Source organism: Mesorhizobium sp. ISC11 (assembly GCF_037162595.1).
GTDB classification, from domain to species: Bacteria; Pseudomonadota; Alphaproteobacteria; order Rhizobiales; family Rhizobiaceae; genus Mesorhizobium; species Mesorhizobium ciceri.
In genome coordinates, this window is sequence record NZ_JAVSPW010000001.1 from 221,997 (window position 1) to 279,667 (window position 57,671).

Genomic DNA, 57,671 nt, shown 5'->3' on the forward strand with positions numbered 1-57,671 from the left:
GGAGAGCGGCAGCTTGCGGTGGGGACAGGCATCCTCGAGCGCCGCCACCACGCCATCGGTCCGGCGGTAGAGGACAATGTCCTCGCCAAGTATCCGGGTCGGCACCAGCCTGTCGGCGACCTCATGGTCCCATGCGGCAACGTACCAGCAGTTTCGAAGAAACATGGCGTCCTCCCGAGCTTGTGACGCCTAAACGAATATCTTGCGGGCCTGGGACGACATAGGGCTTGCATCTGCGTTCTATTTTAGAAAAACTAAATCAAGCTGACCCCAGGATTGTTGCCCAGGTGAAGAAGACGCCCCCACTGCGTGCGATACAGGCCTTCGAGGCTTTCGGGAGGCGTGGCAGTGTGACGGCGGCCGCCAACGAACTCGGCGTCTCCGTCGGCGCGGTCAGCCAGCAGATCCGCAAGGCCGAAGACGCGCTGGAGGCGCGGCTTTTGGAACGGCGCGGCAGGAGTGTCGCCCTCACCGCGCTGGGCCGCGTTTACCACGCAGCGGTTGCCGTCGGCTTCGAACACATTCGCGACGCCCAGGATCTCATCGAACAGGCCCGGTCCGCGGACACTTTGACCATCTCCTGCCTGCCGTCGTTGGCCAGCAAATGGATCGGCCCGCAGCTCCTGGATTGGCAGGTCGACCACCCCGGCGCGACCGTGCGGCTGGTGGGCGCCGAGACGGAGCCAAGGCTGGGCGCCGAACAAGTTGACTTCCGTATTTCGTACGGCACGAAATATCGTGATTTCGAGCACTACACCGAACTGTTCACCGACTGGGTGGTGCCGGCCTGCTCGCCGACGCTGCTGGCGAAACATCCGGTCGGCAAGCCCGCCGATATTCTCGATCTGCCGCTTCTCAGCATCGAATGGGCCCGCGATCACCGCTCGCCGCCGACATGGGCGGAATGGGCCGCAAGCATCGGCGCGGTGCACCGCAGAACATCCGGCGAAGTGGCCTTTTCCCTGTCGAGCGCGGCGATCGATGCGGCGGCCAACGGAAGGGGCTTTGTGCTGGCGCAACTGTCGATGGCTGCCGACGATATCGCGTCGGGCAGGCTCGTCGCCCCGTTCGACAAGCGGATCAGGCTGCCGGAACCTTATTTTTTGGCTTGGGATCGGGCTATTCTTGAGAAGCCTTTTGGTCCTGAGCTGCGAGCCTGGATTGTTTCGATTTCCAAGCGACTGGGCGCAACCTTAGCCGTCGAACACCGATCTGGAGACACAAGTTTGCATCTGCCGAGTTCGCGCGCACCAGCGTCTTAAGAGATCCAGACATTGGTCGGCGGTGTGCGGTCTCACGGATTGCTTCAGTTTGCCCTAGATATCTCGACAAAAGTCCTTTTTTCGCCCTTCTTGCACCGCTAGCCGTCGGGCGGCTTTGCGACCCAAAACAGCGGCGTTCGCGCCCTCAAGTCAACAGGGGTTCACTCAACTTCCCCGCTGTACGAGATCCCGGCGAACTCGGAGCCCCTGCTTGAGCAAATCCCGACGTACAAGAAGTCCTGGCCCCCCACCATCGTAACGCCGGCTTCCTCATCAGCGTTCTGTAACCGGCGGCGGGTCTCCAACGTGACCGTGTCGTCATTGCCTGTAATAATTAGATCAAAAGTTTTCTGGCCTGCGAGAGGCGGCCTGCTGTTTTGCTCGAATCACTTGCGATGGAAGGTGCGGCGTTTCGGTGGCAGCCCCAGCGCGCTTTGAAATGGGATAATCCCTCGCAGATCGCCTTTGCAACGGGGATACCAATCTCGGATCGCGAAAGATCGGCGAACCAGACCTGCGAACCACAAACTTCGCCGATTTCATTCAGTAGGTCGGTGACGTTGCTTTCGCCAGCGCTTTCCAGGCCGTCGGCAGGCTTGCCGATGGCGAAACGAAAGTTGCGCACGTCAGCGAAACGCTTCCAGCGGGTCATCCGACAATCGTCATCGCTCATCGTTTTATTACGGGGCCGTTCTGCCCTTTCGGCATGGGCCTGCATTGCAGCTTCGGATTGTATCAATTCCAAAAACGCGGACCGGGCGGCAGCAACCATATCGAAGCTGCACCCGAAACCCACCGCCATATGCTCGCCACTGTCCTCGCAGCTGATCGCCGCCGTCACGATGGCCGTGCGGAAGGACGAGATATCGAGAAGCCAGAGCCTGCGTCCCGTTTCTTGGCGATGCTGCTGGATGTGAGACGCCAAGCCTTGGTCATCAAGCCGCGCGATATCCAGCCGCTTTCTCAGGGAGCCTCGGTGCCACCATATCCCTGTGGCGTCTCGTTCGACGAGTTCAAGCAAGGCGCGGGTTCTTGCATCGGCCCGCGTTGTGCCAGCGGCGCAACCATTGGTGTCGACGTTCAAGCTGCAATCGCCATATGCGACGTCACCAAAGCGGCCATAGCAGAGAAACGCCGGACAAAGCGCGACCCTATCGTCATGGAAGCTGCGAACGGACGCCCATAGCTGGGGATTGTTCAGATGATCCGTTGAAGGGATACTGTCCCAGCCACGCCACACTCTGTTGAGCCGATCGCGATGTCGGATCTGTTCCAGCGAAAAGCCCAATACCTGAATCGCATCGATCCTCATTCCATCGCCTGGAGAGCCGATGCGTGCTGACGCCGTGACGTCTTCGGCTCTGCAGGCCCAGCTGGAAATCTCCGCGGCCTCTCCGAGGCAAGACAGCACGGCCGTGCCGGCATCAAAGCCTTTGCCACTTGCCGTGAATCGTTTCTCATTCCCTTCGAATGGAGCAATGTTGGACATAGCCAGGAAACCACCCGGAACATCGAACACTTCAACGCCAATGTCGTAGCGTGTCGCGAAGTGCAAAAGAGGCAGCCCATTCTCGGGCGCAGCGACAAGGGTCGCAGCCAGATTCTCCAAAATATCCAAATCATCTTCACTCGACTGGCGGTCCCAGGTCGGGTCGTCTTGGTTCACCGTCATCGGCCGGTCGTGATGCATCAGCAGAGCAAGCGTTATCCAATGCGACCCGCGCAACAGCATGTTGGCTCTTTCAATATCTTGGCTTCTGCTGTTTACGTAGGGTAAGCGGTGGGCGCCCGTTGGCGACCGAGACGATAGCCGGCGGAGTTGACAATTTCCACAGACGGTCTGGCGATTAGGCTAATCGGCGGTTTCGAGCTTCGCAAGGGCTCGGAGACGTTCTCGTTGGGCAAGCGGAAGGCCTGCGCGATTCTCGCCTATCTGTTACTGAGCGGCAGGTCACGCGAGACGCGCGGGCGACTGGCGGCATTGCTTTGGAGCGAGCAGGACGAGGAGCATGCGCGCGGATCACTGCGCCAGTGCATAAAGGATCTCCGACGCCTGGCAAGCGAGACCAGGCTTAATTACCTCGCGGTCGACAAGCTCGTCCTGGGAATCGATCCGACTGCAATCCGTTCCGACATCGATGAGCTTGAACGTGCGCTCGACGACCGCAATTATGACGGTGCGCTGCTCCTGCTGGCCAAAGCCAGGGATGGACTTTGCGCCGGGTTGGACGATTGCGATCCTGTCTTCGACAACTGGCTGAGAATGCAGTCGACGATGATAACCGACAGGCTGGTGACACGGCTCGCAGCGTGGCTGGCGGCCGAGACAGACCCGAGACAGCGCAAATCCATCGCTGCGTGCATCCTGCAACTTGATCCGTTTTTCGACGATGCCGTGGTGGAGACCATTCGGAGGGTCTGTGAGGAAAGCGGTTATGCCCGCGCCCTAGCGTTCTTCGACCGCTACGCGGCCGAACTCAAAGCGGACATGGATCTGCGACCACCGGCAGAAATCCTCCACCTTCTAGAGGCGCTCAAGCCGGGCAACGACGGTGAAAAGCGGGCGGCTGACCCCGACCTTGCGCAAAGCGATCACGACAGCCGCATCCCAGGGAAGCCGACAATCGCCATCATCATTGCCAGGCGCGAAGCAGAGAACGAGCACCTGCAATTTGCCTTGGCGACAGAGCTTCTGGCTTCGATTTCCCGATTTAGGCATTGGACAGCCGTGTCAACGGAGTTGCAAGCCGGTGAATTCTCACTGGATCAGATGCATCAGGCGGCAGGCGAACACGTGGATATCGGCGTCCTCATCCGTCTGATCGACACGGATGGACCAGCAGTGTTCCAAATTACCTGCTATGATTTCCTGCAAGAAGGAGAAGCCTTCGTTCTCACCGTTCCGTCGGATCCGTCTTCCTGGCGCTCGGCCTTCAATGAAGTTTGCGCACGCTTTTCCGCGCGCCTGCAGATTGCCTTGTCCAGTGCCAGGCTGCATCGCATATCGCAAGCTTCCCCGAACCATTTCTCGGCCTATGATTGCTGGCTGGACGGACAGCGGCTTTCGATCATGTGGCGAAAGGACACCGAAGAAGCTGCCATCGCCCGCTACGAGGAAGCCATCCGGCTTGATCCCGATCTGTCCTGCGCCTATTCCAGCCTCGCTGCGGTGCTCAACTCGCGTTGGATCGTCGTTCCGGGTGCATCGTCGATCGAGCAGGATCTAAAGCGCGCATTCGAACTGGCCAAGCGTTCGGTCCTGCTCGACCCATTCGACCACCGCAACCAGGTAAATCTGGCCTGGAGCCACCTTCTGGCGCGACGCTGGGAGCTGGCCGATTTTCACTTCAGCCTTGCACATGAGCAAAATGCCGGGAACCCCGCGACGTTGATTGCCTACGCGCTGGCCAGCTCCTTCATGGGTGATCATCAACGGGCATCGGAGCTTTCGAAGCGCAGTTTCGACCTCAATCCCATGCCCGACGCTCACTATCATGGCTACCAGGCGACCATTGCCTTTCTCGCCAATGATCTGGAGGGGTGCGTGGCCGCTGCGGTCAAGAGCGATCAACTGTTCGCCGACATCCACGGCTGGTCGGCGGCGGCACTTGCGTTGCTGAAACGCAACCGCGAGGCCGGGGATGAGTTCAGACGTTTTCTACGCAACCTAACGGCGGCGTGGCAAGGGCCGGGTAGGCTTGACCGCGCTGTCGCCGTGGAGTGGTTCAAGACCGCTTTTCCGATCCGGTTACCAGTCGATCAGGAGAAGCTGGCCCGTGGCATCGAATTGGCAGCCCAGTCGGGCTGACACGGCCGAACCGTTGCTCGCAATTGCGCCGGGTTTCACTTGCAGCGTGACATCACGTAGTCGCCGAGGCGCTTATGATATGCGCTCAAACGGTTTTTCTTTATTTGATCGGGCGGGCCGGCGTTCGGGTCGAGATTGTAGTGATCGGGAAATGTATAGTCCTCACCGGGTCCATCCGCCGGCGCAATGGTGGCGATCGTTTGCTCGACGTCGCCGGTGAAGGGAAAGGCGATGTTCACGATCAGGTCTTGGTCGAAGTATGGTTGGATGGTGATCTCCTCCCAGGTTTTGTCCCTGGGCGTCATGAACCCACGCAGCAGGTCCTTCATCGCCTCCTGATCTCCACTTCTGAAGATCGCTTGCTTGGCCGGATCCTTGATCAGGTCTCGGATGAATTCGCCAAGCGCCTCGAACTGCACATCTTTGAACTTCACCATGTCCACTTCCCCCGCTAAACCAGATTGAGCACTGTAGCACTGCCGTTATCAGCGCTATTGAAAACCCTGACTGCCGAGCAGGCCGCCAAGCACTTCATCCGATACCTTCGCAGTATCATTGAGATCGAGCAGTCCTGCCAGCGTTTTTGGCTCTACGTCCGGAATGAGCCTGCGAGAGGTGATATCCGTATCGGCAGCCTTGAACAGTGCGGATGCGATCGTGGCGGCCACCACATAGGAGCCAACTGGGCCAAGATGGCTGCCGTCATTACCAAGAACGGACGCCTCCTGGATGATATAGTAGGAGAGAGGTGTTTGCCTCAGGAACTCCGGGTACCGTTGCAAAGCGGCCCGAAGTCGGCCGGCGTTGTAGACGTAACGTTTGGCGCAGGCGGCCGTGGGAAGCATGTCATTGCCCGTCAGGACCGGCACATCGATACTGTTGTCGCCCAGGGCGGTCTTCACCGCACCGGCCACGTCCTGCCCGGATGGCAAACCAAGGTCGTAACAGCGCCAGCAATCCATGAAGGCAACCGGCCGGACTGTGCCGTTCAATTCCGCACTCAGGCCGGCAATCGTCAGTTCTTTCGACAGGAATGGTCCTATGCGCCGGGCACTTTGAGCTTTCGACGGGGGGTCGGCTGAGGCAAACCGGTTCCAGTCGACAATCCAGTTCTCGGGTATTGGAATCTCCCCACCCGGGCGCAGGCTGGAAAAGGACAGCATTTTGCGCAGATTGGCTGGTTCTTCGACCGACCTGTCGTTCACGACATAGAACTGCCGGACCATGGCGTGGGCAAAGCGCGACGCACCGAAGGTGAATTCCAAAGGCAGCGCATTGAAAGTCTCAAGTGCCGAGACTCCGGCGCCAAGAAAATCGTCACTGGCGAAAAAATGGTCCCATATTTCCGGAGCCAGAACTTTTCTCAGATAGTCGTTGATGATCACAGTGCGGTAAACCGAGGTCAGATAGATCCTGGCACGCTTGTAAGCTTCTGCTGGGTCGGTGCCGATGCCAAGCAGCAGATCCACGATCCTGTTGTGGATGCCCATGAGTGTGCAGAGCAGTTGCGACAGGACAAGATTGTCGTCGTTTCGCGGATCCGCCACCAAGGGCCGATAAGGCGATCGCCGACCCTCGACACTGATAAACTTGCCCGAGAAGTCGATGCGCGGCAAATCACGGCCTTGCATGGTCTTACCGTCGACCGGAAGCATACTGCCTTTCATGCAAGGCAAGCCGATCGGAAAGCGGCAAGCCGACAGGTCCGCCCCATCCGCAACATCGTAGAGATGGGCGTCGACGATCGGCCCCCGCCCATAGAGCCCCGAAAGGTCAAGGCCTTGCGAGGACGCGTTCTTCAAATGATGGGTTTTGCCTGTCGGCTTGGGCAATCCGAATATTTGGCTGAAGACGATGTCATGGAACACGAATTGACCGAAATAGGTAAAGCCGGCTGGTGTAGGGCTGAGATCACTGCCTTCAAGTCCATCGGTCGGGCCGACCATTTCCGCCGTGATGTCCAGCAAGCCCGCCTTGGTGCGGTCGATGGCGCTCTCGTCTTCGGTTGCGTCAAACAAGGCGATCGGCACGTCCGCCAGGGACGGGAAGAGCCTGATGCCTCGCAAGGTCGGCTTGTCGTTGAGGCCGTCGTCTGAATTCTGGTTTGACCGGTTCGGTATGTTGGCGGCTTCGAAGGAGGACGTTTCGCCGTGGAGCATCGAAGTAGACCTCGTTTTCCAGAAGGATGAATGCGGCCAGGCGAGTAGCTTGGCATGAATCCGGGAGTAGAAACAGACTTGCCCGTCGGTGGTCTGAATGGCGCGGCCCCAGAGCAGAGCGACATTGCCGAGGCGATCATGACACTGACGGATCGAGCTTCGGGCCCGCCGAGACGGCGGTGAACAGCACACAGGACAGAATGACGCCCGCACCCAGAAGCCCGTCGGGCGAAAGCCGTTCACCAAGCAGAGCGGCAGCGGAAATGGCGGCGAACACACCCTCTCCGCTGCAAATCACCGCCGCATGGGACGAAGTGGTGTAGCGCTGTGCAGAAGTCTGCAGGCAAAAGCCGACAGCGGTCGAGAACACACCAAGCATGATGAGTTCTGGCCATGCTGCCATAATTGCCTGAAATGTCATTGTGCCCTGCAGGGCGAAAGGTAGCGTGGCAACGGCCGTGCCGATGAACTGTGCGGCCGCCGTCGCGAAGGGGTGGCCATGTGCCTGCACATGCCGCCCGAGTTCGACCGTCCACACTGCAAAACAGATTGCAGTCAGGACGGCGAAAGCGTCGCCGGCGGTTGCCGAACCATTGAAGCCGCCCGCCAGGAGAGCCGATCCCACGACCGTCAGAATTGCGACGAATAGGATCAGTGCACTTGGACGCTCCCTCATGATCAGCCACGCGGCGATCGGCGTGATAACAGTGAAGCGCTGATAAGGAGGCTCGAGTTCGTCACCGTCGTGCTGACATAGGACAATTGCTGGACCACACAGCCGAGGGCAAAAAGCAGAACCACTCTCGCCACACTTGGAAACCAGCCGGTGTTGGTTTCGGAGTCGCGCTCCCGCACCGCGAATGGCAACGTCACCAGTCCGGCGATCACGCTGGTCAGGAAAACAACCGCCATGGGATCGAGGTGGGCCAGTATGGTCTTGTGGGACACATTGCCCACTCCCCAAATGAGCGCAGCAAGCATTAGCAAGGAATTTGCCTTGAATCTGGACATGATTGATCGCATCACCACAGCGGGCAATGGCTCCAACGGTTTGTGATCGGGTTTGAAAGCGATGATCGGGGCCGACGGACCCCGTCATTGTCGAGGTGGCTGGTGTTGCGCGGAAGAACGCGTCTTTTGGTTCGCGATCTATCCGGGGCCAGCACTCGATATATGTGATCTGCGCAAGACGGGGATGGTGGGCAGCAGGACGGGCTTTGGCGGTTCGTTCTGCTCGAAACTGACGCTGCGCTGAAGAAGCGGAAGGATGGCCTCCGGGGTTGCCGAAACCATTTGCGTGCATCGGGTTGACGAGTTCATGAAGCCAGCCTCAGACATGCTCTCGAAGACGCCGAGAAGTGGTGACCAGAAGCCTTTGAAATTCGCCAGGACCAGCGGCTTGCAGTGCCTTTCCAGCTTGCGAAGCGTCATGACCTCGGTCAGTTCCTCAACGGTTCCGATGCCGCCAGGCAAGGCTACAAATGCATCCGCGTAGTCGAACATGAGCTGTTTGCGGATACTCATGTCGGGAACTGAAATCGTCTGGCACCCCGATAATAGCATTCTCATCCGCTCGATCAGGAACTGCGGTGTGATCGCAATCACGGTTCCACCCCCTTCTGCTGCGGCAATAGCCACCTGGCCCATCAGGCCATCACAGCCACCGCCATAGACCAGGCGAATACCTGCTGCGGCTATCGTCTCGCCAAGGATGGTGGCGCAACGGGCGTGGTCGGGATCGTTGCCAAGCATGGCGCCGCCGAAAACGCAGATCGTGCCGATGCGTCGCTGCAAGGGATAGGAGCGGCCGATCTGTTCTGCGGAATTGTCGGATGATGATCCAAACATGGTGTCTCTCCAAATGAGGTTGGAATAGCGAAGCTTGATCAGCCGGCGGAATGATCGCGGGCTGCGCGAGGTTGGCTCGATCGGAACAGAAGCAGGTCAGCCCAGGACCAGAGCAGGTAACAAACGAGAAGGCTGGCGGGCGTGGACCAATGCTGTGGCTGTTCGACTTCGAATTTGAACAGCGATGCACAGAGTCCTGTCCCGGCTGCGATGAGGGCCGGCAGCCGGCTGAGAAGGACCATGACGCGAAACGGGTCGGGGCCGTATTCCGACAAGTTGAGGATCCGGACACCGGGTCGGTGGCAAGCACTGCCGAATTTTCCAACGGAATGAAGCAGGCCCGATGTCAACGCCAGCAACGGATGGCCAAGTTCAAACAGGGCCAGGCCAAGGCAAACGGCACCAACGCCGGACAGGAAATCACCCAGGCGGTTGAGATTTTCCCTAGGCTTGAGACGCCCGTTCCAGGCGCGATGGTAGATCTCGCCGCTGGCGAAGAAGATCGCCGTCGCCGAGGTCATTGCGATCGCAGCGAAATTGCCCGTCAAATAATGGCTGATGGCGGCCGGCGCGCCTGTCCAGAGGAGTTGGTTCAGATCGCCGGATACGAGAATCTGCGCCGTAATCCCCTGACAAAGACCAATGAGGTTGCCGACATTGTAGGCTCCCCCAGGGCCAGACATCCGTGCCGTCAACGCACTGCGCCAAGCAAGGAGGCGCGGAGACCGGACCGTGAAGGATGAGGCTGTTTCGCGAGCTGAAATTTCGACTGGGGCTACACGCAGCGGCTTATTGATGTTGAGCGTCATGTCGGGTTCCTCCCTTATGACGCATGCTTTGCAGTGCTCCGCGTGATCTCAACGTGAATTGCGCTGGAATGGGTCCGTCCAGGCTAACAGGCAGATCGCATTGGCGGTCCCTGCAAGGTGACGGTTGATCTACTTCTCTCAATTGCCTCGGCCAGCCTTATCCCGCGGCGAGCTTCTGTGTCGGCGGGGCCTTGCAGCCCTGGCCGACGACATTGTCTAAGCGGGTCGCCTGCCGAGCCTCCATTGACAGCCATCCGGATGCACGGACCGCGAAGACCGGAAATCATCTCTCGACGATCATGCGAAGACACCGGGGAACGATGATCGTTATTTCACGCTGAATTACGCTGAGTTGCCCAATATCACAGCCGCAACGCCAGACTGACATCCGCAAAAGGCTGAGCGGTCGAACCTGAACCTCAACTGAGTCCAAGGATGGAATTCGATCATGCTACGCAGCTTGACGAAAACATTCACCGCCATCTCGACAATCGCGGTTCTCATGGCACCTCTGATGACTCCCAATGCGGCCTACGCGAACAGCACCACCGTTCCGCGCAAATGCATAAACGGCGTTTGGGGTTCGGTGAAATATTATGGTGGCAAGGTGCGCATCTCGCTATCCAGCAAGCTTTCGAGACCACCCATTTCAATTCAGCGGGACAGTGCAACGCACCTTACTCCCGAGGTTGGCGCAATGCTCGCCGGGTCGGCATCCATCTCAAGCTCCTTCGAACGCCCGGCTTGTCTGAGGGTCTTCACAAAATGTTACGTAAGGGAACGTTCGCGCCTGACTCTTCTTAGGCAATCGAGGCGGTTGTCGCCTCGTGCATTGTGAAGGAGAAGAAGAATGCCCAATCAAGGTGGTAGCCACGAACAGCATGTGAAGGCAGGCCAGCAGAGCCACAAGAATGCCGACAATAAAAACCGGCAGCAACAGCAGGCCGCTGGTGGTGGTCAACGGCAGCAGGGCGATGGATCCGGCATGCGTGGTGGAACCCACGAACAGCACGTGAAAGCTGGCGAACAAAGTCACAAAAACCGCTGATCGCGGGTGATTTCAGCAGACCCACCCCGAAGTATCGGGGTGGGTCCGATTGCATCTGAAAGAGGTGCTATCGACGACGCCGCGGTTGGGGTTGCGAAAGTCGCCCCGGCGGCTTTGCCGGGGCGACATCAGTCAGGACGCCCAGTCAGGCAGCTTGCTCCAGGGCGCGCTCATTGACACCGCCTTCGCCCAGCCCGGAAAGCGCTTCGTCCGTCGCGACCTCCTCTTTCAATGTCTCGTTGAGGAGCTTGACCACGTCGCTCTTGCCAAGCTGTTCAGCCCACGCGACCAACGTGCCGTAGCGCGCGATTTCATAATGTTCGACGGCCTGTGCCGCGCCGACCAGCCCAGCATCCAGGGCTGGGTCGCCCTTGTATTCGTCGAGAATTTCCGACCCTTCCTCAAGAATGCCGTCGATCGCCGGACAGGTTTTGCCGCGCGCCGGTTTGTCCATAAGTTCGAACACTTGCTCGAGCCGATCAACCTGGCCTTCGGTTTCCATGCGATGTTTTTCGAAGGCCGCAGCCACCTCCTCGGATTCGGCGCCCTTTGCCATCTTCGGCAAGGCCTTGAGTATCTTCTTTTCAGCGTAGTAGATGTCCTTCAGCCCATCGAGGAACAAAGCCTCCAGTCCCTTGGTCGTCGCTCTTTTTGCAGTCGCCATGATTTGTCTCCCTTGGATTGTCGTGAAAGCTCACCGGCGGTGTAGCCATGGACTAACTTTCCATGGAAGCAGTTGTTCCCTGGGGGCGACGTGGAAGGGCAGCGCGTCGAACACCGCTTTTATCGAGGGCCGATCGACATCAAAAGGCGATGGACGATGACGGTGTGAGAGCCGCCGGCAGGGGGGACGGAAAGCACCGGGGTTCGTCGCGCTGTATGGAGTAGATGGTGAAAAGAGATACTTCCGATGGGTTCATATACGAAATCATATTTACATATAAAACAAATCATGATGATCTTGCTGTCGTGCAACGGCGGTGGTCGGTTCCGGCGTCCGTCGCCGAGCCTGAATGCCAGCAGATGATCGTGCACAATGAAATCAAAGATGATGTCGCGGTCGAGTGAGCCGTGCATTGGTCGGATGTAGGGAGTGCGGCATGCGCTTTGATGTCATCGTTGTCGGAGCCGGCGCAGCCGGGGCTGTCCTTGCCGCCCGGCTCACCGAAGATGCGGCCACGAACGTGCTTTTGCTGGAAGCGGGGCCGGACTACCGGAGCGGCGAGCAACCTGCCGAGATGGCGAGTCCAAATCCCTTCAACCTGCTGCTTCCCGATCATTTTCAGCAACAATATATGTACCCCGACCTGATGGCTCGCCGCACCAAGCGGCAGGAGCATCGGGTCTACTGGCGCGGCAAGGGGCTTGGCGGTTCGACGGCCGTCAATGGGCAGATTGCCATTCGCGGCGTGCTCCATGCCTTCGACCGCTGGGAGGAAATCGGATGCAAGGGCTGGTCGGGAGCCGACGTGCTGCCCTTCTTCTGCCGGCTGGAGGATGACCCGATCGCGGCTAATTTTCACGGCAGCGATGGCCCGATTCCGATCTACCGCGCGCCTGTCGAAAGCTGGGGAAGCGTCGACAAGGCCATGCGCCAAAGCGCGATGGCCCTCGGCCATCCCTGGCATGACGATCTCAATGCTCCGGATGCCGAAGGGGCTTGCACCTATCCCATCAACAGTCGAGCCGGCAAGCGCGTGTCGGTCAATGACGGCTATCTGGAAGCTGCCCGCGACCGGCCGAACCTCACCATCATCGGGCAGGCGACAGTGGACAAGGTGCTTTTCGATGGCAAGAAAGCGATCGGCGTTTTGGCCATCGTGGCCGGTCAGGTTCGCAAATTCGAGGCGCCGCTGGTCATCGTCTCGGCCGGCGCCATCCACTCTCCAGTCATCCTGCAGCGCTCGGGCATCGGTCCGGCGGCTCTCTTGAATCGAAAGGACATCGAGGTGCTTGCCGACCTGCCGGTCGGCGAAGGTTTCTTCGACCATCCTTATTGCCGCATCGAACTGAAGCTGAAGCCGGAATTCAAGGCGACCGATGTCGACGCGCGGCATACCAACTGCTGTGTGCGGACGAGTTCCGGCGTGCCGGGTGCCGAGCGCGACGACATTCTTTACGTCGCCATGAACCATGGCGGTATCGGCGTGGAATCCGACAGCGCCCAGTTCGGCGAGGCCATGGTCAATCTGATCCTGATGGAAGCCAAGAGCCGGGGCACCGTGCAGTTGCGTTCCGCCAATCCCTTCGACCAGCCGATCGTGGAAGAGAACATGCTGGACGATCCGATGGATCTTCAGCGCATGCGTATCGCCTATCGCCACCTTGGCGAGATTGCCCGGCAAGCGCCGATCCAGGCGATCGCCGAGCGCGTCCTGCTGGGGGATTCCGATCTGCCTTTGTCATGGCTCGAAATGGCAAGCGACGAGGAGGTCGACAATTTCCTGCTGGCGCAGTCTTCCGATGCGCAGCATGGGATCGGCGGCTGTTGCATGGGTAGGCCCGGTGAGGCCGTGGTCGATCCGGAATGCCGGGTCTACGGTTTTGAAGGGCTGCGGGTTATCGATGCGTCGATCATGCCGCTCGATTGCCAGGCAAACACCAATCTGACCTCGATCATGATTGGCGAGAAAATGGCCGACAGCCTGCGCCGGTCCATCTGACAGCTCGCTGCCGAACGGCATACGGTCGCACGGGAGGCCCGCGCAAAAGGCGCGGGCCTTGAATGTCAGCGAGTGACGTCCACGGTAATCGTCTTCAGGTCGCACATTTCCATCAGCGTGTGCCGACCCCCGGTGCGGCCGAGGCCGCTCTGCGTCCCGGCGGCGCCGCCGGCAGGAATATGCGGCTCCCAATAGCAGCTCATCTCGTTGATGTTGACGATACCGACCCTCAGGCTTTCAGCAAAGGCAAAGGCGTTCTTGATGGTGCTGGTGAAGACCGCGGCCGACAGGCCGTAGGGGCTGGACGCCGCAAGTTCCATCGCCTCCTCGTCGGTCTCGAAGGTCAGGACGGGTGCAACCGGCCCGAAGGATTCCTCGACGTTGAGCAGGCTTTCCCGGGTCAGTCCTGTGACGATCGACGGCTCGAAATAGAGATTGGTAGCAAAACCCGACGCCACATTGCCGCCGGTGACGATCTCGGCGCCACGAGCGCGGGCGTCCGCAATGTGGCTGAGCACCTTGTCGACGGCGACCGCATTGTTGATCGGCCCCATCGTCGTCGCGGGATCGAAAGGGTCGCCCATTTTCACCTTCGCGGCCGCTTCACCAGACCTTCGATAAACTGGTCATGGATGGATTTATGCACCAGCACACGTTCGGTGGCCGTGCAGATCTGCCCGGCATTGGCAAAGCAGCCGGCCCCCACCTGGGCGGCGGCCATGTCGATATCGGCATCGGCTAGCACGATGGTCGGACCGTTGCCGCCCATTTCGAGCAGAAGCGGCTTGCCCGCGCCACGCCGGGCGATCAACGCGCCGGTGGCGGAACTGCCGGTGAAGCCGATGGCATGGGTGCCCGGATGAACGACGGCCTCGTCGCCCACCTCCGCACCATCTCCCAGAACGAGATTGATGGCGCCGTCCGGCAAGCCCGCCTCGATGAAGCATTCGACAAGTGCCGTGGCAATCAGCGATGTCGTCGGCGCCGGCACCCAGACAACGGTGTTGCCCGTTGCGGCGGCCGGTCCGAGATAATAGAGGCAGGGCAGGGCGATCGGGAAATTCCATGGCGTGATGATGGCAAAGACGCCCTTCGGCTGCAGGAAGCTGAAGGCGCGCTTGTTGGCGTCGGCCAGCGGAAACGCCGCCGTCTCCAGCCACTTCATCTGCTCTGCCGCATTGCGGAAACCGAGAGCTGCCGCCGATGCTTCGGCCTTTGCCTCGCTGTGGAAGGGCTTCCCCTGTTCCAGGCAGAGCAGGTGGGCAAGCTCTTCGGCGCGCCTGTCGATCGCGTCGGCGATGCGCATGCACAATTGAGCGCGTGCGAAGGTTCCCATCTTGCGCATGGTCCCGCGTGCGCCTTCGGCGGCTTTCACCGCGCGACCGACATCGGCGCGGGTGGAAAGGGAGAGGTAGCCGAGATGCTCGCCCGCGCCGAGGGCAGCCTGGAAAAACAGGTCAGCATCATCGAGAATTTCATCAATCAGGGCGCGCCTTCAGCGGGCTTGCATTGTTCGGCATGTAGATGGTGGCGGGAGCGCCGGCCCGGGCAGCCACATAGGCGGTGGCCAGGCCGTGATTGCCGCCGGATGCGGCGACCAGTCCGTTTTCGATCCGGCCCGGCTCGAGCGTTTTCACCCGGTTCGTGGCGCCCCGGATCTTGAAGGAGCCGCTCACCTGGAGGCATTCGAGTTTCAAATAGACATCATTTTGGAGGTTCGCGCCCGTGGCATGGTCGAGCTTGACGACCGGGGTGCGCCGTATGAAGGGGGCAATGCGCCGGGCAGCCGCCATGATGTCTTCATGGCTCATCGGTCAGTGCCTCCGGATATTCGTTGGCCAGCACGAAACAGCAATTCCCCGGGCGCACGCGGCCGGGTTGACGCTTGGCGAAAACGATGCCGTCGATGGGGTGAAGGAGATCGATGGGCGCGCGCGACGGCGTGTGGAGGAAGTGAATGCGTCCGGCAAGGTCGCCTTTGCTGACGGCACTGCCGAGCGGGCTCAAGGGTTCGAAGACACCGTCCTCCTCGGAAAGCAGATAGCCTTCGCTTCCGGGCACCTTGAGCACGCGTGCGTTGGCGCCAGGGGCAATGTCAGGCGCGCCCTTCAGGACGCCTGCATGTTTCAGCACATTGCGGATGCCCCTGCGGCAGATGGCCAACGCATCCGGACTGACAAGGCCGCCGCCGGCCATCTCGCTGCCGATGACGATCAGCCCCTGGTGATTGGCGGACGCGGTCGAGGTCCGGGTTTCACCGAGATTGTCGACCATGACAACGGTCGGCGCCCCGAAGGCGAGCGTCGCCTTGATGTTCTTGCGATGCCCCTGCGCGGTCGGGGAGGGCTCGATGATCGCGCTCGGCAGGATCATCAGGGACGAACCGCCGGAGTGGAGATCCAGGAAATAGTCGGCCTTCGGAAACAGGATGTCATGCACATAGGCCGCTATCTGGCTTGTCAGCGTGCCGTTGAAATCGCCTGGAAAACTGCGGTTGAAATTCAACCCGTCGACCGGGGAGGTGCGGGTGCCGGCCTCGACGGCCCGAATGTTGATGGCCGGAATCGCGATGATGCGACCGGCTATATCCCGTGGATCGATCTCGCGCAGAAGCTCGCCGAGCGCGATCGGCCCCTCATATTCGTCGCCGTGGTTGCCACCCTCGATCAGGACCGTCGGACCGTCTCCGTTCTTGATGACGGCCAGCGGAACGCGGACCGTGCCCCAGGCATCGTCGTGCGGCGATTGGGGCACATGGAAGAAGCCGATCTGCTTGCCCTCGCGATCGAAATCGACCGACGTGTAAACACTGTTGTTCCGGGGCGTGATGGTCGCGCGGACAGTGTTTGCTGGTCTCTGGACGGTCATCAGCTCGGCCTCGAAATTCATTGTCCCCGTCATCATGTCAGTTTTATATATGGTGTCAAGTTTGGATATAAAACCAATGGCAATTCCGATTTCTTGTCTCTATCGTGCGTGGACCACCGGGGATTCTTCGAATGGCAGATGACGCAAAAGAGAGTGGCAAACCGACCTATTCGGCCCCGGCGCTGACGAAGGGTCTGGATGTCCTGGAGCTGCTGGCGGAGGCGCGAGCGCCCTTGACGATGAAGGAGATCGCGGAAGGCCTCGGTCGTTCGAAGAATGAGATTTTCCGGATGCTGATCGCGCTCCAGGAGCGTCAATATATCGAGCGCAACGCCGAGACCGACGCCTATTCGTTGACCGACAAGCTTTTCAAGCTGGGGCTGCACACGCCGAGCGCTCAGGATCTCATGTCCGCCGCAATGCCCGAGCTGACGCGGATTGCCGGGGACTCAAATCAGTCGCCGCACCTGGTCGTCTTCAATCATGGCTTGACTGTCGTGACCGCGGCCGTTCCCGGGGGCGAGGACATGGCGTTCACGCTGCGCCTCGGCTACGGCCGCCTGGCCACCGACGCGACCTCCGGCCATGTGATCCTTGCCTTCCAGCCGCCAAAGGTCGCGACGCGGATGATCGACGAATGTGCGGCACATTCGCCGGCGCCGCTGGATCGAGAGGCGCTGGAAAAGCAGCTTCGTACCATCCGCGCGGACGGTTACTGGATGCGCGAGAGCCGTGATTTCGTCGGCATCACCGATATCTGCTGTCCGGTCATCGGACCGGACGGCAGCGCCGTCGCCTCCATTATCGTCGCCTATATCAATCGCCATACGCGTGAAAGCCGCCATGCCTTTACTCTGGAGGTCCTGCGTGCTGCCTGCGATCGCATCTCCATGAAGCTGTCACCGAAGGTTCGCTGAGGGGTCGTGGTGCGCTGACGGCGCGGACGAGGCACCGCCCGCGGGACGTTTGCACCGGATTGATAATACCAGTATGGGTCCAGTCAGGAATGTTTTGATCCTGGGTGCTTCTCGCGCGGGAGGAAGAGCAATGACAACCGTGAACCTGATCGGGCTTGTCAGTCGGGAGATGGAAGCGACAGCCTCCGATGTGCCGCTTTACCGACGGTTGAAATCGGCGATCGAGGCAGCGATCCGTTCCAACGCTTTGAAGGCCGGCGCGGTTCTGCCGGGCGAGCGGGTTCTGGCGGAAGCCCTGTCGATCTCGCGTGTCACTGTGAGAAAAGCTCTGGCGTTGCTCGAAGAGGAAGGGCAGCTCAATCGCCGGCATGGTTCCAAAACCGAGATCGGGTCGCGGGTCGAAAAATCGCTTTCGACGCTGACGAGCTTTTCGGAGGACATTCTGGCGCGCGGCCTGAAGCCTGGATGCCTATGGCTTTCCAAACAGATAAGCCGTCCATCGCCAGCCGAAATGATGGCTTTGGGTATTGCCGCAAACACCAATGTAATCCGCATGCGCCGCGTGCGGACGGCCGATGGCGCGCCGATCGCCGTCGAGGTCTCGGCCGTGCCGGTTCGCTTCCTTCCTTCGCCCGAGATGGTTCAGGACTCCCTCTATGAAGCGCTAGATGCACGCGGCTTCCTGCCTCAGAGGGCAATCCAGCGCATGCGCTCGCGCGGCGCATCGCTGGAGGATGCAAGACACCTTCATTGCGAGATGGGCGCACCGCTGCTGATGACCGAGCGCCGCTGCTTTCTCGCCGACGGACAGATCGTGGAATACTGCGAGACACGCTACAAGGGAGACGTCTACGACTTCGTCTTCGAGCTGCAAAGATAATACCAGTTATGAACTGGTTGTAATCTGGTATTTTCCATTTATCGTGATGGCGACAGGGGAGTGCCGAGGTGCAGCGGGAAGACATCGCCAACAGTCTCATCGTGTCCTGCCAGCCGGTTCCCGGCGGCCCGATGGACAGTGCGCAATTCGTGACGGGCTTTGCCAGGGCCGCTCTTGAAGCCGGAGCCAAGGCCCTGCGCATCGAATCCGTGCCTTATGTCGCGGCCGCCCGCCTGGCAGTCCGCGTGCCGATCATCGGTATCGTCAAGCGCGATCTCACCGACAGCCCCGTGCGCATCACGCCCTATCTGGCCGATGTCGAGGCGCTGGCCGAGGCGGGCGCCGATATCATCGCTTTCGATGCGACGGACCGTGTCCGTCCCGTTCCTGTCGAAGCGCTTGTGAAAGCCGTCAAGGCCAGGAACAAGCTGACCATGGCCGATTGCTCTTGCCTTGACGATGCGCGCCGGGCCCTTGCCGCGGGTGTCGATTTTGTCGGCACGACGCTTTCCGGCTATGTCGGCGGGCCGGAGCCGGAGGATCCGGACATCGCCCTCATCGCTCAGATGCGAACCCTGACCCCCTACGTCATCGCCGAAGGGCGTATCCGGTCGCCGGAGCAGGCGGCCGCCGCCGCGCGCGCCGGCGCCTGTGCCGTGGTTGTCGGATCGGCGATCACCCGTACCGAGCACGTCACCTCGTGGTTCCACCAGGCGATTTCCGAGGCCTATGCGGCAAGAGGCACGCAAACCGTGCTTGGCCCAACCGTGCTGGGCATCGACATCGGCGGAACCAAGACCATGGCCGCGCTGGTCAGCGGCGGCAAGGTGATCGAGGACATGATCGTGCCGACGGCGCGAGAGGCTGGACCCGACGCCTGGCTGGCATCCCTTGCGCAAAGCACGTCGGCCTGGTCGAGCCGCTTCAGTCGTATCGGCATTGCGGTGACGGGACTGGTGCACGATGGACGCTGGTCGGCGTTGAACCCGGCGACGCTTGGCATTCCCGACGGCTACCCGCTGGTCGAAAGGGCATCCGCTGTTTTCGGCAAGCCCGTCTGTGCGTTCAACGATGCCCAGGCAGCCGCCTGGGGCGAATACAAATTCGGCGCCGGGCAAGGTCGCGACATCGTCTTTCTGACCATCTCGACCGGAATTGGCGGCGGCATCGTTTGCAACGGCCGATTGCTGTCCGGTCTTGCCGGTCACTTCGGTCTGATCCGTGGTTTGTCTGCAGACCATGCCCCACTCGAAGACAGCACCTCCGGCCGCTGGATCGCTTCGCAGGCCCTCAAGGCCGGCTTCAAGGCCGATGCCGCCGATGTGTTCGGGCGTGCGCTGAAGGGCGAGGCCTGGGCCGACGCCATCGTCTCGCGGAGCGCCTCGCGGGTCGCGACGCTGTGCCGGGACATTCAGATGATGTTCGATCCGAAATCGATCGTCATCGGCGGCAGCATCGGTCTTGCCGATGGCTATCTCGACCGGGTGCGCGCGCTTCTGGGCGAGGTTCCACCGCGCCTTTCCTCCAATCTCGTTGCGGCGAAGCTCGCGGGCCACGCCGGCGTCATCGGTGTTGCCGATCTTGCCGAATGGGCAAGGTAGCGGCGCCGCCGGTCATGCCATGCAAAAATCATCAAAAAAGAAGGGAACGATCATGAAATTGAGCAGGACGTCTTTTGCGCTTATGGCCACCCTCCTCGCGGGGACAGCTTTGCCGACCTTTGCCAACGCAACCGTGACCGTGCTCGGCTGGCCTGGCGGGTCCGAGGAAACCGCACTGCGGGCAACCGTGGAAACCTACAACAAGCAGGCAAGCGATGCCGACAAGGTGGAGCTGCTGTTCTTCAACCGCGAAGGCTTTTACGACAAGCTGCAGGCCGACATGGCGGCCGGATCCAACGCCTTCGACGTGAACCTCGTCGCCACCTACTCGCTCGGTCGCTACGCGCCCTATATGGAGCCGGTCGATCTTGGCGCGGATGCGGCCAAGGTTTTCGGCGAATCCGTTCTCAAGACGATGCAGTTCGACGGCAAGCAATACGGCGTGCCGACAGACCTTTCGCTGCACTTCATGTACTACCGCAAGGATCTCGTCGACGCCTTGAACAGGGATGACGCCGCCAAGAAGACCTATGGTGAAATCGCCCAGAAATATCTCGGCAAGCCGCTGCAGCCGAAGGACCCGGACAGCTGGACCTGGGACGACTGGGCGGCCACCGCCCTCTATTTCACCAAGCAGGTGAACCCCGACAGCCCGGTGCGCTACGGCACGGTCCTGCAGATGAAGAACCTGCTGTTCAACATGATGGTCTTCCAGTCGCTGCCGCGCTCCTACGGCGGCGACTGGATGGACAAGAACGGCAATGTCACGGTGGATTCGGATGCCTACAAGACCGGCCTCGAGCTCTACAAGAAACTCTATGATGCCGGGTCATCGCCCAAGGATTCGCTGAGCTACGAATATGCGGAAACCAACGCGGCCTTCGCATCCGGTCAGGCCGCGACGGCACTGCAGTGGAATGCCGCGGCGGCGGATCTGACCAGCACCGAAAAATCTCCGGCGGTCGCCGAGGTGACCGGGATCGTCGCGCCGCCGGCAGGTCCCGACGGACGCGCCGATCATATCCACGGCCTTGGTTTGGGCCTCAACAAGAACGCCAAGAACAAGGAAGGCGCCGTCAAGTTCCTGAAGTGGCTCGCCACCGAGGATGCGGCCTTGCTCTATGCGCGCAGCGGCGGTTCGCCGGCATTGTCTCCCGATGTCGTCGCCAAGGTTGCGAAGGAACGTCCCGATCTCGTCAAGCTCGGCGAATTCGCCAGCAAGTACGGCTATGTCATGACCGGAGCGACGTCCGCGAGTGCGCTCCCGGTCTATGAGCTGCAGGCAAAGGAGTTTACCGGCTACTGGTCCGGCCAGCAGAGCCTCGAGGATGCGCTCGCCCACACCAAGGCGGGCATGCAGGACCTTCTCAAGAAATGAACCATTTGCCGGACGCCGGGTCGAGCTCGGCGTCCGGCGCGTTTGGCGGATCGACATGGCCCTTGTGACACGTGCCGAAGGCAGGATGTATCTGACGCCGCTGGTCGGCTTCCTGCTGCTGTTCCTCGGCTTTCCGGCGATCGTCAATCTGATCTATTCCATTTCGGCCGTCACATTCGAGACGCTGCGCAGTCCGGTGTTGAGCGGTTTCAGCAACTATGTCGCGGTGTTGAACGACCGCGAATTCTGGAGCTCGGCCTGGTTCTCTCTGCGCTTCGGTATTCTTACCGCATCAGCGGAATGTCTGATCGGTCTTTTCCTTGCCATCTTCCTGGCACCGCTTCTGAGCAAGCGACCAGTCCTGATGGCGCCGTTGATGCTGCCGCTGATGGTCGCGCCGGCCATGGTCGGTCTCATGTACCGGCTGGTGCTGCATGAATTTGCGGGACCCGTCCCCTACTATCTCTTCCAATGGTTCGGTGACAGCCCGGCCTTCCTCGACATCAACAATGCCTTCCGCACCCTTGTCGTCGTGGAGACGCTGCAATGGACGCCTTTCGCCTTCCTGCTCTTCTACATGGCCTATTCGGCCATACCGCTCGACGTGCGCGAAGCCTCCTCGCTCGATGGCGCATCACCGTTTGAGATCGTCCGGTGGATCGACCTGCCATTGATGAAGCCGACGCTGGTCATCGCGTTTTTCATCCGTTTCATCGACGGTTTCCGGGTGTTCGACAATGTCTATGCATTGACCGGCAGTGGTGCAGGAGGTTCAACGACGTCCTTGTCGATCTACATCTACCAAGCCTTCTTCAAGGAAGGGGCTATTGGCAAGGCGGTCGCCGCCTCGGTTGTCCTGTTCATGGCGTCGTTCATCGTTCTCCACTGCCTTAATCGGCTTGCCGGCCGCAGGAAGCGTTGACGATGGCCGGGGCACTGCGCTGGATCGTTTTTGCCATCGCCGTGCTGGCGATGAATTTCCCCATTATCGTGACGCTGATCACATCGCTCAAAAGCCAGCGCGAGCTTTCGACGAACCCCGGTTTGTGGATCAGCCAGCCGACGCTCGACAACTATCTGGAGGTCCTGACGCAGACCAGCCGCTTCAACATCTATGCCTATCTGCTGAACAGCACCGTGGCGGCGCTGATCGGAACCGGCCTTGCGATCGTGCTCGCGTTCCCGGCTGCCTATGCGATCGCGCGCAGCGAGGCGGGAAAGCGCTTGGTCCTGCCGATCGTCATCAATCTTCGCGCCGTGCCGCTGATCATCTTCGCGATCCCGCTTTACATGATGTACCAGTGGCTGGGCCTGCTCGATACGCGGATCGGGCTCGGGCTCATCCTGACCATCGTCAACGCGCCGCTTGCACTCGTCATCCTGGTGAACGCGATTTCAGATGTACCAGTCGAACTCGACGAGGCGGCGAAAGTCGATGGCGCAAATTCCTTGCAGGTGATGATGATGATCGTCCGGCCCGTCATCCGACCGGCGCTGGTCACAACCTTCATCTTCGGCTTCATCACCGCCTGGAACGAATTCCTCTTCGGCCTCATGCTGACAACCAGTCGTGCCGTGCCGATGACGGTCGGCGCATCCTTCTTCTTCGCCGCGAGCGGCGGTGGCGTGAAATGGGGAACCGCTTCCGCGGTCATGATGCTGGGCGCCTTGCCGCCGGCATTGCTGGGTCTTGTGATGTATCGGCAGATATCGGGATCCATGACCGCTGGGGCGGTCAAAGGCTAAAGCAAGAAGAAGTTCGTCTTTCCGACAAATTGGACAACCCAATCCGACAGCGCCAGCGCACTTGTCAGGCCAGGTGACTCGATTCCGAAAAGACGGATCAGCCGTCCGGACGGATCAGCCAGAATGTCGAAATCGCCGAACTGCAACCCGTTCGTTAGGCCGTAGCCCACAATAGCTCGGCTCCAGTTCCCCCTCTCTCAGCCCCGGCCAATAGATGGCGCGTAAAATGGTGTGGCCTCGGGCTGGCCGAGGAAGGAAGAAATGGTGCAGCTTGCTGATGGCGAAATCGCGATGGCGCAGACGCAACGCAGTCTGGTTAGGTCCAGCCTAAGCCGAACTACTGAAAATCATAATTTGTGCAGCGCACCCAACGTGCTTTGCTCCGCCATCGGCTGAAAGAAAACAAGAAAAGAACGTCAGGCGACAGGCTTCGGCGATGCCTCCGGAGCGGGTTTCGTTCGGGTCGGGATAACGCCCGACTTCAGAAAAACAGGGGAACGTGATGACGACAATAATCTCGAAGTTTCGCCGGGCCGCGCTGGTGGCCGGCATTGCGCTCAGCGCCATATCGGTGAGCCTCCACGCCGAAGCTGGCAGCTTGAAACTGGGCATGACGACCTGGGTGGGGTACGGACCGCTCTTCCTTGCCCGTGACATGGGCTACTTCAAGGAAGGTGGGCTCGATGTCTCGCTTGAGATCATCGAGGAAGCATCGCTGTATATGGCGGCTGTTGCCGCCGGCGAGCTCGACGGCAGCGCCTCGACCGTCGACGAGATCATGAAGTATCGTTCGAAGGATGTTTGCTTCAAGTCGGTCTATGCGCTGGATGACAGCCATGGCGGCGATGGCGTGCTCGCGCCCAGCGGGGTCAAGAGCATCGCCGACCTCAAAGGCATGGACGTAGCGCTGAACGAGGGTTCAGTGTCGCAGTTCTGGTTCAATATCCTGCTCAAGCAGGCCGGTCTCACCCAGGCCGATGTGAAGATCACCAACATGACGGCAGACGATGCCGCCGCCGCCTTCATGGCCGACCGCATTCCCGTTGCCGTCACCTGGGAACCGCATCTGACGCTGGCCAAAAAGGAAAACAAGGGACAGGTGCTGATCGACTCCTCCAAGACACCCGGCTTGATCGTCGATGTGGTGGCGCTCAACTGCGACTACATCACGAAGAACCCCGGAGATGTCGAGGCGCTGGTGAAGGGCCTCTACAAGGCCAACGAGTTCATCAAGGAGAATCCTGAGAAGGCGTATGAGGTGATGGCCAAAGGCGTCGGTGGCTGGCTGAAGGATCCGAAGGACTTCGCTTCCTCGGCCGCTGGCGTGAACTTCTACGGTAAGCAGCGCAATGCCGAATTCTTCGCCGGTGGCGAGACTGGCGAAGCCGGCAAGCTGATCAAGCTGGGCGGCGATATCTGGGGCGGCTTCGGCAAGCTCAAAATGGACGTCAAGTATGACGACCTCGTCGATACATCCTTCCTTGGAAAGTAGCTTGGCCTTGGAAGTAGCTTGGCCTTGCAAAGTAGCTTGGCCTGCGAAGTAATTTGACGTTGCAAAGTGATTTGGCTGAACCGGAGGCGGACCTCGCGCCTCCGGTCCAAGCGGCCCAAAAGGGTATCCCGTGACACTAGCACCGAACACGAGCTCTCTGGTCAGCAATGGCGTGACCGCGAGAGTTGAAGAAGGTCAGGCCGGTCGATCCGTCCTGAAAGTCATCGCCACACCGTTTCGGGCTGTGCCGCGCTCTCTCTCCATTACGCTCGGCTTCATGGTCTGGATCGCCGTCATCGGCGGCTGGTTCGCGCTGACCTATTCCGGAGCGGTCAAGGAAATGTTCCTGCCTCGCCCCGAATCCGTGTTGTCCACCACCATCAGCATGGCGCTTGACGGGTCGTTGTGGGAGCATGTTTTCGCCAGCGTCCAGGTGGTGTTGATCGGCTTCGTCCTTTCGAGCATCGTTGCGGTGCCGCTTGGATTGACGATGGGCACCTATCGCATCGTCCAGGCCGTTCTCGAACCGTTGGTCAATTTCATACGCTATCTGCCGGTGACGTCCTTCGTGCCGCTTTTCATCCTGTGGATCGGCATCGGCATCGAGCAGCGCGTTGCCGTCATCGTCTTCGGCGTCTTCTTCCAGCAGCTCGTCATGATCGCCGACAGCGCTCGCAGCGTCCAGCGCGACCTCGTCAACGCAGCCTATACGCTCGGCACGAAACGAGGCGACACGGTCTTCCACATCGTATTTCCGGCCACGCTTCCGAGCGTGCTGGATGTGCTGCGCGTCACCATGGGCTGGGCCTGGACCTATCTCGTCGTGGCCGAACTCGTCGCCGCCCGCAGCGGACTTGGCTACATCTCGCTCAAAGCCATGCGCGGCTTTCAGGTCGACGTGATCTTCATGGCCATCGCCATGATCGGCATCCTTGGTCTTTGCACCGACCAATTGTTCCGGGGCATCCGCCGCCTCGTCGCTCCCTGGGCCAATTGAGGAACACGCACACATGGACGCCCTGAATCTTACGACGAAACCAAAGAGTTCCGACATAGGCATCGACAATGTGGTCCTGCGCTACGGCAAGGGTGACAATGCGGTGCTGGCGCTGGATGGCATTTCCTTTCACGTCGTGCCCAACGAATTCTGTGTGATCGTCGGCCCATCCGGCTGCGGCAAGTCGAGCCTGCTTTATCTCGTCGCCGGTCTTGAGGAGCGCACCGGCGGCATGATCGTAGTCGGCGGCAAGCCTGTTACCGAGCCGGGCCCGGATCGCGGCATGGTGTTTCAGGCATATACGCTGTTTCCCTGGCTTACGGTGGCGCAGAACGTCGAATATGGCCCGAAGCGGAAGGGCATTGCGCCGGCCGAGCGCAGGGTCATTGTCGAGCATTTTCTCCACGAGGTCGGTCTGGCAAAGTTCGCCAACCATTACCCGTCTCAGCTGTCGGGCGGCATGAAGCAGCGCGTTGCGATTGCGCGCGCGCTCGCCAATGATCCGGACGTGCTGCTGATGGATGAGCCTTTTGGAGCGCTCGACAGCCAAACCCGTCACAGCATGCAGAAGCTTTTGCTGAGGATCTGGGATCATTCCAAGAAGACGGTCCTGTTCGTTACCCATGACATCGACGAAGCGATCCTGCTGGCGGACAGGGTGCTCGTCATGTCCGGCCGGCCCGGTCAGATCAAGAAGGAAATCCGCGTGGGCCTCCCGCGTCCACGCAGCATGGATCTGGTCATGGAGCCGAACTTCATCGCCATGAAGCGGGAGATCCTCGAGCTCCTGAAGAATGACGAAGACGACGAGCACTAATGCATGTCGCTCAAAAGTGACCTCGGTTTTGGGCAGACGACATGCATGAAACAGACATCGGCAGCCTTCGGTGTGGATGACGAAACGGGCAAGGCATGAGCATCGAGGCGGCGGAATTTGACTATATCGTCATTGGCGCGGGCTCGGCCGGCTGTGTCTTGGCAAACAGGCTGAGCGCAGACCCGGCAGTTCGTGTCTGCCTGATCGAGGCGGGCGGCAGCGACGACCGCACCAGGGTGCGCGTGCCGGCCGGCATTCTCTCGCTCTACGGCAATCCGAACTTCGACTACGGCTACAAGGGCGTGCCGCAGCCGCTGCTCAACAACCGCCGCATACCGGTCAACCGGGGCAAGGTTCTTGGCGGGTCGAGTTCGATCAACTCGATGGTCTATATTCGTGGCGCCGCGCAGGACTACGATGAATGGGCAGCGCTTGGCTGTGCCGGGTGGTCCTATGCCGATGTCCTGCCGGTCTTCAAGAAATTGGAGCGGAACTGCCTGTTGCAGAGCCCCGCCTATCACGGATTCGACGGCGAATTGCTGGTCGACAATCCGCGCGATCCCAACGTGGTATCCAGCCTGTGGGTTGAGGCGGGCAGAGGCGTAGGCCTGCCCGAGAACCGCGACTTCAATGCCGGTGGCCAACTCGGCCTCGGCATCTACAACGTGACCCAGAACAGAGGCGAGCGCTTCTCGGCCTACAGCGCCTTTGTCCGGCCGATTCTCGGCCGCTCGAATCTGCGGATATTGTCAGGCGTCGAGGTTCTTGATCTGGCGATTGAACGCGAGCGCGTCACCGGCGTCAACGTGATCAGGGAAGGCGCAACCCAACGGTTGGGGTGCCGAGCGGAGGTCGTCCTCAGCGCGGGTGCGATCGGATCGCCGCGCATTCTGCTTGCTTCCGGCGTCGGCCCGGCCGGGGAGCTGAAAGCAGCGGGGATTGAACCGGTCGCGAACCTGCCAGGCGTCGGTAAGAACTTGCGCGACCATGTCGATGGCATGATCACGGTGCGATCGAACAGCCGCAAGACGCTCGGCCTTTCACTTGCCAATCTTCCGGCGATGCTGGCGGCGCCGTTCCAGTATTTCGCCCGGCGCAAAGGCATGCTGACGACCAACTATGTCGAAGCCGGCGGCTTTGCCAGGACGAAGTATGCCGGGAGCATACCCGACATTCAGTTCCACTTCGTGCCGGGCTATCGCAGCCATCGCGGTCGGCTCGTCGAATATGGCCACGGCTATGCCGTGCACACCTGTGTGTTGAGACCGGGGAGCGTCGGCGAAATCACGCTTCAACGCGACGGCACCCGCCGCAATATGCTCATAGACCATCGCTTCTTCAGTGACGAACAGGATGCCCTGACCCTCGTCGAGGGCATAAAGGTCGCGCGTTCGATCCTGGCTTCGCCGGTTTTTGGCGGCATCCGCGGACCGGAAATCCTGCCTGGGCCCGACGTGAACACCGATGACGAGATTCTCGCCTATCTGCGTGCCGAGGCTCTTACCGTCTATCATCCGGTTGGCACGGCCAGGATGGGCAACGACGCCATGGCGGTGGTTGATCCCGCCGGTCTCAAGGTGCGCGGTTTCGACAATCTGCGCGTCGCTGATGCCTCCGTCATGCCGACATTGATCGGGGGCAACACCAATGCGCCATCCATGATGATTGGCGAAAAGGCGGCTATGGCAATACTGGCGTAGCCGTCTGCGCGCGGCCAATTCAGCATTTAGGAACAAGCTAACCACTGCCACATGAAATCGTAATTTTCGCTGCCCGGTCCCTCCAGTAAACCAACGATCAGACCTCCGCCGCATGCGCAGAAACTCTCGGGGAGAGCCAGAAAGGGCCGCTGAATGCCAGTCGAAACAGTAGACACGCTTGTTGTTGGCGGCGGCCAGGCGGGGCTGGCGATGAGCGAGCATCTGAGCAAGTGCGGCGTGCCCCATCTCGTGCTGGAGCGGGACCGCATCGCCGAACGCTGGCGTAGCGAGAGATGGGACTCGCTGGTTGCCAATGGTCCCGCCTGGCATGACCGTTTTCCCGGCATGGAATTTCCCAATGCCGGTCCGGATGCCTTTATCGGCAAGGAGAAGGTCGCCGACTATTTTGTCGCTTACGCCGACATGATCGCTGCCCCCATCCGTTGCGGCGTGGAGGTCAGGAAAGTGGAAAGGCTTGTCGGCCGTCCCGGCTTCCGGATCGAAACCTCGGATGGCGTGATCGAAGCCAGGAGCGTGGTTGCCGCCACCGGCGCTTTCCAGCATCCGGTCATCCCGGCCGTCGTTCCCGGGGACGCCGGACCTATGCAGATACATTCCAGCGCCTATCGCAATCCCGGCCAACTGCCCGCAGGCGCGGTGCTGGTGGTCGGCTCCGGGTCTTCGGGGGTGCAGATCGCCGACGAACTCCAGCGTGCGGGACGGCGGGTTTATCTCTCGGTCGGGCCGCACGATCGGCCGCCGCGGGCCTATCGCGAACGTGACTTCTGCTGGTGGCTGGGGGTTTTGGGCAAGTGGGACGCGCAGGCGCCTGCGCCCGGCACCGAACATGTCACCATCGCGGTCAGCGGCGCGCGTGGCGGCCAGACGATCGACTTCCGGCGCCTTGCCGCGCAAGGGATGACGCTGGTTGGCCGGACCGAATCCTACAGGCACGGTGTGATGACCTTCGCACCCGATCTGGCCAAGAATATCGCGCGCGGCGATGCGAATTACATGTCGGTTCTGGACGAGGCAGATGCCTATGTCGCCCGCAACGGCCTCGACCTTCCCCCGGAGCCCGAGGCCCGCAAGATCGGCCCGGACCCGCGATGCATGACCGATCCCATTCTCGAGCTGAGCCTGTCGGAAGCCGGGATAGGTTCGATCATCTGGGCGACGGGATTCACCGTCGACTACAACTGGCTGAAGGTCGATGTGTTCGACGAAAGGGGCAAGCCGAAGCACCAGCGCGGTGTGTCGACCGAGCCCGGCATCTATTTCCTTGGACTGCCTTGGCAATCGCGCAGGGGGTCGAGCTTCATCTGGGGCGTCTGGCACGACGCGCAGCATGTGGCCGACCATATTTCCACGCAGCGCAAATACCTGGCCTACCATGCGTCCGCGAAGCGCGAGACCAAGGTGGCATAGACACGGCACCTCAAACGGGATGCCCCGACCTCGAGCCTGATCCGACGGAGACCAAGATGGCGCATACAAGAATTCGAAAGTTCAACACCAAGGACACTTATCCCGAGCAGAAGCTCGACAATGATCTGTGCCAGGCGGTCGTTACGCGGGGCGGCAGGACCGTCTATCTGCGCGGCCAATGTCCGCAGGACCTCGACACGGCCAAGAACATCGACAGCCATGATCCGGTCGAGCAGACACACAAGGTCATGCAGAACATCCGCCAGCTGATCGAGGAGTGCGGCGGCACCATGGAGCACCTGGTCAAGGTGGTGGTCTACATCACCGATGTGCGCCATCGTGAGGCGGTCTACCGTACCATGGGCGCGTATATCAAAGGCGTGCATCCCGTCTCGACCGGCCTTGTCGTGCAGGCCCTGGCGCGGCCGGACTGGCTGGTCGAGATCGACGGCACCGCCGTCATTCCGGACTGATTGCGATGACCTTTTCCATTGTCGCGCGGTGCGGCCGCACCGGCATGTTCGGGGTCGCGGTGTCCTCCTCGTCGCCTGCTGTTGCGGCGCGCTGCGCCTATGCGCAGGCGGGCGCCGGGGCCATTGCCAGCCAGAACGTCACCGATCCTACGCTTGGACTGCGCGGTCTCGAATTGCTGGCGCGCGGCGCGTCCGCGGCGGAGGCGATTGCCATATTGAAGCGCACCGGTGCCTATCCCGAATACCGGCAGGTGCTGGCTGTCGACGCCGCTGGAGCGACCGCGATCCATTCGGGTCCCAAAGCTCTTGGCATCTGGGCGGAGGCGCGAGCTGACAATGTCGCTTGCGGCGGCAACATGCTGGCCCATGATGGCGTGCCGCAAGCGATGGTCGAGGCTTTCCTGGCGTCGGAGGGGCATCTCGGCGACCGCCTCATCGCGACTATGCGCGCGGCGCTGACAGCCGGCGGCGAGGCTGGCCCTGTCCATTCCGCCGGCATGAAGCTGGTGCGTGAGGTGGCGTGGCCGGTCGCCGACCTGCGCTGCGACTGGACCGACGATTGTCCTATCGAGCAACTGGCGGCGCTGTGGCAACTCTACAAGCCACAGCTCGATGCCTATGTGACCCGCGCGATCAACCCATCCGATGCGCCGAGCTACGGCGTGCCGGGCGACGAATAGTCAAGACAGGGGTCACCTGCGATGAGTGAACTCAGCCACAAGGACTGGATCGGCAAGGCGTCCGCGATCCGTTTTCGTGACAAGGCGTTCATCGACGGCAAGACGGTCGCGGCGCGTTCGGGCCGGACCTTTGCCAGCGTCAATCCGGCAACGGGCGAGGTGCTGGCCGAAGTGGCGTCCTGCGGCGAGGAAGACATCGATCTGGCGGTTGCCGCCGCTAGGCGCAGCTTCAACGCCGGCGTCTGGTCGCGCACCAGCCCGGCGCACCGCAAGGAGGTGTTGCTGCGGCTGGCGCAGCTGCTGCGCGACAACCTGCATGAACTGGCCCTGCTTGAATCGCTGGACATGGGCAAACTGGTCAGGGATGCGGCCTCGGTCGACGTCCCCGGTTCGGCGGCGATCTTCCAATGGTATGGCGAGGCCATCGACAAGATCTATGGCGAGGTGGCGCCGACGGGCGAAGGCGATCTGGTGCTGGTGCGGCGCGAGCCGCTTGGCGTGGTCGGCGCGGTGGTGCCGTGGAACTTCCCGCTCGACATGGCAACCTGGAAATGCGCACCGGCGCTGGCGGCGGGCAATTCGGTGGTGCTGAAACCCGCCGAACAGTCGCCTCTGTCGGCCCTGCTCCTGGCGGAGCTGGCGATGGAGGCGGGCCTGCCTGCCGGCGTGCTCAATGTCGTGCCCGGCCTTGGCGAAACCGCCGGCCAGGCGCTTGGCCGCCATATGGATGTGGATTGCCTCGCCTTCACCGGTTCGACCGCGGTGGGCAAGATGTTCCTGCAATATTCCGGGCAGTCGAACATGAAGCAGGTCTGGCTGGAGACCGGCGGCAAGAGCCCCAACCTCGTCTTTGCCGACTGCGGGGATCTCGATGTGGTGGCCGATATGGCGGCCTTCGGCATCTTCTTCAACCAGGGCGAGGTCTGTTCCGCCAATTCACGCCTGCTCGTCCAGCGCGGCATCAAGGATGCCCTGGTGGAGAAACTGGTGCAGCGTGCGGCGGCCACGCAGCCCGGCGATCCGCTCGATCCGACTTCGAAAATGGGCGCGATGGTCGATAGTCGCCACGCCGCCAATGTCATGCGCTTCGTCGAGGCCGGTAAAAAGACCGCGCGCCTGGTCGCGGGCGGCGACCTGGTCACGGTCAATGGGCGCGGCAGCTTTGTCCAGCCCACCATTTTCGACGATGTCGCGCCTGCCGATCCGATTGCCCGCGACGAGATCTTCGGGCCGGTGCTTTCGGTCATTGCCTTCGATGACGAGGCCGACGCGATCCGCATCGCTAATGACAGCCCCTACGGGCTCGCCGCATCGCTGTGGACCGACAGCCTGTCGCGCGCGCACCGCATCGCCGGGCGGCTGCAGGCCGGCACGGTTTCCGTCAACACGGTCGACGCTCTGAGCCCGATGACGCCGTTCGGTGGTTTCAAGCAATCCGGCTTCGGCCGCGACCTGTCGCTGCATGCGCTCGACAAGTACACCGCGCTCAAAACGACATGGATCAAATATTGATGGGCGCCTAAAGCGCATCGCGATCGAACGGATTCAAGTGATGCGCTTTAGGCCTTTGCTCCATGCATGTCGTTTGCGCAAAACCGGGGCCACTTTTGCGCGACATGCATTAGGCTTGATCGAAGCCCTCAAACCGGCAACATAGCCAGCCATGCCGCTACGCTTCACGCTCAGACAGCTGGAATATTTCGTTGCCGTGGGCGAAGCCGGCTCCATCGCCAAGGCGGCCGAGCAGGTCAATGTGTCGCCGCCATCGATTTCGGCCTCGATCGCGCAGCTGGAAACCGAGTTCGGTGTCCAGCTTTTTGTCCGCAAGCATTCGCACGGCCTTTCGCTCACCGCCGGTGGCCGCATCTTCCTCAAGGAAGCCGCCCGGCTGCTCAATGATGCCGATGCCTTGCATGACGTCGCCGGCGATTTTGCCGAGAAGGTGCGCGGCCCGCTGGCGGTGGGATGCCTGCTGACCTTTGCGCAGATCGTGCTGCCGGCGCTGCGCATGCGGTTCGAGCGCGCTTATCCCGATGTGCGCGTGCGCCAGTTCGAGCGCAATCAGGGGCAATTGCTTGAGATGCTGCAGCGCGGTGAAATCGACCTCGCCCTGACCTACGATCTCGAACTGTCGCAGGACATGACCTTCGAGCCGCTGATGCTGGTGCCGGCCTATGTCATGCTGCCGGCGGGCCATCGTTTCGCGACCAAGGCGTCGATCACGACGGAGGAACTGGCCGACGAGCCGATGGTGCTGCTCGACCTGCCGTACAGCCGCGAATATTTCCTGTCGGCATTCCACCAGCGAGGGATCCGGCCCAATATTGCCGAGCGCACCGGCGACATTGCAGTCATGCGCTCCATGGTGGCCAACGGCTTCGGCTACGGCATCGCCAACATGCGGCCGCTCAACACGCTGGCGCCGGACGGCAAGCCGCTGGTCTTCGTGCCGTTGGACGGTGACCTCCGGCCGCTGACCATGGGCGTCGCCTTGCCCAATTCCGAACATCGTACGCAATCCGCCCAGGCGTTCATCGACCACTGCCGGCATTTTGTCGTCGAGCAAGGTGTGTTCGGCGCCGAGCGGGCCGTCGGCCAGGCAGCGCTTCCGCAGAAGTAGCGCCCGGTTACGCCAGTTGCTGGTCGGCAAGCCGCTTAAGCAATTTTTCCAGCATGTCGTCGCAGCGGCGCATCTGCTCGACGCTGACGAATTCGTCCGGCTTGTGCCCTTGCGCCATCGACCCCGGCCCGCACACGACCGTCGGCGTGCCGAGATCGCGGCTGAACAGGCCGCCTTCCGTGCCGAAGGCCATCTTGATGGTATTGTTGGCGCCGGTCAGCGATTTGACGAAGGCGACGGCTTGCGAACTGGCTGGCGTGTCCAGGCCGGGATAGGTGTTGGTGATGTCGATGTCGATTGCTGCCTCGGGCGCGATGGTCGAGGCTTCGGAAGCAATATGAGCAGCCTCCTTGCGCAGGCGGTCGAGAATCTCGTGCGGGTCGTCGGCTGCGACATTGCGGATCTCGAAGTCGACCTGGCAAAGGTTCGGCACGATGTTCAGCGCCACGCCTGCGTTGATCTTGCCGACATGGACGGTCGTGTATGAGATGTCGTAGTCGCCGTCGCGGGCGCCATCGCGCACCAGCCGGTCCTGTTCGCGGCGCAAGGCGGCGACGAAGTCGCAGCCGAGATGGATGGCGTTGAGCGCCAGCGGGGCCAGCGCCGAATGGCCTTCGCGCCCCTTGCAAAGCGCGCGTGCGGCAAGCTTGCCCTTGTGCCCCGTCGCCACCTGCATATCGGTCGGCTCGCCGACAATGCATAGCAGCGGCCGATGCGGGGCCGCTTGCAGCATGTCGACCAGGCTGCGCACACCGATGCAGCCGATCTCCTCGTCGTAGGAGAGTGCCAGGTGCAGAGGCGTCTTCAGCGTCATTTTCGCGGCCTTGAGGCACGCGGCGAGCGCGCAGGCCACAAAACCCTTCATGTCGGCCGCGCCGCGTCCGTAAAGCTTGCCGTCACGGTTCGTCATCTCGAAGGGCGGCAGCGTCCAGGCCTGGCCGTCGACGGGAACGACGTCGGTGTGACCGGACAGCATGATGCCGGAAGCATCAGTCGGTCCGATGGTGGCAAAGAGGTTGGCCTTGTGGCCGTCCTCGCTGTGGATGACCCGGCTGGCAATGCCGTGCGCGTCCAGCAGGTCCGCCACGTAGCCGACGAGGGCGAGGTTCGAGTCGCGGCTCACCGTCGGGAATGCGAGCAGCTTTTCAAGGATCTGGATGCTGTCCATGCGTCTTGTGTCTCATTGGCCGTCGGTACTTCTAGCATCGCGTGGCCGGGGCCTTGAAGTCGCATTTGGCTCAGTCGGGATTCAGCGGATGCTAATCCGGATGTGTGCGATTAGGCGCGGCCTAACCGGCACAGAAGAAATCTGTTGTTTTCCGGCGCTTGCCGCAACTTATGAATGGTCTCACGGCATCAACCCACTGGGCTGGCCGGCTTGCGTCACGCCTCGAAACCATGATCGGGCGTGCTGCAGGGCGACGCTGGCAGGAAGGCACGTTCCATGCGCGATCCGCGCTATGATATTTTGTTCGAGCCCGTGAAGATCGGTCCGGTGACCGCCAAGAACCGCTTCTATCAGGTGCCGCATTGCAATGGCGGCGGCTATCGCGACCCTTCGGCCGCGGCCGAGATGCGCCGCATCAAGTCGGAAGGCGGCTGGGGCGTCATCTTCACCGAGCAAACCGAGATGCACCACACATCGGAGATCACGCCCTTCATCGAGCTCAGGCTGTGGGACGATGCCGATATTCCGGCGCTGGCGAAGATGGCCAAGGCAATGCACCAGCATGGCGCGCTGGCCGGCATCCAGCTGGCCTACTCAGGCATCAACGGGCCGAACCTCTACACCAAGGAAGTGCCGCGCGGGCCGTCGGCCCTGCCGATCCGCACCTTCACCAACGATCCGGTGCAGGCGCGCGCCATGGACAAGCAGGATATTCGCGACCTGCGCCGCTGGCATCGCAATGCCTTCAAACGGGCGAGGCTCGCGGGCTTCGATTTGGTGTGCCTCTACGGCGCGCATGGCTTCGGCATCATCCAGCACTTCCTGTCCACGGCCACCAACCAGCGCAGCGACGAATATGGCGGCTCGCTGGAGAACCGCTCGCGGCTGATGCGTGAGCTGATCGAAGAGGGCAGGGACGCTATCGGCGACACGTGCGGCCTGACGCTGCGGCTGTCGCTGGACGAGATGATCGGTGAGCTCGGCTTTGCCAATTCCGAAGTGCGCGACATGATCGAGATGCATGCCGATCTGCCCGACCTCTGGGACCTGGCGCATGGCGCCTGGGAGGATTGTTCGGGGCCGTCGCGGTTCAAGGAGGAGGGCGCGCAGGAGAGCCTGGTGTCCGGCATCAAGAAACTGACCTCGAAGCCGGTCGTCGGCGTCGGTCGCTTCACCTCGCCGGATGTGATGGTGAAGATGATCAAGTCCGGCACGCTGGATTTCATCGGCTGCGCGCGCCCATCGATTGCCGATCCCTTCCTGCCGAAGAAGGTGGAGGAGGGGCGCATCGAGGACATTCGCGAATGCATCGGCTGCAACATCTGCATCACCGGCGACATGACCATGTCGATCTCGCGCTGCACGCAGAACCCGACCTTCATGGAGGAATGGCGCAAGGGCTGGCATCCCGAACGCATGCAGGCCAAGGGCGATAGCGACAGCGTGCTGATCGTCGGCGCCGGCCCGGCCGGGCTGGAGGCGGCGCGTGCGCTCGGCCTGCGCGGCTATCAGGTGGCCATCGCCGAGGCCGGCACCGAACTTGGTGGCCGCGTGGCGCGCGAGTGCCGCTTGCCTGGTCTCTCGGCATGGGGACGCGTGCGCGACTACCGCCAGTACCAGATCAGCCAGATGTCCAATGTCGACGTCTATTTCGAAAGCCGATTGTCGGCGCAGGAGATACTGGACTTCGGCTTTCAGAACATTGCGCTTGCCACCGGCTCGACATGGCGCCGAGACGGCGTGGCGCGCGCGCATGTCGTGCCGATGCCGATCGACCCGGCCATGCCGGTCTACACGCCGGACGATCTGATGGCCGGCACTGTGCCGACCGGCAGTGTCGTGCTGTTCGACGACGACCACTACTACATGGGTGGCGTTCTGGCCGAGCTGATGGCGCGCCAGGGTGCGAAGGTGACGCTGGTGACGCCGTCAGCCTATGTGTCCGACTGGACCCGCAACACGCTGGAGCAGGGCGCCATCCATCGCCGGCTGGCCGAACGCGGCGTCGAGATCGTGCTGAACCGGACTGTGACGCGCATCGTGCCGGGCGGTGTTGCCACGGCGTGCGCCTATACGGGCAGCCAATTTGACATCGCCGCGGACGCCGTGGTGCTGGTCACGTCACGCCACCAGGACGATAGTGTCTGGCAGGAATTGAAGGCGCGGCGGGACGAATGGGCCGATAGCGGCATCCGCTCGGTCAAAATCATCGGCGACGCCGAGGCGCCGGGTCCGATCGCCTGGGCAACCTATGCCGGCCACCGCTTCGCGCGCGAGCTGGATGAAGCCGATATCGGCGACGCACTGCCCTTCCGCCGCGAGGTCACGGCGTTGGCCGCGGAATAGGGCGCCTGCGGCGCGGTCAGCGAATATCGGATTGTTCAACCATACCGCATTGCACAATTGCTTCGCTTGGTCACAATGCAGGCATGGTTCGAACCGCACTCGCCGTCCTGGTGATCGATGAAAACCGCATCCGCGCCGCGATCATCGAGGCGGGTTTGCGCGAGGCCGGCCATGAGCGGGTCACCGTCATCCATGACGTGACCGGCATTGCGCGGCGGATCGCCGAGATCGAACCCGATGTCATCGTCATCGATCTCGAAAACCCGAATCGCGACATGCTGGAAAACATGTTCCAGCTGTCGCGTGCCGTAAAACGGCCGATCGCCATGTTCGTCGACCGCTCCGACCAGGCCTCGATCGAGGCGGCGGTCGATGCCGGCGTTTCGGCCTATGTCGTCGACGGTCTGCGGCAAGAGCGCGTCAAGCCGATCCTCGACATGGCGGTCAGCCGCTTCAACGCCTTTTCGCGCATGGCACGCGAACTGGAAGAGGTTCGCGGCGAGCTCGAGAGCCGCAAGGTGATCGACCGTGCCAAGGGCATCCTGATGAAATCGCGCGGCCTCTCCGAAGAGGCCGCCTACACGCTGCTGCGCAAGACGGCGATGAACCAGAACCGCAAGATCGGCGACATCGCCCAAAGCCTGGTGACTGCCGCGGGGCTGCTGGGACCGGCGGAGGACGAATGAGCATGACTGCCAAGCACCAGATCACCGCCGGCTTCATGCCGCTTTTCGACAGCGCCGTGCTGGTCGCGGCGGGCGAACTTGGCTTCGCCGCGCAAGAAGGCATCGATCTGAAGCTGCACCGCGAGACATCCTGGGCCAACATCCGCGACCGCATCGCCATCGGCCACTTCCATCTCGCGCATATGCTGGGACCGATGCCGCTCGCCTGCAATCTCGGGCTGACGCCGCTGGCCTCGGAAACCATCGTGCCGTTCTCGCTCGGCCTCGGCGGCAATTGCGTCACCATCTCCAATGCCGTTTGGGCCGGTATGGCGGCACACGGCGCCGAGGCCGACCTAGACCCGGCGCGCGCCGGTGCCGCACTTGGCGCGCTCATTCGCGAGCGCGCTGCGGCCGGTGGCGATCCGCTGCGCTTTGCCGTGGTGCATCCGCATTCCGGGCACAATTACGAATTGCGCTATTGGCTCGCCGCCTGCGGCATCGATCCGAGCCAAGAGATTGAGATCGTCATCGTGCCGCCGCCCTTCATGGCCGATGCGCTGGCCGCCGGCCGCATCGACGGCTACTGCGTCGGCGAACCCTGGAACAGCGCTGCGGTGGCCGCCGGCACCGGGCATATCGTCACCGTCAAGGCGCGGATATGGCGCAACAGCCCGGAGAAGGTGATCGGCGTGCGCAAGGCTTGGGCAGATGAAAACCCCGAGGCCTTGGCGGCGCTGCTGCGCGCGCTGCATCACTCGGCGCGCTGGTGCCAGGATCCGGCCAACCATGGCGAACTGGCCGGGGTGATGGCGCAGGCCGGCTTCCTCGGCCTGCCGCCGACCGTGCAGATGCCGATCCTGACCGGCCATCTCCAACTGGGCGGCGGTGCGGAGCGGACCATCGACGACTTCTTCCTCCCCTTCGATAAGGCGGCGAACTTTCCGTGGAAGAGCCATGCGCTGTGGTTCTACACGCAGATGGTGCGCTGGGGGCACGTGGCGCACACGCCTGAAAATCTCGCCATCGCCCGCGATTGCTACCGTCCCGACCTCTATCGTTCGGCGCTGAAGCCGCTCGGCGTCGCGCTTCCCGGCGCCAATTCGAAAGTCGAGGGTGCGCTCCAAATTGCCACCGCGGTCGGCGCGACAGGCGCCGGCCTTGTGCTCGGTCCGGACGGTTTCTTCGACGGTCAGATCTTCGATCCTGACGAGATCGATGCGTACATTACCGGCCAGAAATCTGCCGAGATTCAGGCCTGATCATTTCCGCGCCATCCTTGTGCATTGCACAAAAATTGTGCGCGCGATTGCCCTAATGAACAATCTTTGGCCTTCCGGCCATAGGGTTCAGTGCGCCGGCGATCAGCGCGGGCTGCTGATTTCATTGGCCTTTTTCACCTCTCTCAAAACTGGCACGGTTCCTGCTTTGAAATAGACAGGCCCTTCGCGGGTCACGGAACGGGCGTCCAATGGCGGGCGCCACAGGCAAAGCTGCCGCTCAGGTTAAAGCGCGCTCCCGGTCACCCGGACGCGAAGACCTGGCTGGCGGCTTTTTTGTTTTGATCAACACGCAATCGACGACGCGGATCCCAAGCCGCGCCCAACCGGAGACGACGATGACGAAACGGATCAGGACTGGAACGACCCTCAAAGACATGACGCGCCGCGATTTTCTGGTCAGCAGCGCGATGACGGCCGGCCTGTTCGTGGCGGCCCGCAAGCTCTTCCCTTCCGGCGCCTATGCCGCGACCGCCACTCCGGAGGTCACCGGCGCCAAGCTCGGCTTCATTGCCCTCACCGATGCGGCCCCGCTGATGATCGCCAAGGAGAAGGGGCTGTTCGCCAAGTTCGGCATGCCCGATGTCGAGGTGCTCAAGCAGGCCTCCTGGGGTGCGACACGCGACAATCTGATGCTCGGCGGCGCGGCCAACGGCATCGACGGCGCTCATATCCTGACACCGCTGCCTTACCTCATGCACACCGGCAAGGTGACGCAGAACAACCAGCCGATGCCGATGGCGATCGTGGCTCGGCTCAACTACGACTGCCAGGGCATTTCGGTCGCCCAGGAATATGCCGGCACCGGTGTCGGCCTCGACGCCTCGAAGCTGAAAGACGCGTTCGCTGCCAAGAAGGCGACCGGCAAGGAAATCAAGGCCGCCATGACCTTCCCGGGCGGTACGCATGATCTGTGGCTGCGCTATTGGCTGGCCGCCGGCGGCATCGATCCCGACAAGGACGTCTCGACCATCGTCGTGCCGCCGCCGCAGATGGTGGCCAACATGAAGGTCGGCAATATGGACGTGTTCTGCGTCGGCGAGCCGTGGAACGAGCAACTCGTCCACCAGGGCGTGGGCTTCACCGCCGCCACGACAGGCGAATTGTGGAAGGGCCATCCCGAAAAGGCGCTCGGCCTGCGCGCCGAATTCATCGAGAAATATCCGAACGCCACCAAGGCGATCCTGATGGCCGTCATGGAAGCGCAGCAATGGTGCGAGGCCACCGAGAACAAGGACGAGATGGCCGCTATCATCGGCAAGCGGCAATGGATGAACGTGCCCGTCGCCGACATCATCGGCCGTCTCAAGGGCGACATCAACTATGGCAATGGCCGCGTCGCCAACGGCACCGATCTCTCCATGAAGTTCTGGAAGGGCGGCGTCTCCTATCCGTTCAAGAGCCATGATGCGTGGTTCCTTGCCGAGAATATCCGCTGGGGCAAGTTCGCGCCGACCACCGACATCAACGCGCTGGTCGACCAGGTCAACCGCGAGGATCTGTGGCGCGAGGCGGCCAAGGACCTCGGCGTCGCGGCAGCCGACGTTCCGGCGTCGTCGTCGCGCGGCGTCGAGACCTTCTTCGACGGCAAGATTTTCGATCCGGCCAACCCGTCCGCCTATCTCGACAGCCTGAAGATCAAGGCATCGGCGTAGCCTGATCGCAAGCGGTGCATGCGCCGCTTGCGATCACTACCTGCCCCCAAGGAGTTTTCCCCAGACATGTCGATCCAGACTATCGAGGACACCAAGGTGAAGGCCTTTCCCGCCAAGCCGGCGGAGGTCATCGCCTTCACTGCCAAGGCACGGCGCCGCTTCGAGCCGCTCGCCATCGCCGGCAAACTGGCGAGCGCGCTGGTGCCGCCCATCATCGTCATCGCGCTGATGCTGGTCGTCTGGCAGATCGCCTGTTCGTCGCCGACATCGAGCCTGCCGCCGCCGACCCAGGTGTGGAACGAGGCCTACGACCTGATAGCGCATCCGTTCTTCGACAATGGCCCGCAGGATATAGGTCTGGCCTGGCGCGTGCTGATCTCGCTGCAGCGCGTCGCCGTCGGCTTCGGCCTGGCGGCGGTCGTCGGCGTCGCGCTCGGTGCGCTGGTCGGCCAGTCGATCTGGGCGATGCGCGGCCTCGACCCGGTGTTCCAGATCCTGCGCACGGTGCCGCCGCTGGCCTGGCTGCCGCTGTCGCTGGCGGCGTTCCGTGATTCCAGCCCGTCGGCGATCTTCGTCATCTTCATCACCTCGATCTGGCCAATCATCATCAACACCGCGGTCGGCGTGCGCAACATTCCCGAGGACTACCGCAACGTCTCGCGCATCCTGCGGCTCAACCAGTTCGAATTCTTCGTCAAGATCATGGTGCCGGCCGCCGCGCCTTACATCTTCACCGGCTTGAGGATCGGCATCGGCCTGTCCTGGCTCGCCATCGTCGCCGCTGAAATGCTGACTGGCGGCGTCGGCATCGGCTTCTTCATCTGGGATGCGTGGAACTCGTCGCGGCTGCCCGACATCATCGTCGCGCTCGCCTATATCGGCGTCACCGGCTTCTGCCTCGACCGGCTGGTCGCGGCGGTCGGCGCCTTCGTCACCCGCGGCACAACGGCAAAGTGAGGAGAGGGGCGATGACGGCCTATCTGAAGCTCGACCATATCGACAAATCCTTCACGCGTGGTGCCCAGGTCAGCGAGGTGTTGAAGGACATCAGGCTGACCATCGACAAGGGCGAATTCGTCTCCATCATCGGCCATTCCGGCTGCGGCAAGTCGACCCTGCTCAATCTGATCGCCGGGCTGACCAAGGTGTCGGCCGGCGCCGTGCTGCTCGAGGACAAGGAGGTCGACAGCCCTGGACCGGAACGCGCCGTGGTGTTCCAGAACCACTCGCTGCTGCCGTGGCTGACCGTCTACGAAAACATCAACCTGGCGGTGTCGAAGGTCTTCGGCCGTTCGAAGAGCAAAGTCGAGCGGCATGACTGGATCATGCGCAATCTCGACCTCGTGCAGATGGCGCATGCCAAGGACAAACGCCCGGCGGAAATCTCCGGGGGCATGAAGCAGCGCGTCGGTATCGCCCGGGCGCTGGCGATGGAGCCGAAGATCCTGCTGCTCGACGAGCCGTTCGGCGCGCTCGATGCGCTGACGCGGGCCCATCTGCAGGACGCGGTGATGGACATCCATTCCAGGCTCGGCTCGACGACGATCATGATCACCCATGACGTTGACGAGGCGGTGCTGCTCTCCGACCGCATCGTCATGATGACCAATGGCCCGGCGGCAACCATCGGCGAAGTGCTTGCCGTGCCGCTGGCGCGGCCGCGCCGGCGCGTCGAACTCTCTTCCGACCGGACCTTCCTGCGCTGCCGCGAGGCGGTGCTGAAGTTCCTCTACGAACGCCACCGCTTCGTCGAAGCCGCGGAGTAGCACCATGAGCGAGAGACTTGTCATCATCGGCAATGGCATGGCCCCAGGGCGCATGCTGGAGCACCTGCTGGAACAGGCTCCGGGCCGCTACACCGTCACCATCTTCAACGCCGAGCCGCGCGTCAATTACGACCGCATCATGCTGTCGCCGGTGCTGTCGGGCGAGAAGGCCTATGAGGAGATCATCATCCATGGCGACGGCTGGTACATCGCCAACAACATCACCCTCTACAAGGGCCATAAGATCGTTGCCATCGACCGGACGGCGAAGACCGTCACCTCGGATCACGGCGTCACCGAGCCCTACGACAAGCTCGTCATCGCCACCGGCTCGGTACCGTTCATCATTCCGGTGCCGGGCCATGACCTGCCGGGCGTGCTGACCTATCGCGATCTCGACGACGTGCAGGCGATGATGCTCGCTGCCCAGTCGCGGGCCAAGGCGGTGGTCATCGGCGGCGGCCTGCTGGGCCTGGAGGCGGCGGCGGGCCTCAACGCGCAAGGCATGGACGTCACCGTGCTGCATGTCATGCCGACTTTGATGGAGCGCCAGCTCGATCCGGCCGCCGGCTATCTCTTGCAGCGCGCGGTGGAGCAGCGCGGCATCAAGGTCATCACCAAGGCCAACACCCAGGCGATCACAGGCAACGGCAAGGTCGGGCAGGTGGAACTTGCTGACGGCACCATTATCCCAGCAACGCTTGTGGTGATGGCCGTCGGCATCCGGCCGAATTCGGCGCTGGCCAAACAGGCCGGCATCGCCGTCAACAGGGGCATCGTCGTAGACGCCGGCATGCGCAGCAACGATCCCGACATCTACGCGCTCGGCGAATGTGCCGAGGTCAACGGCCAGGTCTATGGCCTCGTCGCGCCGCTCTACGAGATGGCGCGCGTGACAGCCAGCCAGCTTGCCGGCAACGAAGCGGCGGCCTTCGTCCATATGGACACGCCGACCAAGCTCAAGGTCACCGGCATCGACCTGTTCTCGCTCGGCGACTTCGCCGAGGGCGAGGACCGCCAGGAGATCGTGCTGCGCGATGCGGCGGCCGGCGTCTACAAGCGACTTGTGCTGAAGGACGACCGCATCATCGGCACCGTGCTCTATGGCGAGACGGCGGACGGCGCCTGGTTCAACGATCTCAAGAAAAAGCAGACCGACATATCCGAGATGCGCGATACGCTCATCTTCGGCCAGTCCTACCAGGGGGGTGCCCCGCTGGACCCTATGGCGGCCGTTGCAGCCTTGCCGGATGATGCGGAGATCTGCGGCTGCAACGGCGTTTGCAAGGGGAAGATCACCGGCGCGATCACGGCCAAGGGCCTGACCTCGCTCGACGACGTGCGCGCCCACACCAAGGCGTCGGCCTCCTGCGGCTCCTGCACCGGGCTGGTCGAGAAGCTGATGGTGCTGATCATCGGCGACAAATACAATCCAGCGGCGGTGCAGCCGATGTGCGGCTGCACGACGCTCGGCCATGACGAGGTCCGCCGGCTGATCATCGCCAAGCGCCTGAAGACCATTCCCGCCGTCATGCAGGAACTGGAATGGACGACCTCCTGCGGCTGCGCCAAATGCCGGCCGGCGCTCAATTACTATCTCGTCTGCGACTGGCCGGACGACTACGCCGACGATTACCAGTCGCGCTTCATCAACGAGCGCGTCCACGCCAACATCCAGAAGGATGGCACCTATTCGGTGGTGCCGCGCATGTGGGGCGGGGTGACCAATGCCGCTGAACTGCGCGCCATCGCCGACGTTGTCGACAAGTTTGAAATCCCGATGGTCAAGGTCACCGGCGGCCAGCGCATCGACATGCTCGGCATCCGCAAGGAAGACCTGCCGGCGGTGTGGGCCGATCTCGGCCAGGCCGGCTTCGTCTCCGGCCACGCCTATGCCAAGGGGTTGCGCACGGTGAAGACCTGCGTCGGCTCGGACTGGTGCCGCTTCGGCACGCAGGATTCGACGGGCCTCGGCATCCGCATCGAAAAATTCATGTGGGGCTCGTGGACGCCGGCCAAGGTCAAGATGGCGGTGTCGGGCTGTCCGCGCAACTGCGCCGAGGCGACCTGCAAGGATGTCGGCGTCATCTGCGTCGACTCCGGCTACGAGATCCATTTTGCCGGCGCGGCCGGCCTCGACATCAAGGGCACCGAAGTACTCGGGCTTGTGAAGACTGAGGACGAGGCGCTGGAGCATATTGTGGCGCTGACGCAGATGTACCGCGAGCAGGGCCGCTACCTCGAGCGCATCTACAAATGGGCCAAGCGCATCGGCATCCCCGAGATCAAGCGCCAGATCATGGACGATGGCGACAAGCGCAGGGCCTATTACGAGCGCTTCGTCTTCAGCCAGAAATTCGCCCAGGTCGACCCGTGGTCGGAACGCGTTTCCGGCAAGGACAAGCACGAATTCCGGCCAATGGCCTCGGTCGGTTTTGCGCAGGCGGCGGAGTGAGCGTGATGAACTGGATATCGATAGGCTCTCTCTCCGACATCCCTCGCCGCGGCGCGCGCTGCGTCGCCACGCCGGAAGGAAAAATCGCGGTCTTCCGCACCCAGGACGATCAGGTCTACGCCATCGACGATCGTTGCCCGCACAGAGGCGGACCGCTCAGCCAGGGCATCGTGCACGGCACGGCGGTGACCTGTCCCTTGCACAACTGGGTGATTTCGCTGGAAACGGGCAAGGCGCTCGGCGCCGACGAGGGCGCGGTGCGCACCATTCCGGTGCGGATCGAAGGCGAGCATCTGTTCATTGCGCTGGAAGCGCTGGCCAGCCGCGCGGCCTGACCCCATGGAGATCGATGAAGCGCGCGAGGTGAGGACCACCTGCCCCTATTGCGGGGTGGGCTGCGGCGTGCTGGCGAAGGTCGCCGCGGACGGGCAAGTGTCCGTGCGCGGCGACCCCGACCACCCGGCCAATTTCGGCCGGCTCTGCTCCAAGGGCTCGGCACTGGCCGAGACCATCGATCTCGACGGCAGGCTGCTTCATCCGGAGATCCACGGCCGCCGCGCCGGCTGGGACGAGGCGCTCGACCTCGTCGCCTCGACCTTCTCGCAAACCGTCGCCGAGCACGGGCCCGATGCGGTCGCCTTCTATGTCTCCGGCCAGTTGCTGACCGAGGACTACTACGTCGCCAACAAGCTGATGAAGGGCTTTGTCGGCTCCGCCAACATCGACACCAATTCGCGCCTGTGCATGGCCTCTTCGGTCGCCGGCCACCGCCGCGCTTTCGGCTCCGACACCGTGCCCGGAACCTATGATGATCTGGAGCTTGCCGACCTGATCGTGCTGGTCGGCTCCAATCTCGCCTGGTGCCATCCGGTGCTCTACCAGCGCATCGCGGCTGCCCGGGAAAAGCGGCCGGAGATGAAGATCGTGCTGGTCGACCCGCGTCGCACCATGACCGCTGACATTGCCGATATGCATCTGGCGATCGCGCCGGATGGCGACATCGCTTTGTTCACTGGCCTGCTCGCCTATCTCGGCCAGCACAATGCGCTCGACCGCACCTATATCACGACGCACACGACGGGCTTCGGGCAAGCGCTTTTCGCCGCCTCCGCGCTGGACCTGGCTGGCGTCGCTGCTGCCACGGGCCTGAGCGAGGACGAGCTTGACCGGTTCTACAGCCTGTTCGCGGCGACCTCCAAGACCGTGACCGTCTACAGCCAAGGGGTGAACCAGTCGTCTTCGGGCACCGACAAGGTCAATGCCATCATCAACTGCCATTTGGCCACCGGCCGCATCGGCAAGCCAGGGGCAGGGCCGTTTTCGGTGACCGGCCAGCCCAACGCCATGGGCGGGCGCGAGGTCGGCGGCATGGCCAACATGCTGGCCGCCCATATGGAGATCGAAAACCCCGATCATCGCGACCGCGTGCAGCGCTTCTGGAACGCGCCGGCCGTTGCCGGAAAGCCCGGCCTGAAGGCAGTCGAGATGTTCAAGGCGGTTGCCGACGGGCACATTAAAGCGCTGTGGATCATGGCCACCAACCCGGTCGATTCGATGCCGGACGCCGATGCCGTCGAAGCGGCGATCAAGGCCTGCCCGTTCGTGGTGGTGTCGGACGTGCTGGCCCGGACCGATACCGTCCGCCACGCCCATGTCCGGCTGCCGGCCGCCGCCTGGGGCGAGAAGGATGGCACCGTCACCAATTCCGAACGCCGTGTGTCGCGCCAGCGCGCGTTTTTGCGCGTGCCCGGAGATGCGCTGCCTGACTGGCGGATTGTTGCCGAGGTGGGCAAACGGATGGGGTTTGGTGAGGCGTTTTCCTACGCGTCGCCGGCGGAGGTGTTTGCCGAGCATGCCGCGCTGTCGGGTTTCGAGAATGATGGTGCGCGGGATTTCGACATCGGGGCTTATGCCGGGGTTGATGCGGAGGGATATGAGGCGCTTGAGCCGTTCCAATGGCCAGCGCCGAGCCAAGGCGCCCCCCTCTGGCCTGCCGGCCATCTCCCCCTCAAGGGGGAAGATCGGCTGTCATGGCCGTCTTCGCCAATTCACAACGTCGCAAAGCGAAAGCAGTCGGCGAAGCTGCCAATCTCCCCCCTTGAGGGGGAGATGGCCGGCAGGCCAGAGGGGGGCGCTCAAGCTGGAGGTTGGCCAGAAGGGGTCGGCACGACTGGGCTCCAGGCTCGCTTCTTCGCCAACGGCAACTTCTTCACACCCGACCGCAAGGCGCGCTTCATCGCCATCCGTCCCACCACGGAAATCCGCACCAGCCCCGATTATCCGCTGATCCTCAACACCGGCCGCATCCGCGACCATTGGCACACCATGACGCGGACGGGGAAAAGCCCGCGGCTTTCGCAGCACATCGCCGAGCCCTTCGTCGAAATCCACCCGGCGGATGCGCAGCGCTTCGGCATCGGTGACGCCGACATAGCGCGCGTTTCCAGCCCGCGCGGTGATGTGCTGGTGCGCGCGCTGGTGACGGCGCGCCAGCGCCAGGGCAGCCTGTTTGCGCCGATGCACTGGACCGATCAGTTCTCGGCAAAGGGCCGGCTCGACACGCTGACCGCGCCGCTGACCGATCCCATTTCCGGTCAGCCGGCGCTGAAACATGTCGCCGTCCGCATCGAGAAATTCGCGGCAAAGGCCTTTGGCTTTGCGGTGACGCGGCGCAGGCCTGAGCCCGATACCGCGGCCTACTGGGCCGTGGCCAAATGCAAGGGCGGCTGGCGGGTCGAGCTTGCCTTTGCCGATGACGACATCGACTGGGCGGGCTTTGCCGGGTCGCTGTTCGGTACGTCATTGGGTGCCGAAATATCAGCTTATCACGACCGCGACGCCGGCCAGCACCGCATCGCCGCCTTCGACGACGACCAACTGTCAGGCGCCTTGTTCGTCGCGCCCGGCCCGGTCGCCGTGTCGCGCGGCTGGGCGGCGGAACAACTGAGCGCCGATCATGTTGATCGGCGCAGCAGGCTGGCGATCGTGGCCGGGCGGCCGGGCGGGATCGACGTCGATCGCGGCGCCATCGTCTGCTCCTGCTTCGGCGTTGGCGCCAACCAGATCGCGGAAGCGGTACGCCGCGGCTGCGGCAGCGTCGCGGCAATCGGCGCGGCCCTGAATGCCGGCACGAATTGCGGCTCCTGCCGCGCCGAGATCAGGGTCATCATCGACGCACAGAGCCTCCAAGCAGCCGAGTGATCGTCCTGACCAAAGGGGCCTGCGCGACGGTGCTGGTTGGGCTATGGTGGCTCAGGCGTGCTACGTCGCGCACGAATCATCCTCAGTCAGGGTCATCCAATGGCAAATCCTCCGCGCCGACCGACAAATCCCATGACGGCCGCCGAAGCGGCTTTCAAGCCAATCAAGAAGCCGGTTGCTCCTATTCGTGAGCCGTTGGCCGCTCCAGGCGTCAGGGAGCTTGTTTCGATCCGGATCGACCGCGCCGTGCTGGACCATTTCCAGGAGGACGGTCCCGGCTGGCAGGACCGCATCAACGACGCCTTGCGGCGTGTGATAGAAGGCAAGCCGATCGTTACCGGGGGTGATCGTTCAGACGACGAGTAGCGGCTGTTCCAGCCGGCTCACGCTTCGAAGTGCAGGATATAGAGCTTGCGCGTTTTCTCGTGGATCGCCCATTCGCCTTTCCAGCCTTTCGGCAGCACCAGCATTTCGCCCGGACCGACGTCCTCGCTGCGGCCATCGGGACCATGCAGCGAGACCCGGCCTGACACGATGTGGCAGGTTTCGGAATTGGTCTCGCGCGAGGCCGTGAAGCGGCCCGGCGTGCACTCCCAGACGCCGACTTCCAGTGCGCCATCCGGCGAGGTCCACAGCGTCGTCGAGGCTTCGAACTGATCGCCGCTGATCGAGGTCGGCTTGGGCTCAGCCTCGCCGAGGTCGATGGAGGCGAGGTGGGCGAAGGTCTGGAAGTCGGTCATGGCAGTCTCTCAATGTCCTGTGATGCGGTCGGCGATCGCGGCCAGTTTCGACGTGTGCTGGAGGCCGGCTTCCTCGCGCTCGTCGGCAACGCGATAGAGCTGATACATCGAATGGACGCCGAGCCAGCGCATTGGCTCGGGTTCCCATTTGCTGACCTTTCGGTTGACCCAGGGCAGGCGGGTCAATTCGGTGTCGCGGCGCAGGATGAGATCGCGCAGCGTTCGGCCTGAAAGGTTGGAACTCGAGACGCCGAGCCCGACATAGCCGCCGGCCCAGCCGATGCCGGTTTGCGGATCGAGCCCTGCCGTCGTGCACCAGTCGCGCGGCACGCCCAGCACGCCGCACCAGGCGTGGTCGATGCGAAGCTTCGCAGTCTGCGGCAGCAGCCGTGTGAGGATCGCGTGCAGGCTTTCGATCGTGGCCTGCTGCGTTTGGCCGCGCACATCCGTTTGCGAGCCGTAACGATAGGGTACGCCGCGTCCGCCCATGGTGATGCGGCCTTCCCTGGTGCGCTGCGCATAGCAATAGGCGTGCGCGGAGTCGCCCAGAAGCTCATGGCCCTCCCAGCCGATCTCGTCCCACAGTGATTGCGGCAGCGGCTCGGTGATGATCTGCGCGCTGTTGAGCGGCAGCCAGAGCCGTTCATTGCCTGGTATGCCGGCCGTGAACCCTTCCGTGGCACGGATGATGATCGGCGCGCGCACGGTGCCGCGGTTCGTCGTGACCTTGCCCTTCTCGATGCCGGTCACGGTGGTCTGCTCGTAGATCGGCACACCGAGCCGCTCGACGGCTTCGGACAGGCCGCGCACCAGCTTGGCCGGCTGCACACGCGCGGTGCCGTGGTGGATATAACCGCCAAGCACATTCCTGATGTTGATGCGGGCCTTGGCCTCTGCCTGGCCGATCAGGCTGACACGCTCGCTCGGCACGCTCCAGCCGATCGCATCGGCATAGGCGGCGTTGATCCGTTCGAGCTGCGGCGGGTTGGTCGCCACCGTCAGATTGTCGACGCGGCGGATGTCGGCATCGATGCCTTCGGCTTCGGTCACCTTGATCACTTCGTCGACCGTGCCATGCATGGCCGTTTCCATGTCGATGACAGCGCCGCGCGTCGAGGTCTGCAGATATTTCTCGCGCGACCAGCTGAAGCCGCCGGACAGCCAGCCGCCATTGCGGCCCGACGCGCCGAAGCCGGCGAACTCCCGCTCGACGATGGCGATGCGGATCGATGGATCGGCCTTCTTCAGGTAATAAGCCGTCCACAGGCCGGTGTAGCCGGCGCCGACGATGCAGACATCGGCTTCGAGATCGCCCGGAAGCGGCGCGCGATAGGCCGGCAGGCCGATGTCGGCATACCAGAACGAGACGTTGCCGTTGACTTTGGCGTCCATGTCTAAAAATCCTGCGGGGAAAGAGCGATCAGGTCATCGTCATGTCGGCGCGATCGTCGTCGGCAAGAAGTTTTGCATCGACGACCGACCAGCGCAGATCGACCGTGTCACCAATCGAGAACGGTGTGGCTTCCAGCGACGAGCGTACGATGGCGACCGAGCCGTCGCGCAGCGTCACCTGGTATTTCGAGCCGGAGCCCAGATAGATCGCCTCGCTGATTTGACCGGTGAGGCTGTTCTGCCCGGCGGCGGGAGGCGTGTTGGTGCCGGCAAGCAAAAGCTTCTCCGGCCGCAGCAGGACCACCGGTTTGCGGCCGCTGGCGAGCTTGCCGTTGGCCACGATCTTCTGGCCGGCGATCGTCAGGCTGGTCTCGCTTCCGGACGTCTGGGCGGTGCCACGCAAACTGGTCGATTCGCCGATGAACTTGGCCACGAACAGGGTCGTCGGCTCGTCGTAGAGCTGGCGGCCGGTTCCGACCTGTTCGATGCGGCCCTGATTGAAGACGGCGATGCGGTCGGACAGGACCAGCGCCTCTTCCTGGTCGTGCGTCACATAGACGAAGGTGGTGCCGAGTTCGCGATGGATGCGCTTGATCTCCAGTTGCAGCCATTCGCGCAGTTTCTTGTCGAGCGCGCCGAGCGGTTCGTCCATCAACAGCAGCGGCGGATCGAAGACGATGGCGCGCGCCAGCGCCACGCGCTGCTGCTGGCCGCCGGAAAGTTCGGAGGGATAGCGATGCGCGAAGTCGGACATCTTGACCATGTCCAGCGCGCGCACGACGAGACGGTCGCGCGCCTGCTTGTCCATGCCGCGCAAGGTGAGGGGATAGGCGACGTTCTTGCCGACCGTCATATGCGGAAACAGCGCGTAGTGCTGGAAGACAACGCCGATGTTGCGCTTGTGGGCCGGCAGGGCGACGATGCTTTTGCCGCCAACGGCGAGGTCGCCGGAGGTGAGGTCGGTGAAGCCCGCCACGACGTTGAGCGTCGTGGTCTTGCCCGAGCCGCTGGGGCCGAGCAGCGTCATGAACTCGCCCGGCTCGATATGCAGGCTGACATCGTCGAGTGCGGTGAAATTGCCGTAGCGCTTGGTTGCGCCCTTGATGTCGATGGCCGCGCCGCGTTTCCTCGCAGTCATCTCAACTCCTCGTCGATTTCGAGCTGATGATCAGCCCGGCGCTGATAATCAGCGTCGTGGCAATGAAGATGATGGTTCCGACGGCCGTCACCGTCGGATCGGCGTCGCGGGTGATGCTGGTGAAGATCTGCACCGGCAAGGTCTTCAGGTAGGGACTGGTGATGAACAGCGCGACGATGATCTCATCGAAGGAGGTGACGAAGGCAAACAAAAGCCCGGACAGGATGCCGGGCGCGATCAGCGGCAAGGTCACGGTGCGGAATGTGGTGAAGCGGTTGGCGCCGAGACTTGCCGCCGCCGTCTCCAGCCGCGCGTCGAAGACTTCGAGGCTTGCCGACACGGCGATGATGACGAAGGGGATCGCCAGCATCGTATGTGCGATGACGAAGCCGGTGGTGGTGCCGACGAGCTGGTAGTCGAGATAGACGGCGTAGATGCCGATGGCCAGCACCACGCCGGGCACGATCATCGGCGTGATCAGGATGGCGCGCAGCAGGCCGGCGCCGGAATGTTTCATGCGGCTGAGGCCGAGCGACGCCAGCGTGCCGATCAGCGTGGCGGCGACGGCGACGAGGCCCGCGACCCTCAGCGAATTGAAGAAGCTCGACAGCCAATCGGGGTTGGTGAAGAAATTCTCGTACCATTGCCAGGAGAAACCGGACGGCGGGAAAGCGAGCGACTTCTTCTCGTTGAATGACATCGGGATGATGACCAGCGTCGGCATCACCAGCCAGACGGCGACCAGCAGGCAGAACAGACCGAGCAGAAGGCGGGATGGTGCCAGTCTCATGATCTGGACGCCTGCTTGTGGCGCTGGCGCATCAGCGGGGCGGCGAGCGCCAGAAGCACGAAGGTCGCGACCAGCAGCACGACGCCCATGGCGCCGCCGCGGCCCCAGTTGAGCAGGCTGAGCACCTGGCTCTGCACCAGCGTCGACAGCATGGTGCTGCGCGGGCCGCCGAGCAGGGCAGGCGTGATGTAGAAGCCGAGCGACAGGATGAAGACGATGATGGCGCCGGCGAAAACGCCGGGCAGCGACAGCGGCAGATAGATTTGCAGGAAGGCGCGTGCCGGGCGCGCACCAAGGCTGCGCGCCGCCTGCACGAGGCGCAGATCGATGCCGCGCATGACCGAATAGAGCGGCAGGATCATGAACGGCAGCAGCACCTGCGCCATGCCGATGACGACGCCGGTCTGCGTGCGGATCAGCTTCACGCCGTCAAAGCCGAGCAGCCTGATGACCGAATTGATGATGCCGGAATCCTGCAGCAGGATGACCCAGGCCAGGGTGCGCACCACGCCGCTGATCCAGAACGGCACCAAAACGCACAGGATGAGGACCAGCCGCAGGCGCGGTCCGACCGCCGTCATGAGATAGGCATAGGGGTAGGCGGCGATGACGCAAACGATGGTGACCCAGGCTGCGATGGAAAAGGTGCGCCACAGGACGGTGACGTTCACCGGGGTGGAAAAGAACCAGACATAGTTCTGCAAGCCCCAAGATGGGTCCGAGAAGCTGCGCAGCGTGACGGTCAGCAAGGGATAGCCCATCGCGGCGATGAGCAAAGCCAAGGCGGGCATCGCCAGCAGCGAAGGATAGGCAGCAAGGCGCGCGCGCCGCTGCGGCGCCCGCACGGCACCTGGCGGCCGAGGATGATCACCCCCGGCCGTCGGCGTATGCGATGTCTGGCTCACGCCGTCACCTTAGCGGTAGCCGGCTCAGTTGCCGGCCATCAGCGCTGTCCACTTGTCGGACGCGGCGGCGAAGTTGGCGACCCAGAACTTGATGTTCTGCTGATAGCCGAGCTTGGCGTGGTCCGGCGTGTTGGTCAGAAAGGCGGCGACGGATGCGTCGACCTTCGGCTGTGCCTCGTTGTTGATCGGCGAGTAGGAGGTCTGCTCGGTCAGGATCTCCTGCGACTTCTTGCCGAGATAGGCGTTGATCAGCGCGTAGGAAGCGTCGGTATCCTTGGCGCCGACCGGGATGGTCAGCTGGTCCATGACGACCAGCCAGTCCTTCCACACCGGCGTGTAGGCAGCGCCGTTCTTGACCGCCGTCATGGCGCGGCCGGTCCACATGATGATCATGTCGGCCTCGCCGGATTCGGCGAGCTGCTGGGATTCGGCGCCGGTCTTCCAGAAGATGGTGTCGGGACCGATCGCCTTGATCTTGGCGATGCCCTTGTCGATGTCGGCCGGCGTCATGGCGTCGACCTTGCCGCCGTCTGCCAGGATGGCCTGTTCGATCAGACCGCCGAGCGGGCTGCCGCTGCCGTCGATGGCGCGGGTGCCGGGAAATTTCGCGGTGTCGAAGAAGTCCTTCCAGTCCTTCGGCGGATTGTCCTTGTACGTGTCGTTCTTGTACATCAGGACCATGCCGTAGTTCATCGCCGGCACGCTGCACTCGCCGACCTGTCCGGGCGGGATGTGCGAGATGTCGAGCTTGGTCAAATCCAGCTTCTGGAACAGTTTTCCGCAATGCACGAAGGGCGGAAAATCGTCCGTATCGACGACATCCCAGGTCACATTGCCTGATTCGACCTGCGCCTGGAGCTTGGCGATTTCGGTCGGCCCGTCATTCAAAAGCTTGACGCCGCTCTTGTCGACGAATTCCTTGAGGGCGGCGACCTGGCCGTCCTGGTAGATGCCGCCATAGGAGACGAAGGTCAGCGTCTTTCCCTTCAGCGAGCCGTCCACCACGGTCCCGGCCGGCGGTGCGTTCTGCGCGTGAGCGGCGGCCGCAAGCAAGGCCAGTGCGGCGGCGCCGACGAACCCGGCCAATCTTGATCTGCTTCCCATTTTCTAACCCTCCGATGGCTCGCTGTTTGATTTTGGTAGGCCGGGCGCGAGCGTTTTCCGGGCTACATATTGGTCGAGGTCGACGGCGCCGCTGGTCGGCGGCGCAATGATCCACAGCACTTCGGCCACCGTATCGCCGACATTGATCGTCCGGTGGGGCATCGAGGTCGAATATTCGATGCTATCGCCCTCTTCGAGGGTGAAGCTCTCCTCGCCGAGCGTCAGTTGCACGCGTCCGCGCAGCACGAGGAACATCTCGCTCGCGTTGCCGTGCGTGTAGGGCACGTCGCCGGTCGAGCCGCCGACGGCGAACTCGCCGCAATAGACTTCCATCTCGCGGATCGGCCGGCGCGACAGCAGCGTCTTGCGGTAGCCTTCGCTGGTCGGCAGCGCCGGCCGCTCGCTGCGTGTCAGCACCGCGTGCGGCGACACTTCGCATTCGTCGAAAAGATCGGCGAGGCTGATGCCGAGTGCATTGGCAATCAGCATCAGCGTGCTGGCGTTGGCGCCGGAAAGGCCGCGCTCGAGCTGGCTCAGGAAACTGGCGGTGGTGCCGATCATGTCGCCGAGCTGGCGCAGCGTCAGGCGCCGCGTCGTGCGATAGGCCTTGATCCGATCGCCCAATACCGTCGAGCGGCGCGCTTCGGCGCTGGTCGCGGCATTGTCGTTGAGTGCGTGATCCGCAGCGATTTTCATGGCGATCTCAGGGTTCACTTAACATGCTATTAAGTGGGGCGTCCTGGCAAGCGGATTCGCCTGGTCACCTGAAAATCATCGATGGACCTGCAGAGGGGCATGATCGGCCGACCGGCAACCCGGTTCAGCTCGATCACTGGATCATGAAGCGCGAACTGAATGGCAGGCTTGCCGCGCCGACGGCCTTCGGGCTGATGGTGACGCGCGCCGGCAGCGCTTCGATGCCGGGGAATTCCCGGCCGATGTCGTCGCACAAGGCCTCGGCAATCTTTTGCGGCGCATAGCTGGACAGGACGACCGTCCTGAACTCGACAAACTGGGTCAGCGCGGAGATCGACGCTTTCAGGCGGTCGGAACACTCGCCCAGCCATGCGCTGTAGGCCTCGCCCAGATCGGGCCACTCAGGGCTGCTGCTCCAGATGATTTCGGACGGGCGCCCGCGCATGGCCAATTCGCTCTCCAGGCGCATCAGGCCGTGATCGAAGCTGGCGCTGGAGTTTCCCTTGTAGATCTGGTGGTTGAGGATGAGCCTGCTCTGCAGCCGTGCTCCGAGATAGAAGAACAGATAATCGTTGAGCGGCTTTGCGACGCCGAACATGCTCTCGCCGCCGGCTGCCGCTGTGATGTCGTTCTGCACGAAAACTGGCAGCTTGATCTGTTCCTCGATCTCGGCCTGCAAGGCCTTGAGCGAGGTGCTCGATCCGTTGCGGGTTGCAGCCATCGTGTCGACATCGTCGGGAACCGCCAGGCCGATGCCGGCAACCCGGCTGCGCGCCTCGACCGGCAGGCTGGTCATGGCTTGCCCGATCGCGCCGAACAGATCGCTGCTTTGCGGAAACGGATTGGCTTCATCCGCCGGCAACTGCGTGTGGAAGCGCACCGTGCCGATAAAGTCGATAAGCGCGATGTCGATCCTGCGCCGGCTGAAGCCGACGCCAACCGCATAGGCGCCCTCCGGGTTGAGCGAAAGCGGGATCGTCGGCGGCCCGACGCGGCCGCGCTGCGCCTCGCCCTGCGAGACCAGGCCTTCCTGCTCGAGCGAGCGAACGATGACCGAAGCCGTCTGCGCCGACAGGCCGGTCTTCTCGCCGATTTCCATCCGCGAAATGCCTTCGTTCTGAAGCAGCAGGGATAACACCAGCCGCTCGTTGTAGCTGCGGACGCTCAATGCATTCAGCCCGCTCGCACGATCGGCGATGCGCAAGGGATTGGGTGGTGCGAATCTCATGTCAGGCAAAGGTCGCCCCGTCGGTAAGAGCGCGTTGCCTGGCGGCGGTATGGTTGCTCATGTCGAGCGGCTCCAGCCGATGGCATCGACCGCGCGGGCGAGCGCGGCGCCCAGCAATCTGTGCGCCTCGGCATCGATGTGAAAGCCGTCCGCCTCGCTGCACGACACCACCGAGCCGGCATCGAAAAAGTGCAGTTCGAGCGAGTCCGCCAGAACTTCGAATTCGAGCGCCAGCAGGCGCGATTTCTCGGGTGCGCCGGCGAAGATGGACTTCCATTCCTTGACGTCGTCCTGCATCGGCGGCGGCGCCACGATCATGATCTCGGGCGTCGAGCCGCCCGGACCTGGCGCCAGCTCCTTGATGTCGTAGACGAGGCAGCCGATGCCCATCGCCACTTCCGACGGCGGCTTGTTGAAGCGGATCTTCAGATCGTTGGTGCCGAGCATGATGATGACGAGGTCGAGCGTCGCATGGCTCTGCAGGCAAGGACGAAGATAGGTTCGGCCGTTCTTGTGGGCGCCCTCGATCGGGTCGTCATGGACAGTGGTTCGGCCGCTCAATCCTTCCTCGATGACATACCAGTCAGGGCCCAGCTGAGAACGCAATATGCCCGGCCAGCGTTCACCCGGACCATAGCGCTCGAGCGGCCCCCTGCCGGGGATCTGGCCGTGCGTGTTGGAGTCGCCGTAGCACAAGACTGATCGCATGTTTTTCCCGCCGGGACAGACTGCGCGCCGAAGCCGGCGAGCGCCATTCATGATGGATAGTGGAGCGGTGAAAGGCAAGCAAGGGAATAGTCATTCAACCTGACTAACTATTGACAGGGCGAATCCGCTGTGCTTCTAAAGTGCCCGGAGGAGTTCTCGACCGTCATCATCGTCCAGCAGAAGTTGGGCTTCGACACGCATGTGTTCGGGGGCGGGAGAATTGCGCGCATCGGTCGGTTTGTGACGGGGGCATGCATTGGGAGAGCGTCTCGTGGCCATACGAATTTGTAGGCCGGAGCAACCACAAGGAGGAGTGTTCAATGTTAGGATTGCTGAAAACCGTCGGCCTGGGGATGCTCGTTGCGTCCACGCTTGCCGTGACGTCCCTGGCGCATGCGCAAGACGTCAAGCTGATGGACGGCGTGGCGCCGCGCCCCGACGACACGCGCATGACCGCCGCCGGTGCGTTCAAGAAGGACCCGCCCTGGGTCATCGGCATGAGCGACTTCGGTGTCAACGCAAACACCTGGACGGTGCAGGTGGCGCATGAGGCGGAGAACGCCGCGGCCAAGGACAAGCGCATCTCGAAATTCATCCTGCTCGATGCCGGCTTCGACCAGAAGAAGCAGGTGGCCGATATCGAGGACCTGATCGCACAGCATGTCGACGCCATCATCGTTCAACCGGTGACCAGCACGTCGGCCAATGCCAGCATCGCCAAGGCGGTCGCCGCCGGCATCCCGGTCATCCTTCACACAGGGCGTATCGATTCCGACGCCTACACCACCGAAATCCAGGGCGGCGCCGAGCACTTCGGCAAGGTGATGGGCGACTGGCTGGTGAAGACCGTCGGCGACAACGGCAAGATCTGGGTCCTGCGTGGCCTGGCCGGCCATCCGGAAGACACCAACCGCTACAACGGCCTCCTGGAATCGCTCAAGGGCACGCATGTGCAGATCATTGCCGAGGAGCATGGCGACTGGCAGTACGACAAGGCCAAGAAGCTGTGCGAGACGCTCTATCTGAACAATCCGCAGGTCGACGGCATCTGGTCGTCCGGTGCCGACATGACGCGCGCCTGCGTCGATGTCTTCAAGCAGTTCGGCACACCCATTCCGCCGATTTCGGGCGAGGGCAACAATGGCTATTTCGGCCAGTGGATTACGGATGGGTTCAAGTCGATCTCTCCGGAATACAGTCCCGCCCAGGGCGCTGCCGGCGTGCGCGCTGCCGTTGCCCT

52 protein-coding genes and 1 pseudogene (2 of these 53 cut by a window edge) are annotated in these 57,671 nt (G+C 62.4%); 30 read left to right on the forward strand and 23 right to left on the reverse strand.

All coding sequences use genetic code 11. The features are described from left to right. On the reverse strand, positions 1-165 hold the start of the coding sequence (locus tag RPF88_RS01155) for an aromatic ring-hydroxylating dioxygenase subunit alpha (RefSeq protein WP_013530418.1). Its footprint begins 876 nt before the window's first position; only the first 165 of its 1,041 coding nucleotides appear in the window; its start codon is at positions 163-165; its stop codon lies off the left edge, out of view. Between the two features lie 122 nt (positions 166-287). On the opposite strand from RPF88_RS01155, the gene RPF88_RS01160 reads away from it, so the two are divergent. Continuing rightward, positions 288-1,262: a LysR substrate-binding domain-containing protein gene (locus RPF88_RS01160; protein WP_337123836.1), complete on the forward strand. Its 975-nt coding sequence runs from the start codon at positions 288-290 to the stop codon at positions 1,260-1,262. Between the two features lie 334 nt (positions 1,263-1,596). Here the strand turns inward: RPF88_RS01160 and RPF88_RS01165 are convergent, their stop codons facing one another. After that, entirely contained in the window at positions 1,597-2,994 is a 1,398-nt protein-coding gene (locus RPF88_RS01165) for a YcaO-like family protein (RefSeq protein WP_337121550.1), read from the reverse strand. A gap of 165 nt (positions 2,995-3,159) precedes the next feature. Between RPF88_RS01165 and RPF88_RS01170 the strand changes: the two genes are divergently transcribed. After that, positions 3,160-5,070, forward strand: a complete 1,911-nt coding sequence (locus tag RPF88_RS01170) for a hypothetical protein (protein WP_063168714.1) — start codon at positions 3,160-3,162, stop codon at positions 5,068-5,070. Positions 5,071-5,105: 35 nt separating this feature from the next. Here RPF88_RS01170 and RPF88_RS01175 read toward each other — a convergent pair whose 3' ends face one another. The 6 genes from RPF88_RS01175 to RPF88_RS01200 all read right to left on the reverse strand — a co-directional run bounded on the left by RPF88_RS01175 (position 5,106) and on the right by RPF88_RS01200 (position 9,886). After that, positions 5,106-5,507: a hypothetical protein gene (locus RPF88_RS01175; RefSeq protein ID WP_013530422.1), complete on the reverse strand. Its 402-nt coding sequence runs from the start codon at positions 5,505-5,507 to the stop codon at positions 5,106-5,108. A gap of 54 nt (positions 5,508-5,561) precedes the next feature. Further along, positions 5,562-7,472, reverse strand: coding sequence for a peroxidase family protein (locus RPF88_RS01180; protein WP_337121551.1), 1,911 nt, complete (start codon positions 7,470-7,472; stop codon positions 5,562-5,564). Beyond that, on the reverse strand, positions 7,366-7,905 hold the full coding sequence (locus RPF88_RS01185) for a DMT family transporter (protein WP_337121552.1): 540 nt from the start codon (positions 7,903-7,905) through the stop codon (positions 7,366-7,368). Before RPF88_RS01185 ends, RPF88_RS01180 begins: the two co-directional genes overlap by 107 nt. Before the next feature lie 2 nt (positions 7,906-7,907). Continuing rightward, complete coding sequence (locus RPF88_RS01190) at positions 7,908-8,240, reverse strand: EamA family transporter (protein ID WP_337121553.1); 333 nt, start codon at positions 8,238-8,240, stop codon at positions 7,908-7,910. A gap of 138 nt (positions 8,241-8,378) precedes the next feature. After that, positions 8,379-9,077, reverse strand: a complete 699-nt coding sequence (locus RPF88_RS01195; protein WP_063172726.1) for a TIGR00730 family Rossman fold protein — start codon at positions 9,075-9,077, stop codon at positions 8,379-8,381. A gap of 38 nt (positions 9,078-9,115) precedes the next feature. Next, a complete protein-coding gene (locus RPF88_RS01200; RefSeq protein ID WP_224620674.1) occupies positions 9,116-9,886 on the reverse strand; it encodes a hypothetical protein in 771 nt (256 codons plus the stop codon). Positions 9,887-10,736: 850 nt separating this feature from the next. Between RPF88_RS01200 and RPF88_RS01205 the strand changes: the two genes are divergently transcribed. Then, positions 10,737-10,934 carry a hypothetical protein gene (locus tag RPF88_RS01205; RefSeq protein WP_013530427.1) on the forward strand — a complete coding sequence of 66 codons (198 nt, stop codon included), beginning with the start codon at positions 10,737-10,739 and terminating at the stop codon, positions 10,932-10,934. 145 nt (positions 10,935-11,079) lie between these two features. Here RPF88_RS01205 and RPF88_RS01210 read toward each other — a convergent pair whose 3' ends face one another. Continuing rightward, on the reverse strand, positions 11,080-11,598 hold the full coding sequence (locus tag RPF88_RS01210) for a YciE/YciF ferroxidase family protein (protein WP_013530428.1): 519 nt from the start codon (positions 11,596-11,598) through the stop codon (positions 11,080-11,082). Between the two features lie 400 nt (positions 11,599-11,998). On the opposite strand from RPF88_RS01210, the gene RPF88_RS01215 reads away from it, so the two are divergent. Next, positions 11,999-13,597: a GMC family oxidoreductase gene (locus RPF88_RS01215; RefSeq protein WP_337121554.1), complete on the forward strand. Its 1,599-nt coding sequence runs from the start codon at positions 11,999-12,001 to the stop codon at positions 13,595-13,597. A gap of 65 nt (positions 13,598-13,662) precedes the next feature. On the opposite strand, the pseudogene RPF88_RS33270 reads toward RPF88_RS01215, so the two are convergent. From RPF88_RS33270 to RPF88_RS01235, 3 genes and pseudogenes are all read right to left on the reverse strand, one after another. Next, a pseudogene (locus RPF88_RS33270) lies at positions 13,663-14,972 on the reverse strand (aldehyde dehydrogenase family protein). 103 nt (positions 14,973-15,075) lie between these two features. Continuing rightward, the gene (locus tag RPF88_RS01230; RefSeq protein WP_337121557.1) at positions 15,076-15,390 is read right to left on the reverse strand and encodes a pyridoxal-phosphate dependent enzyme; all 315 of its coding nucleotides are present in this window, start codon (positions 15,388-15,390) and stop codon (positions 15,076-15,078) included. Between the two features lie 7 nt (positions 15,391-15,397). After that, entirely contained in the window at positions 15,398-16,501 is a 1,104-nt protein-coding gene (locus tag RPF88_RS01235; protein ID WP_337121558.1) for a succinylglutamate desuccinylase/aspartoacylase family protein, read from the reverse strand. 95 nt (positions 16,502-16,596) lie between these two features. On the opposite strand from RPF88_RS01235, the gene RPF88_RS01240 reads away from it, so the two are divergent. The 6 genes from RPF88_RS01240 (at position 16,597) to RPF88_RS01265 (ending at position 22,987) form a co-directional block, all read left to right on the forward strand. Further along, positions 16,597-17,382: an IclR family transcriptional regulator gene (locus RPF88_RS01240; protein ID WP_024503981.1), complete on the forward strand. Its 786-nt coding sequence runs from the start codon at positions 16,597-16,599 to the stop codon at positions 17,380-17,382. A 130-nt stretch (positions 17,383-17,512) separates the two neighbouring features. Further along, positions 17,513-18,262, forward strand: a complete 750-nt coding sequence (locus RPF88_RS01245; RefSeq protein WP_027160933.1) for a GntR family transcriptional regulator — start codon at positions 17,513-17,515, stop codon at positions 18,260-18,262. Positions 18,263-18,330: 68 nt separating this feature from the next. Further along, positions 18,331-19,863: a putative N-acetylmannosamine-6-phosphate 2-epimerase gene (locus tag RPF88_RS01250; RefSeq protein ID WP_337121559.1), complete on the forward strand. Its 1,533-nt coding sequence runs from the start codon at positions 18,331-18,333 to the stop codon at positions 19,861-19,863. An 82-nt stretch (positions 19,864-19,945) separates the two neighbouring features. After that, on the forward strand, positions 19,946-21,241 hold the full coding sequence (locus RPF88_RS01255) for an ABC transporter substrate-binding protein (RefSeq protein WP_337121560.1): 1,296 nt from the start codon (positions 19,946-19,948) through the stop codon (positions 21,239-21,241). Between the two features lie 55 nt (positions 21,242-21,296). Next, a complete protein-coding gene (locus tag RPF88_RS01260; RefSeq protein WP_224620666.1) occupies positions 21,297-22,163 on the forward strand; it encodes a carbohydrate ABC transporter permease in 867 nt (288 codons plus the stop codon). A gap of 2 nt (positions 22,164-22,165) precedes the next feature. Beyond that, complete coding sequence (locus tag RPF88_RS01265) at positions 22,166-22,987, forward strand: carbohydrate ABC transporter permease (RefSeq protein WP_024503976.1); 822 nt, start codon at positions 22,166-22,168, stop codon at positions 22,985-22,987. Here the strand turns inward: RPF88_RS01265 and RPF88_RS01270 are convergent. After that, a complete protein-coding gene (locus RPF88_RS01270) occupies positions 22,984-23,157 on the reverse strand; it encodes a hypothetical protein (protein WP_164752743.1) in 174 nt (57 codons plus the stop codon). The genes RPF88_RS01265 and RPF88_RS01270 overlap by 4 nt on opposite strands. A 332-nt stretch (positions 23,158-23,489) precedes the next feature. Here RPF88_RS01270 and RPF88_RS01275 point away from each other — a divergent pair, with 332 nt between their 5' ends. From RPF88_RS01275 to RPF88_RS01315, 9 genes are all read left to right on the forward strand, one after another. Next, complete coding sequence (locus RPF88_RS01275; protein WP_013530444.1) at positions 23,490-24,479, forward strand: ABC transporter substrate-binding protein; 990 nt, start codon at positions 23,490-23,492, stop codon at positions 24,477-24,479. Positions 24,480-24,609: 130 nt separating this feature from the next. Continuing rightward, positions 24,610-25,476 carry an ABC transporter permease gene (locus RPF88_RS01280; RefSeq protein WP_024503974.1) on the forward strand — a complete coding sequence of 289 codons (867 nt, stop codon included), beginning with the start codon at positions 24,610-24,612 and terminating at the stop codon, positions 25,474-25,476. Between the two features lie 13 nt (positions 25,477-25,489). Continuing rightward, positions 25,490-26,293: an ABC transporter ATP-binding protein gene (locus RPF88_RS01285; RefSeq protein ID WP_013530446.1), complete on the forward strand. Its 804-nt coding sequence runs from the start codon at positions 25,490-25,492 to the stop codon at positions 26,291-26,293. 95 nt (positions 26,294-26,388) lie between these two features. After that, positions 26,389-27,993: a GMC family oxidoreductase gene (locus tag RPF88_RS01290; RefSeq protein ID WP_337121561.1), complete on the forward strand. Its 1,605-nt coding sequence runs from the start codon at positions 26,389-26,391 to the stop codon at positions 27,991-27,993. A 153-nt stretch (positions 27,994-28,146) separates the two neighbouring features. After that, positions 28,147-29,421, forward strand: a complete 1,275-nt coding sequence (locus RPF88_RS01295; protein ID WP_337121562.1) for a flavin-containing monooxygenase — start codon at positions 28,147-28,149, stop codon at positions 29,419-29,421. Positions 29,422-29,477: 56 nt separating this feature from the next. Then, positions 29,478-29,894, forward strand: a complete 417-nt coding sequence (locus RPF88_RS01300) for a RidA family protein (protein WP_337121563.1) — start codon at positions 29,478-29,480, stop codon at positions 29,892-29,894. Between the two features lie 5 nt (positions 29,895-29,899). Further along, complete coding sequence (locus RPF88_RS01305; protein ID WP_013530450.1) at positions 29,900-30,574, forward strand: DUF1028 domain-containing protein; 675 nt, start codon at positions 29,900-29,902, stop codon at positions 30,572-30,574. A 21-nt stretch (positions 30,575-30,595) separates the two neighbouring features. Continuing rightward, entirely contained in the window at positions 30,596-32,086 is a 1,491-nt protein-coding gene (locus tag RPF88_RS01310) for an aldehyde dehydrogenase (RefSeq protein WP_337121564.1), read from the forward strand. A 151-nt stretch (positions 32,087-32,237) separates the two neighbouring features. Then, positions 32,238-33,194 (forward strand): LysR family transcriptional regulator, encoded by a 957-nt coding sequence (locus RPF88_RS01315; protein WP_013530452.1) that lies wholly within the window; start codon positions 32,238-32,240, stop codon positions 33,192-33,194. Positions 33,195-33,201: 7 nt separating this feature from the next. Here RPF88_RS01315 and argE read toward each other — a convergent pair whose 3' ends face one another. Continuing rightward, positions 33,202-34,362, reverse strand: a complete 1,161-nt coding sequence (gene argE / locus RPF88_RS01320) for an acetylornithine deacetylase (RefSeq protein WP_337121565.1) — start codon at positions 34,360-34,362, stop codon at positions 33,202-33,204. Between the two features lie 276 nt (positions 34,363-34,638). Between argE and RPF88_RS01325 the strand changes: the two genes are divergently transcribed. The 10 genes from RPF88_RS01325 (at position 34,639) to RPF88_RS01370 (ending at position 48,096) form a co-directional block, all read left to right on the forward strand. Further along, positions 34,639-36,708 carry an oxidoreductase gene (locus tag RPF88_RS01325; protein WP_024503968.1) on the forward strand — a complete coding sequence of 690 codons (2,070 nt, stop codon included), beginning with the start codon at positions 34,639-34,641 and terminating at the stop codon, positions 36,706-36,708. 83 nt (positions 36,709-36,791) lie between these two features. Next, positions 36,792-37,394 (forward strand): ANTAR domain-containing response regulator, encoded by a 603-nt coding sequence (locus tag RPF88_RS01330; protein ID WP_013530455.1) that lies wholly within the window; start codon positions 36,792-36,794, stop codon positions 37,392-37,394. Positions 37,395-37,396: 2 nt separating this feature from the next. Continuing rightward, the gene (locus tag RPF88_RS01335) at positions 37,397-38,635 is read left to right on the forward strand and encodes a CmpA/NrtA family ABC transporter substrate-binding protein (RefSeq protein ID WP_337123837.1); all 1,239 of its coding nucleotides are present in this window, start codon (positions 37,397-37,399) and stop codon (positions 38,633-38,635) included. Positions 38,636-38,991: 356 nt separating this feature from the next. After that, positions 38,992-40,308: a CmpA/NrtA family ABC transporter substrate-binding protein gene (locus tag RPF88_RS01340; RefSeq protein WP_013530457.1), complete on the forward strand. Its 1,317-nt coding sequence runs from the start codon at positions 38,992-38,994 to the stop codon at positions 40,306-40,308. Between the two features lie 66 nt (positions 40,309-40,374). Next, positions 40,375-41,265, forward strand: coding sequence for a nitrate ABC transporter permease (gene ntrB, locus RPF88_RS01345; RefSeq protein WP_013530458.1), 891 nt, complete (start codon positions 40,375-40,377; stop codon positions 41,263-41,265). Between the two features lie 11 nt (positions 41,266-41,276). Beyond that, entirely contained in the window at positions 41,277-42,074 is a 798-nt protein-coding gene (locus tag RPF88_RS01350; protein WP_013530459.1) for an ABC transporter ATP-binding protein, read from the forward strand. Between the two features lie 4 nt (positions 42,075-42,078). Next, positions 42,079-44,529 (forward strand): nitrite reductase large subunit NirB, encoded by a 2,451-nt coding sequence (gene nirB, locus RPF88_RS01355; protein ID WP_337121566.1) that lies wholly within the window; start codon positions 42,079-42,081, stop codon positions 44,527-44,529. 5 nt (positions 44,530-44,534) lie between these two features. Next, positions 44,535-44,864, forward strand: a complete 330-nt coding sequence (gene nirD, locus RPF88_RS01360) for a nitrite reductase small subunit NirD (protein WP_224674961.1) — start codon at positions 44,535-44,537, stop codon at positions 44,862-44,864. Positions 44,865-44,868: 4 nt separating this feature from the next. Next, positions 44,869-47,730, forward strand: coding sequence for a nitrate reductase (locus RPF88_RS01365; protein WP_337121567.1), 2,862 nt, complete (start codon positions 44,869-44,871; stop codon positions 47,728-47,730). Positions 47,731-47,829: 99 nt separating this feature from the next. Then, the gene (locus RPF88_RS01370; protein WP_275952521.1) at positions 47,830-48,096 is read left to right on the forward strand and encodes a BrnA antitoxin family protein; all 267 of its coding nucleotides are present in this window, start codon (positions 47,830-47,832) and stop codon (positions 48,094-48,096) included. A 17-nt stretch (positions 48,097-48,113) separates the two neighbouring features. Here the strand turns inward: RPF88_RS01370 and RPF88_RS01375 are convergent, their stop codons facing one another. The 9 genes from RPF88_RS01375 to RPF88_RS01415 form a co-directional block, all read right to left on the reverse strand. After that, complete coding sequence (locus RPF88_RS01375; RefSeq protein ID WP_337121568.1) at positions 48,114-48,470, reverse strand: cupin domain-containing protein; 357 nt, start codon at positions 48,468-48,470, stop codon at positions 48,114-48,116. A 9-nt stretch (positions 48,471-48,479) separates the two neighbouring features. Continuing rightward, the gene (locus RPF88_RS01380; RefSeq protein ID WP_064992541.1) at positions 48,480-49,862 is read right to left on the reverse strand and encodes an NAD(P)/FAD-dependent oxidoreductase; all 1,383 of its coding nucleotides are present in this window, start codon (positions 49,860-49,862) and stop codon (positions 48,480-48,482) included. A gap of 28 nt (positions 49,863-49,890) precedes the next feature. Then, positions 49,891-51,000, reverse strand: coding sequence for an ABC transporter ATP-binding protein (locus RPF88_RS01385; protein WP_224620657.1), 1,110 nt, complete (start codon positions 50,998-51,000; stop codon positions 49,891-49,893). 1 nt (position 51,001) lies between these two features. Beyond that, positions 51,002-51,790 (reverse strand): ABC transporter permease, encoded by a 789-nt coding sequence (locus RPF88_RS01390; RefSeq protein ID WP_027160917.1) that lies wholly within the window; start codon positions 51,788-51,790, stop codon positions 51,002-51,004. Further along, complete coding sequence (locus RPF88_RS01395) at positions 51,787-52,695, reverse strand: ABC transporter permease (protein WP_337121569.1); 909 nt, start codon at positions 52,693-52,695, stop codon at positions 51,787-51,789. The genes RPF88_RS01390 and RPF88_RS01395 overlap by 4 nt, the downstream gene beginning before the upstream one ends. Positions 52,696-52,719: 24 nt before the next feature. After that, positions 52,720-53,799 (reverse strand): extracellular solute-binding protein, encoded by a 1,080-nt coding sequence (locus RPF88_RS01400; protein ID WP_023809407.1) that lies wholly within the window; start codon positions 53,797-53,799, stop codon positions 52,720-52,722. 3 nt (positions 53,800-53,802) lie between these two features. Continuing rightward, on the reverse strand, positions 53,803-54,495 hold the full coding sequence (locus RPF88_RS01405; protein ID WP_224620655.1) for a helix-turn-helix domain-containing protein: 693 nt from the start codon (positions 54,493-54,495) through the stop codon (positions 53,803-53,805). 133 nt (positions 54,496-54,628) lie between these two features. Further along, positions 54,629-55,723: an ROK family transcriptional regulator gene (locus RPF88_RS01410; RefSeq protein ID WP_013530471.1), complete on the reverse strand. Its 1,095-nt coding sequence runs from the start codon at positions 55,721-55,723 to the stop codon at positions 54,629-54,631. Positions 55,724-55,780: 57 nt separating this feature from the next. Further along, a complete protein-coding gene (locus RPF88_RS01415; protein ID WP_064992538.1) occupies positions 55,781-56,431 on the reverse strand; it encodes an SGNH/GDSL hydrolase family protein in 651 nt (216 codons plus the stop codon). A gap of 353 nt (positions 56,432-56,784) precedes the next feature. Here RPF88_RS01415 and RPF88_RS01420 point away from each other — a divergent pair, with 353 nt between their 5' ends. Further along, on the forward strand, positions 56,785-57,671 hold the 5' portion of the coding sequence (locus tag RPF88_RS01420) for a substrate-binding domain-containing protein (RefSeq protein WP_395316698.1). The gene runs 160 nt beyond the window's last position; only the first 887 of its 1,047 coding nucleotides appear in the window; it begins with the start codon at positions 56,785-56,787; its stop codon lies beyond the right edge, outside the window.

Excerpts from the sequence above, each read along its gene's own strand:
- RPF88_RS01165 (WP_337121550.1), bottom strand. The coding sequence starts at position 2,994 with ATGCTGTTGCGCGGGTCGCATTGGATAACGCTTGCTCTGCTGATGCAT.
- RPF88_RS01175 (WP_013530422.1), bottom strand. The coding sequence starts at position 5,507 with ATGGTGAAGTTCAAAGATGTGCAGTTCGAGGCGCTTGGCGAATTCATC.
- RPF88_RS01185 (WP_337121552.1), bottom strand. The coding sequence starts at position 7,905 with ATGAGGGAGCGTCCAAGTGCACTGATCCTATTCGTCGCAATTCTGACG.
- RPF88_RS01190 (WP_337121553.1), bottom strand. The coding sequence starts at position 8,240 with ATGTCCAGATTCAAGGCAAATTCCTTGCTAATGCTTGCTGCGCTCATT.
- RPF88_RS01195 (WP_063172726.1), bottom strand. The coding sequence starts at position 9,077 with ATGTTTGGATCATCATCCGACAATTCCGCAGAACAGATCGGCCGCTCC.
- RPF88_RS01200 (WP_224620674.1), bottom strand. The coding sequence starts at position 9,886 with ATGACGCTCAACATCAATAAGCCGCTGCGTGTAGCCCCAGTCGAAATT.
- RPF88_RS01205 (WP_013530427.1), top strand. The coding sequence starts at position 10,737 with ATGCCCAATCAAGGTGGTAGCCACGAACAGCATGTGAAGGCAGGCCAG.
- RPF88_RS01210 (WP_013530428.1), bottom strand. The coding sequence starts at position 11,598 with ATGGCGACTGCAAAAAGAGCGACGACCAAGGGACTGGAGGCTTTGTTC.
- RPF88_RS01230 (WP_337121557.1), bottom strand. The coding sequence starts at position 15,390 with ATGGCGGCTGCCCGGCGCATTGCCCCCTTCATACGGCGCACCCCGGTC.
- RPF88_RS01235 (WP_337121558.1), bottom strand. The coding sequence starts at position 16,501 with ATGATGACGGGGACAATGAATTTCGAGGCCGAGCTGATGACCGTCCAG.
- RPF88_RS01240 (WP_024503981.1), top strand. The coding sequence starts at position 16,597 with ATGGCAGATGACGCAAAAGAGAGTGGCAAACCGACCTATTCGGCCCCG.
- RPF88_RS01245 (WP_027160933.1), top strand. The coding sequence starts at position 17,513 with ATGACAACCGTGAACCTGATCGGGCTTGTCAGTCGGGAGATGGAAGCG.
- RPF88_RS01255 (WP_337121560.1), top strand. The coding sequence starts at position 19,946 with ATGGCCACCCTCCTCGCGGGGACAGCTTTGCCGACCTTTGCCAACGCA.
- RPF88_RS01260 (WP_224620666.1), top strand. The coding sequence starts at position 21,297 with ATGGCCCTTGTGACACGTGCCGAAGGCAGGATGTATCTGACGCCGCTG.
- RPF88_RS01265 (WP_024503976.1), top strand. The coding sequence starts at position 22,166 with ATGGCCGGGGCACTGCGCTGGATCGTTTTTGCCATCGCCGTGCTGGCG.
- RPF88_RS01275 (WP_013530444.1), top strand. The coding sequence starts at position 23,490 with ATGACGACAATAATCTCGAAGTTTCGCCGGGCCGCGCTGGTGGCCGGC.
- RPF88_RS01285 (WP_013530446.1), top strand. The coding sequence starts at position 25,490 with ATGGACGCCCTGAATCTTACGACGAAACCAAAGAGTTCCGACATAGGC.
- RPF88_RS01290 (WP_337121561.1), top strand. The coding sequence starts at position 26,389 with ATGAGCATCGAGGCGGCGGAATTTGACTATATCGTCATTGGCGCGGGC.
- RPF88_RS01295 (WP_337121562.1), top strand. The coding sequence starts at position 28,147 with ATGCCAGTCGAAACAGTAGACACGCTTGTTGTTGGCGGCGGCCAGGCG.
- RPF88_RS01300 (WP_337121563.1), top strand. The coding sequence starts at position 29,478 with ATGGCGCATACAAGAATTCGAAAGTTCAACACCAAGGACACTTATCCC.
- RPF88_RS01305 (WP_013530450.1), top strand. The coding sequence starts at position 29,900 with ATGACCTTTTCCATTGTCGCGCGGTGCGGCCGCACCGGCATGTTCGGG.
- RPF88_RS01310 (WP_337121564.1), top strand. The coding sequence starts at position 30,596 with ATGAGTGAACTCAGCCACAAGGACTGGATCGGCAAGGCGTCCGCGATC.
- RPF88_RS01315 (WP_013530452.1), top strand. The coding sequence starts at position 32,238 with ATGCCGCTACGCTTCACGCTCAGACAGCTGGAATATTTCGTTGCCGTG.
- argE (WP_337121565.1), bottom strand. The coding sequence starts at position 34,362 with ATGGACAGCATCCAGATCCTTGAAAAGCTGCTCGCATTCCCGACGGTG.
- RPF88_RS01325 (WP_024503968.1), top strand. The coding sequence starts at position 34,639 with ATGCGCGATCCGCGCTATGATATTTTGTTCGAGCCCGTGAAGATCGGT.
- RPF88_RS01330 (WP_013530455.1), top strand. The coding sequence starts at position 36,792 with ATGGTTCGAACCGCACTCGCCGTCCTGGTGATCGATGAAAACCGCATC.
- RPF88_RS01335 (WP_337123837.1), top strand. The coding sequence starts at position 37,397 with ATGACTGCCAAGCACCAGATCACCGCCGGCTTCATGCCGCTTTTCGAC.
- RPF88_RS01340 (WP_013530457.1), top strand. The coding sequence starts at position 38,992 with ATGACGAAACGGATCAGGACTGGAACGACCCTCAAAGACATGACGCGC.
- ntrB (WP_013530458.1), top strand. The coding sequence starts at position 40,375 with ATGTCGATCCAGACTATCGAGGACACCAAGGTGAAGGCCTTTCCCGCC.
- RPF88_RS01350 (WP_013530459.1), top strand. The coding sequence starts at position 41,277 with ATGACGGCCTATCTGAAGCTCGACCATATCGACAAATCCTTCACGCGT.
- nirB (WP_337121566.1), top strand. The coding sequence starts at position 42,079 with ATGAGCGAGAGACTTGTCATCATCGGCAATGGCATGGCCCCAGGGCGC.
- nirD (WP_224674961.1), top strand. The coding sequence starts at position 44,535 with ATGAACTGGATATCGATAGGCTCTCTCTCCGACATCCCTCGCCGCGGC.
- RPF88_RS01365 (WP_337121567.1), top strand. The coding sequence starts at position 44,869 with ATGGAGATCGATGAAGCGCGCGAGGTGAGGACCACCTGCCCCTATTGC.
- RPF88_RS01370 (WP_275952521.1), top strand. The coding sequence starts at position 47,830 with ATGGCAAATCCTCCGCGCCGACCGACAAATCCCATGACGGCCGCCGAA.
- RPF88_RS01375 (WP_337121568.1), bottom strand. The coding sequence starts at position 48,470 with ATGACCGACTTCCAGACCTTCGCCCACCTCGCCTCCATCGACCTCGGC.
- RPF88_RS01380 (WP_064992541.1), bottom strand. The coding sequence starts at position 49,862 with ATGGACGCCAAAGTCAACGGCAACGTCTCGTTCTGGTATGCCGACATC.
- RPF88_RS01385 (WP_224620657.1), bottom strand. The coding sequence starts at position 51,000 with ATGACTGCGAGGAAACGCGGCGCGGCCATCGACATCAAGGGCGCAACC.
- RPF88_RS01390 (WP_027160917.1), bottom strand. The coding sequence starts at position 51,790 with ATGAGACTGGCACCATCCCGCCTTCTGCTCGGTCTGTTCTGCCTGCTG.
- RPF88_RS01400 (WP_023809407.1), bottom strand. The coding sequence starts at position 53,799 with ATGGGAAGCAGATCAAGATTGGCCGGGTTCGTCGGCGCCGCCGCACTG.
- RPF88_RS01405 (WP_224620655.1), bottom strand. The coding sequence starts at position 54,495 with ATGAAAATCGCTGCGGATCACGCACTCAACGACAATGCCGCGACCAGC.
- RPF88_RS01410 (WP_013530471.1), bottom strand. The coding sequence starts at position 55,723 with ATGAGATTCGCACCACCCAATCCCTTGCGCATCGCCGATCGTGCGAGC.
- RPF88_RS01415 (WP_064992538.1), bottom strand. The coding sequence starts at position 56,431 with ATGCGATCAGTCTTGTGCTACGGCGACTCCAACACGCACGGCCAGATC.